We start from the raw sequence: 57,671 nt of genomic DNA, 5'->3' as shown, positions 1-57,671 counted from the left end.
GCGAAAGATCTCGGGTTGAAAAATACAAAGTTCCAAAACGCAACAGGCCTTCCTGTTAAAGATCATTACAGTTCGGCACATGATATGTCGATCATGGCAAAGGAATTATTGAAATACGATACGATTACAAGGTTCACGGGTACATATGAAGATTATCTCCGTGAAAATACCGAAAAGAAATTCTGGCTTGTAAACACGAACAGATTAGTGAAATTTTACCCTGGGGTCGATGGATTGAAAACAGGATTCACAAATGAAGCGAAGTATTGTTTGACAGCGACTGCTAAAAAAGGGAATATGCGTGTCATTGCCGTCGTTTTCGGAGCCGTTTCTCCAAAAGAACGAAACGCTCAGGTCACCAAGATGTTAGATTATGCATTTTCACAATACATCACATACCCGATTTATAAACGCGGCGAAGTGTTAGGTGAAGCCAAGGTAAGTAAAGGACACAAAAAATCCGTGGTGGGAGTCACAAGTGAACCGATTTCAGTTTTGACAGCCAAAAACGGAACGGCAAAGGACTTTACAAAAAAAATCACGCTTGATAAAGATTTGGATGCCCCGATTAAAAAAGGGGATGAAATTGGTACGCTTGAATTGAAGAAAAACGGTAAAGTGTATGTCGAATCTCCGATAGTTGCGAAGGAAACTGTTGAAAATGCCAGCTGGTGGCAATTGTATAAAAGGGCTTTCGGCATGTTTACCCAGGCGAAATAGAATAAATTGTCGCATTGCCTGTTAATCGTACTAATTTAGGCGAAACTCCACTAGTTTTGCTAATAAGGAGGAATCGGCAGGTGAAAAAGAGAATTTGACTCTTTATAAGACAGTGAAGGAGGCTGTATATAATGAGTCTTACGATTAATATGGAGGCGAAAAACAGCGTATTGTGCATTCGTCTCAAAGGTGATTTGGATCATCATACAGCAGAAAAATTGAAAAATCAGGCAGAGGCAGCCATTCAAAAGCATAACATTAAGCATATCATCCTTAACATGGAAGAATTGGATTTTATGGACAGTTCAGGGCTCGGAGTTATTTTAGGGCGCTATAAGCAGGTAAACAAAAAGCAAGGTGAAATGGTGGTCTGTGCAATATCTCCAGCAGTAAAGCGGTTATTTGAGATGTCAGGGTTGTTTAAAATTGTTAAAATGGAACTATCCGAAAAAAACGCTTTGCAAAGACTGGGGGTTGCCTAAGATGAAAAATAAAATGGAAACGAAATTTTCTGCACTTAGCCAAAATGAATCTTTTGCCAGGGTAACTGTTGCGGCTTTCATTGCCCAATTGGACCCGACGATGGATGAATTGACAGAAATCAAGACTGTCGTGTCAGAAGCCGTTACGAATTCGATTATCCATGGTTATGAAAGTGACCCGGAAGGTTGGGTCTACATTTCAGTGGTCATCGAAGACGATACTGTGGAATTGACCATCCGGGATGAAGGACTGGGCATTGAAGACGTCGAGGAGGCTAAACAGCCGTTATTTACGACAAAACCCGAACTTGAACGTTCCGGTATGGGATTCACCATCATGGAAAACTTCATGGATGAAATCAATATAATTTCCCACAAGGGCGAAGGCACGATCATTCGATTAAAAAAGCACTTAACTACAAGCAGAGCTTTGTGCAATTAAGGGAGACTTGCATATGGATGTGGAGGTTAAAAACGAGAAGAGCAAGAAAGGCCAGCCCCATTTAAAAGATGAGGAATTGCGGAATTTAATCCAACGCAGCCAGAGCGGTGACCAAGATGCGAGGAACCTGATTGTCAACAGCAATCTGAGGCTTGTATGGTCAGTGGTGCAAAGGTTCCTCAATCGAGGTTACGAACCGGATGACCTTTATCAAATAGGCTGTATTGGCCTGTTGAAGTCCGTGGATAAATTTGATTTATCGTTTGAAGTGAAATTCTCAACGTATGCTGTGCCTATGATCATTGGTGAAATCCAACGTTTTATCCGTGATGACGGAACGGTTAAAGTAAGCCGGTCATTAAAGGAAATGGCGAATAAAATTCGCAGGGCCAAAGAGGAACTTTCAAAGACGTATGGCCGTGTTCCGACTGTCAATGAATTGGCGGAACATCTAGAGCTGTCGCCAGAGGAAATCATCATGGCCCAAGAAGCTAGCAGGAGCCCTTCATCCATCCATGAAACGGTTTACGAAAATGATGGAGATCCGATTACTCTTCTTGACCAGATTGCCGACAATAATGAAACATCCTGGTTCGATCAAATCGCTTTGAAAGAAGCCATCCATGAATTGAATGAACGTGAAAGGCTGATTGTTTTCCTGAGGTATTATAAAGATCAGACGCAATCGGAAGTGGCGGCAAGGCTTGGCATTTCCCAAGTCCAGGTGTCAAGGCTGGAAAAGAAGATTCTTCAGCAAATGAAAAACCACATGAATCAATGATTCATGTGGTTTTTTTATTGAGCTGAAAATAAATCTTGATTTTAGGAAAAAGTAAAAGTGATTCCTTATCAGGTAAGGCGAAAATATGAATGGGGTCGAATTTTTAGTTGAATTTAGGAATAAAAACGAATATTATAGTAAAGGTCGCGTTTCTCATTCGTTTTTTATCTTTCTTTCAATGAATAACGATCAGGAAAAACGTCGATGCAGTACAATATTAGGACACCTTGTCTTTTCGTGCAAACGGTTGTCGGTGTTTCCTTTAGATCTGGAGGTCTAAAATATGTTTTTGGAAAAGTTTTTCTCCCTGAAAGAAAATGGGACGGATGTCCGCACAGAAGTCATGGCGGGTGTTACGACATTTTTAACTATGGTTTATATCCTTATTGTGAATCCGGCTTTATTGTCTTCAATCGGAATTCCATTTGAACAAGTTTTCATGGCAACGGTCATATCAGCGGTGATTGGTACCCTTATCATGGGGCTTGTTGCAAAATACCCGATTGCGATAGCACCAGGGATGGGTTTGAATGCTTATTTTGCCAGCGTAGTGGGGGCACAGGGCCTTTCATACCAGACCGTATTCGGTACGGTTTTCATTGCTGGTTTGCTATTTCTATTAATTAGCGTGACAAGCTTGCGTAAAATGATAATTGATGCGATTCCTAACTCATTAAAATATGGCATCACATCCGGAATTGGTTTATTCATTGCGTTTATCGGATTGAAAAATGCTGGAATCGTAGTGCCTAATGAATCAACGATGGTGACGCTTGGAGATTTGCACCAGCCTGGAACCGTTTTAGCGCTGGCAGGTTTATTCATTACCTTGATTTTTATGGCCCGTAATATTAAAGGGGCAATTTTCATTGGTATGATCATTACGGCAATCATTGGCTACTTTATCGGTTTGCTCAACTTTGACGGGGTCTTATCTGTACCTCCAACACCGGTATTTTTCGATATCGATATTGCTGGGGTCTTCACGAATTCATTATATTCAATTGTTTTCGCCTTTTTACTTGTGACGATCTTTGATACGACAGGAACCTTGATTGGTGTGACGGAACAGGCTGGTCTAACGAAGGATGGGAAAATCCCTCGTGCCAAGAAAGCCTTTTTAGGTGATGCGATTGCGACGACAGTCGGCTCGATGTTTGGTACAAGTCCTTCGACGGCCTATGTTGAATCGAGTACGGGAGTGGCCGCAGGCGGACGTACGGGATTAACCGCTACTGTCGTGGCAATCTTGTTTGCTGCATCGATTTTCTTTTCTCCATTGATATCGGCAATTTCTTCAGTTCAAGCAATTACAGCTCCCGTCTTGATTATCGTAGGATGTTTCATGATGGAAGGACTGGCTAAAGTCAATTGGAAAATTTTCGATGAAGCATTTCCGGCATTTGCGATCATTTTAACGATGCCGCTTACTTCAAGTATATCTACAGGGATTGCAATTGGGTTCATTACATATCCCCTTATGAAGGTATTCAGTGGAAAAGGAAAATCGGTACATCCGCTCATTTATATTTTTGGATTGATATTTTTGGTTCAGCTGATTTTCTTCCCCACTCATTAATGTATGAATGTAAATCAAAAAGACATGCTGTCATTGCAGCGTGTCTTTTTTTGTTTTCAATTTAGTAATATTTGGACATGATTCACTTTCTGCATTTTCAATCAGTTTCCAATCCATACTACTAGCATAAGGAAATAAAAGGTCGGGATGTGATGATAGTGGCAGTTGTATATATCAGGATGAGGAACCGTGTACAAGTAAAGGGAAATCAAACGGTGAGGATAAAAGATATTGCAAGGATAATCGGACCTGAAGAAGTGATTCCCATTATTGAAGAAATCATATTATTAACGGTCAAGAAGGAAGATAGGAATATTATTGTCATTGATTTGGCTCAAGTTATCATGGCCATCCGCAAGATGGATCAGACTATTGAAGTGGAGACATTCGGGCCCTCCCAAACGATCATCGAAATCATCCTCTCGAAAAAGAAAATGTCATACCTGACATTCGCATTGGTTTGGTTTTTGTTATTTGTCGGCGGCGGGATGACGATCATGAATTTTCATGTAGATGTCAGCATGGGGGAAGTGCATCAAAAAATCTTTACTATAATAACGGGAAAAGTGGAAGATAAGCCGTTATTGATCCAAATCCCATACAGCTTCGGTCTTGGTATAGGCATGATTCTATTTTTTAATCACTTCTTTAAAAAACGCTTCAATGAGGAACCTAGTCCGCTCGAGGTTGAAATGTTCAACTATCAGCAAGATTTGGACAGTTATGTAATCATGAATGAAAATAAGGAGAACGTGCGCCGCCTTGATGACCGGTAAAATCATCTTCGGAATCTTTGTCGGTTTAGCCGGGGGGTTTGCGACAGGTGCTGGTTTTGTAGCGTTTTTAACTGTACTTGGGGTGATTCCGAGACTGACTCAGCTGACAAAAACAATGAAAATGATACATTACTACGAAGGAGCTATCATTGCCGGCGTTGTCGCAGGAACATGGTTAGGATTACAGGAAACGGAATTTTCCCTTCCGCGTTTTTTATTAATTCCGATCGGTTTGGCTGACGGGATCTTTAATGGGATGCTTGCTGCTGCCTTAACTGAAGTCCTGAATGTATTTCCGGTTCTGTCAAAGCGAATCGGAATTCAAGAGAAAATCATTTATCTGTTAATGGCACTCGTATTGGGAAAAATAGCCGGATCATTATTCCAATGGATTTATTATGTCGATTTATAAGTTTATGAGGTAACTATTCCTGATGATGAAAGGTAGGCCCAAGATGGTGACCAAACGAAAAGTGATATTGATTACGGATGGAGATGAGTATGCGAAACGGGCTGTCGAGCATGTAGCCAAGGAAATTGGAGGAAGATGTATCTCCATGTCCCAAGGTAATCCATCACGATATACGGGCTTGGAGCTAGTTGAATTAATAAAAAAGGCGAAGTATGATCCTGTATTGGTCATGTTTGATGATAGCGGTTTTATCGGTGAAGGATCAGGCGAACAGGCAATGAAGGTGGTTGCCGGTCACCCTGATATTAATGTCCTTGGTGTGATAGCGGTCGCTTCGAAGACTAGAAGGGAAGAATGGACCAAGGTGGATATCTGTATTGACCGTGATGGTAACCTGACACCGAACGGGGTTGATAAATACGGCGCCGAAGAATTTGAACTCGGCAAGATAACTGGAGATACGGTGTATTGCATCGATCAATTACATGTTCCCATAGTAGTGGGGATAGGGGATATCGGAAAAATGTCCCATCAGGACGATTTTAAAAGAGGAGCACCAATAACGAAGCTAGCGGTTGAAATCATATTGGAAAGGAGTGGTCATGATGACTTCAGAAAAACCTGAAAACATGAAACCGATTCCGAGTAGGGTAGCGGAAGTTGACGCGTACATGAAAGAGAAAGTAGGTCTGGGCGTCAGCTTCGACTTAGGAGTAAGAAGGATAAAGGTTTTAAGAAAAGATGTGCATATTTACTATATAAACGGGCTGACGGATTCAGAGTACATCATTGATATCCTCGATTCTCTTATTCATAACAAAAATGCCGAAATCGTGTCTACTAAAGTTTTTGATGTAGTCAAAAACTTGCTCGTACACCAATCCGTTGAGGAAATAAAGACGATGGATGAGCTTGTTGATCAGGTATTATCCGGTTTAATCGTCGTTGTTGTCGATGGAAAACCAATAGGGTTGGTTGTGGATGTCAGGAGTTATCCCGGGAGACAGCCAGTAGAACCCGATACGGAAAAAGTCGTCCGTGGATCAAGGGATGGTTTTGTTGAGAATATCATCATTAACACAGCGATAACCAGACGAAGAATCCGGGATGAAAGATTACGTTTCGAAATGTTGCATGTAGGGGAACGATCGAAAACGGATATATCCATCGGCTACATTAAAGATATTGCCGATCCCGATTTGATAGAAATCGTTCGTAAGGAATTGAATAGTATTGAGGTTGATGGCATAACGATGTCTGATAAAACGATCGAAGAGTTCGTCGTCAAGCAAAGATATAACCCATACCCGCTTGTCAGGTACACGGAACGGGCAGATGTAGCTGCAACACATTTACTTGAGGGGCATGTCCTTATTTATGTGGATACGTCACCGAGTGTCATCATTACTCCGTCTACTCTTTTCCATCACATGCAACATGCTGAGGAGTATCGGCAGGCACCTACTGTTGGAACCTTGGTGCGCTGGGTACGTTTTTTGGGGATTTTCGTTTCGTTATTCTTACTGCCGATTTGGTTATTGTTTTGTTTAGAGCCTTCCCTCCTGCCGGAGAAGTTCGAGTATATCGGGCCGAATGAAAAAACGCATATACCCATTGTGATCCAAATCTTCATTTCCGATATTGGGATAGAATTTTTAAGGATGGCAGCCGTTCATACCCCGACCCCGCTTTCTACGGCAATGGGCTTGGTTGCGGCAGTTTTGATAGGACAGATAGCGATAGATGTTGGCCTATTTGTTCCTGAGGTGGTTCTCTACGCTTCAGTAGCGACAATCGGTACATTTGTCACTCCAAGTTTGGAATTAGGGGTTGCAAATAAAATTTCCCGTTTAGTCCTGATAGTGTTGGTTGCTTTATTTAAAGTGCCTGGTTTAATTATAGGCATCACACTCTACATTATTATGCTTACTAGTATAAAAACGTTAAATACGCCTTATTTATGGCCGCTTCTACCGTTTCAGCCAAAGGCCCTGTCACATATAATATTAAGAAGACCTTATCCTGGTACTATTGAACGTCCGAGTATTGTACATCCCCAAGATCTATATAGGCAGCCGAGAAAATCTAAAGGTTGATGTTGTCGAAAAGTTGTGGTAATTTAATTTTATTCGGATAAAGAGGTATTGTTAGGCTTCACAAAGAGATAGAGCTACTATGACTCTTTGGAGTTTAAACCAATCTGTCTTTCCTTTCGAACTACCAAGCAGTCATAGAGAACAATATTTACATGGATATCGATTCGGATGAGGCTTGTTCATATAGAGGACCTTTTACAGCAGGGTTTCTTTATTTGAGGCTGCCTCATTTCTTATTAATCTTTAGTTTTAAGTCAGGAAGGTGAGGCTATCATGCATTTGTACGGAACCGGTGGTGTAAATGAACGTGGACATCTGGAGATTGGCGGAGTGGACACGATCGAATTGATCGAGCAATTTGGAACACCATTATATGTTTATGATGTAGAGCTAATTCGCGAACGGGCAAGAGGGTTCAAGAAAACATTTGAGGAATTGGGGATTTCAGCTCAAGTTGCTTACGCAAGTAAGGCCTTTTCTTCGATTGCCATGATCCAGTTGGCAGAGCAAGAAGGACTTTCTCTCGATGTTGTCTCAGCAGGGGAATTGTATACGGCAATTAAGGCAAATTTCCCAACAGAACGGATTCATTTTCATGGAAATAACAAAAGTGATGAAGAGCTACATATGGCTTTGGATCATGACATTGGCTGTATAGTAGTCGATAATTTTTCAGAGTTGACACTGTTGGAAGAAATTTGTACAAACCGTGAACAAAAGGTGAAAATCCTTCTTCGTGTAACACCAGGTATCGAAGCCCATACGCATGATTATATATTGACAGGACAAGAAGATTCGAAATTTGGTTTTGATCTTATTAACGGCCAGGCCGAAGCTGCTCTTCGGCAAGCGCTGCAAAGTGAATTCCTCGAAGTGCTGGGGCTTCACTGTCATATCGGTTCCCAGATCTTTCAAACGACCGGTTTCCTTCTTGCAGCAAAAAAAATTATCGGCAAGCTGAATGATTGGCACGGCTCGGTAGGGTTTCAACCAAAGGTATTGAATCTCGGAGGAGGTTTCGGGATTCGGTATACACAAGAGGACGACCCGCTACCGGCGTCTCAATATGTTGAGGAAATCGTTAGGGAAGTGCAGAACTTGATTGCGGATTCTGATTTAGTGATGCCTGAAATCTGGATCGAACCTGGCCGTTCATTAGTCGGAGACGCCGGTGTGACACTGTACAAGGTCGGTTCTGAAAAGGAAGTTCCTAATGTCCGTAAATATATTGCCGTTGATGGGGGCATGAGTGATAATATACGTCCCGCTCTTTACGAAGCGAAATATGATGCAATTCTTGCAAATCGGCCGCTTGACCCTGTAGAAGAGACAGTGTCCATTGCCGGGAAATGCTGTGAAAGCGGAGATATGTTGATTTGGGATTTACCATTGCCAAAAGCCGGCCGCGGTGATGTCTTGGCGGTATTTTGTACAGGGGCATATGGATATTCCATGTCGAATAATTACAATCGTATTCCAAGACCGGCTGTCGTCTTTGCCGAAAATGGAGAAGCCCGGTTGGTTATCAAACGAGAGACGTACGAAGATCTTATCCATTTGGATTTGGCCCTTCATGAAGCGGCAGTCGTCACTAAAGAATAGAAAAAAGGATGGCAGTTGCCATCCTTTTTTTATTTGAATCAGCTGAAAAGTGACTTGATCGCGTCTATTAAACTACTGAAGACTTCTTTCAATTTATCCAGAAATGATTGACCCTCTTCGGATTCAAGAAAATTTGAAAGTTTATCTTTAGCTGCAGTAAGCTGATCACCGACAGCGTTCCAATCAATATCCAATTCTTTTAGCTTATTGAATAAATCAATTAAACTTTGAGTTTGAGCATCATTTAAGGTGATTCCAAGGTCTTTTGCTGAAGACTCGACAACCTCGCGGACCTCTTCAGTATTGGCTGGTGGATTTGCAGCCATTTCCTCTTTGATTTTCGTAACCAGTGAAGAGGCTTCTTCTGTACCGATTTCGTCACCCAATTTTGCTGTTTTCACCATTTCTTCATTCGCTGCCTGTTTCACATCTTCAGGAATCTTCTTGTCGGCAGAGATTTCATAGGCTTTAATGACTCCTGTCAAAGCGGCTGTACCGGAAACGGGTATAGGTGCTGTGACATAAACGGTAGCATCTTTTACTCCAGCAGTAGCTAGTGCATTGATATACATTTCATCGGTAACCCAGTTAATGTTTTTCGACTCCAGTTTAAGTCCGGTACCTTTTTCCTCCAAAGTAATGGCAGAAGATGAAATCGCTTTTGTACCGATCAGACGGCTAGCGATATAGTCTCCTAAGTACTCATGTTCTTCCGCATTTGTAACCGTTAGAACCTCAACATCGTTCGGTGCTTTCATTTCTGATAAGATCATATTTTTTTGTTCATTTGTCAAATTCTCACCAAGTGTGACGATCATTTCACCAACAGCTGCATCTGCAAAAGCTTTATATGGCAATAATAGACATAATAAAATGGTCACAATGACCCATTTATTCATTTTTTTCATGATAATCCTCCTTAACTTTTCCTTCTGAATTGGGAATCTTTCAATAAAAGGGCGGCACTTTAAATCAGATTCATAGTATTTGACGAAACAAAGGATAAAAAAGATACATATTTTCCTGAAAAAAATTTATATAGCCCAAGATAGCTACGTTTTTTTAACGAAAAAGTTTGGTGTATCTTTGTCTTTTATACCTAAGAGGGCACTCTATAAACCTAGATCACTTTACCAATGTAGTAAAATCGAAGCAAGATTGCAAGGATATTTGTCAGTTTGTGTTAAGTTATAGTAGAATGAATTCGTTATTTAAATATTTGGACCATTCATAAAGGGAGTATGGAATGAGGAAAAGTAATAAGGCTCTTTTACTTATGATGCTTATTATCGCTTTGATGTGGGGAATCGTATATTGGCTGTTTATCGCTTAGCACATAGCACAGCGATAAATCAAGTGCTGAAAGTGATGTTGAAACGAACGAGGTTTTTATGTATGATGTAAATGTTATATGTGAGGATTATTATTCAAAGCAAATTAATCGGAAACAGGAAGATAATAAAAACGTTATTTAGTAACGAGGGATATTATGTTGATTAAGTATAAGAAAAGTTATGAGAAGTTTGCCATGGGATTATTATCTTTCATGCCAAATGAAAAAGAGATAAAAACGCTTCGGAATACGATGAAGAATTATGAAACGGATGAAAATCTACAGCTGTTCTTATGGAAAGATGAAGAGATTACGGGCTTGATCGGGATAGAAGTCTCTCCAAACCACATTGAGATACAACATATATCCGTAAATCCATCCTTCCGGAAGCAAGGTATCGGTAAAACGATGGTCAGGGCCATCAAGGAGCAATATCCTGACAAAGAATTAAAAGCAAATGAGTTTACGGAAAGCTTTCTTGACAGGTGTGAAGATTTTTGAATAGGAAAGCTTGAATGGAGGACCACCTTTAAGGGCGGTCCTCCATTTTTGTTTTTCGAAGGGAAAGCTGCCGAGCCCTTTCGGAAATGACATCCGAACGGTCACGCATTAGATGCTTATCAACTATTGCTGAATTAGCCATGTCGCTATCTGTACCCCATATGTACCCTTCTTGCAAACAGATGGACTGGCATTTTTCAATCAAGCTTTGATCGGCTATCGGCAGATTAATGCTTTTATATGGCTTTTGTGATAACATTCGCTCATGGGTGTCCTCGAGCAATTTGAACAGTCGTTCTGGATCGAGTCCCAACTTCAGGAGCTCGGCCTTTTTAAGATGGAGATTTGCCAGGGCTTTAGACAGGGTCCTTGCAGCCCCTTTATTGTTTCCCCTGCGATCATGATACAGGGCAACCGCAATTTGAATGAGTCCGACCCAATGAGAGTCACGCTCTTTTGGTGCGGTTTCCTTCCAATATTCTTCAAGAATTTCATGACATTCGAAGTAATCCCTTGGCCCATGGAAATGGACAAGGAAAGAAAGGTAGTCTTCCGCGTAATTCAATAGGAGCACCCCTTTTGTTTGATGGAATCATCTAAAGTAAGGCAAAAAGCCATTTTCTTTTAGCTTAACACCCGCTATGTATACTCACTAAGTTTAGCATAGAATTTTTTCCAGGAAAATAAAGAAAGCCGATTGCAAGGCAATCAGCTTGATTCATCAGTCATGAATTAACACCATGAAGCACCGACGATAACTAATAATATGAACAATACTACAATAAACGCGAATCCGCCGCCGTGTCCAAAACCACCTGCACCCATAATGAGTACCTCCTTTGTTCTGCTATTCTTACATTTCTAGGTTATGTTGGATTTCGGAATGTGATTGGGCAACGACCCATTTGATGGTAATCCCAAATAAAAACTTTTCTAAGGTCAGTAAATTATTATTTGGATAAAGGGCGGCAATCCACTATACTTGATTAGTAAAAGAAATAGGTCTATATCGGCCAATTAGATTTAAATGAGGTAATTTAATGGGTTATAATATAAAAATTGACGCTTTCGAAGGACCGATGGATTTACTTCTGCATTTGATTAATCGCCTGGAAATAGACATCTACGATATTCCGATGGCTGGTATTACAGATCAATACCTAAGTTACATCCATACGATGCAGCATCTTGAATTGGATGTCGCCAGCGAATATCTAGTGATGGCTGCAACGCTGCTAGCCATCAAGAGTAAAACGTTGCTTCCAAAGCATGAAGATGAACTAATGATTGATGAAGATGGGGAAATATTTGAAGAAGATCCACGTGATGAGCTTGTGGAAAAACTATTAGAATATAAAAAGTATAAAAATGCAGCCGAAGAATTTAAAGGGATGGAAGAAGAAAGAAGCTTGATTTTCACCAAACCCCCAAGTGATTTATCGGTTTATGTAAAAGAAGCGGAAAGTGATAAGCAAGAGTTGAATATAAGTCTATACGATATGTTGGGGGCTCTTCAAAAACTGCTGCGAAGGCAAAAAATTCAAAAGCCGCTTTACACGAAGGTAACGAAACAAGAGATATCGATAGAGAAACGAATGGATGAAATCATGATTGAGTTACAATCGATTAAAGGAAAGAAAAGTTTTTTTGAACTGTTCTCGCTCCCGGTTAAAGAGCATATCGTCATCACTTTTATGGCGGTGCTGGAACTGATGAAATTAAATGAAATCATCGTTGAACAGGAAGATAATTTTTCGGATATCATGATTGCTGCTAAGGAAGGTGTAGAACCAGTTGGAAGTTATTAATTGGAAAGGGATTCTTGAGGCATTATTGTTTGCTGCCGGAGATGAAGGGCTATCCGTCAAACAAATTGCCTCTGTCCTGGAAATTACGGAATATCAAGCAACGGACATCGTTGAAAGTTTAAAGGAAGAATATATATCGGATGTACGCGGGATTCAGGTAATCGAAATAGCGGGTGTTTATCAAATGACGACAAAGAAAGAGCACTCGGATTACTTGAAAAGGCTGGTGGAAACATCAAGCACTCAAGGATTGTCCCAGGCGGCTTTGGAAACACTCGCAATCATTGCCTATAAACAGCCGATTACTAGAGCTGAAATTGATGAAATTCGCGGAGTGAAAACGGATCGCCCCATTCATACACTTGTCACTAAAGTCTTAATAAAAGAGGTCGGACGTGCTGAAGGCTCGGGCCGGGCTTATTTATATGGGACAACAAAAGAGTTTTTGGATTACTTCGGCCTGAATTCCATTGATGAATTACCGCCTCTCGCCGATAATTCGGATGATGGCTTTGAAAATGATGAAGCCGATCTGTTTTTTGAAAAATTTCAGCAAACAATCGAATAACATTTTTCAATAAATTGTGATAATATAGAAAAAAATGAATGCGGGGGGATTGCGGGTGCGAATTGTAGCATGCAATGGATTTGGGCTTGAAAAGGAAAAGTCAAATTCACCTGAGGACTTCTTTAATCGATCCGTTATACAATACATAAAGGATGGAGAAGATAAGACGCTGAATGTACTGTATCTTCGCTATTTTGATGAGATGGTCACTCGTTGGACCCCATATCCCGCCAACCCTATATTCAAAAGCCCTAACAGAGATATTTATATGGCTGATATCATTGCAATGGTCTGTCTACTCAAAGACCCGAGCCTGGTTAACCGAAAACGTATTTATATAAATGCAGAAAAAGAGATGGCTGGTTATTTCGAAAATATAGATTTTGAAAAATTGGAGAAAGTGTTTATATCTATTGACCAAGCTAAACCATATGATATAGAGTCACATGTTGACTATTATATTCAATCTTAATCATTTTGAGGAGGGTTCACGGTTGGGGAATACATTGGTAAAATCTCAGCTTGAAGATGTAAAAGGGTTTTTAGAAACGACAGTGGCTCAACTAGAAGAATTTATGAATGAGACAACCTATTCTAAGCTGCAAGAGGAAAAAAGCGGGGATGAAACCTATTATAAAGGAATCCTTTCTAGTTTAAGAAGAATGCTTGTAAGTTGTGAAGAGGGCTTGGAGGCTTGCCAAATCGTTCTGAAAAATGATGTTTTCAATAAAGCTGCAGCTGAAAAGACGCTTTATAGAGTTTATCATCAATGTATCGAAGAATACTTTTCCCCAAAATCAGATCGGTGGTTTGAGGACAGCAGATCTGCCTATACAGGAAAAAACTCGATTAAATTTCACCAAAGTGTACCTGACAGCATAATATCCATTCTGAAGGCCGTGGAAAGTGGATTCCAGACCATGCGTGAAGAATTGGAGTTTTATGAAACGGATTACCGGACGAAAATGTTACAGTCAAGATAATGAAACAGCTGGGCTTAAGAGGCCTAGCTGTTTTTTTGCTATAAATGGAATCTCCGCTTAATCGAAACATAAAATACTTTGATGATTCATGTGCATAAAGGTTAAGAGGAGGTTGCAAGATGTCTGATGAAAGAGATTATGCTAAAGAGGTAAGTGATTGGGTTGATGGAGTGATGGAATATCTTGAGAAGATCGATATCACCGATTCGCCATTGCTGTCGAATATTGAACGGCTTTCCCAGTTGACAAAAGATATGGATGAGGAAGAAATGGATTATGAGGATATGGTCCTGATTGAAGAAGAGATGGCTCGGGTCTACGAGGAAATTGAAGAACTCGCTAGAGAATTCAGTATACAGGATAGGCAATCAGTGCCAATTGGGAATCATACGCTACCGCCGTTACCTTATGCCTATGATGCGCTGGAACCGACGATTTCAAGGGAAATCATGTATCTGCACCATGATAAGCATCATCAAGCATATGTCGATGGTCTGAATAAAGCGGAATTGATGATGAAAAAAGCGAGGGAAACGAAAGATTTTTCCTTGTTGAAACATTGGGAAAAGGAAGCAGCCTTTCATGGGTCAGGCCATTATCTCCATACGCTGTTCTGGGAAGAGATGATTCCGGGAGGGGGCGGACAGCCAAGGGGGGATTTACTCAATCAGATTGAGACGGATTTTGGAAGCTTTGCAGCTTTTAAAAGTCATTTTAGTGAAGCTGCCAAACAAGTAGAAGGAGTTGGCTGGGCGATTTTAGTCTGGGTTCCGCGTGCGCGGCGGCTAGAAATACTTCAATCGGAATTGCATATGGTTTTGACCCAGTGGGATACGATCCCAATCCTTGTTCTTGATGTATGGGAACATGCTTATTACCTGCAATATAAAAATAATCGGGCAGCCTATGTGGACAAATGGTGGGACGTTGTAAACTGGCCGAAAACTGCCGTAAGGTTCACCGAAGCGAAAAAGCTTATCTGGAAAAAGCAATAACTGATAAAATATAGGAAAGTCTTTTGAGAACCAATTGCAAATATACGAGCCGTGAAGGTTCGTTTTTTTTTGCCTGAAATATTGTATCAAGAATTTTTAGGGAAAATATGGGAAGGATAAGAAGGGGAGCTGCAAATTTTATTTTGGAAGCGACTTATGATTCTCATTTGGATATTATAATTAGATTGAAAAGGAGATGATATCATATCACGAAATAATGAGCATGTGTCTTAGTCAAATCCTTGAAATAACATTGGAAATGTGTTAAGTAGGCTACTTTGAAGTACTATGGGTTTTTAAAAATAATTAATTTATATCAATATAAAAACTGTGACCAATTTGTGAACTTAAAAATTATTAAGGTATATTTATTGACTAATTTCTATTTAATAATTATTATAAACAGGAGCAGATAAAAAAATTAGCTATTGGAGGAATTTATTATGTCATTGATCAATAAACAAGTTGAAGATTTTAAAGTACAAGCTTACCATGCAGGAGAATTCAAAGAAGTTACACTTGAAGATGTTAAAGGAAAATGGGCAGTATTCTTTTTCTACCCAGCTGACTTCTCTTTCGTATGTCCAACTGAATTAGCTGATCTTCAAGATAACTATGAAACATTCAAGGAAATTGGTTGTGAAGTTTACTCAGTTTCAACAGATACTCATTTCAGCCACAAAGGATGGGCTGATGCTACTGATACAATCGGTAAAATCCAATATCCAATGTTAGCTGACCCAGCAAACGTTTTATCCCGTCAATTCGGTGTATTGATTGAAGAAGATGGATTGGCTCTACGTGGAACTTTCATCGTGAATCCAGAAGGACAAATTAAAGCATACGAAATTAATGACCTAGGAATTGGCCGTAATGCTGAAGAACTTGTAAGAAAAGTTCAAGCTGCACAATTCGTAGCAGAACATGGAGATAAAGTTTGCCCTGCAAAATGGACTCCAGGTGAAGCCACTCTTGAACCAAGCCTAGACCTTGTAGGTAAACTTTAATTTTTAATGGGATGGTCCATTTCTACAGGTAATGGACACACCGAGCATTGATTACGATTACTGGGACAACTCGTCCAGCAAGATCTTATGACAAAAGGCACTTACCTAAAATAAGTGCCTTTTGTTTTTCAAAATAATCAGTTTAGCACGTATTATCATTCAGCAAGGAGTACAAAAGATGAAAAAAATATATGATTTATTAATTATTGGTGGCGGACCTGCAGGCCTCTCAGCCGGCGTTTATGCAGGAAGAGCTAAGGTAAAAACAATAATTCTTGAAAAAGGAACTGGCGGCGGACAAGCTGCAACTACATCGGAAATAGCCAATTATCCTGGTATCCGTCATATATCGGGCCCTAGGTTAGTTGAAGAAATGAAGCTTCAAAACGAAGATTTTGGCGTTGAATTCGCCAAAGCTGATGTAACGGGCGTGGATTTCTCCGGTGAGGTGAAAGTCGTTAAAACCCTTGGCGGGGATTACCATGCCCGCTCCGTCATCATTGCAACGGGTGCTTCTCCAAGAACACTAGGATTTCCAGGTGAAGAGGAATTTACTGGCCGCGGTGTAGCATATTGTTCAACATGTGATGGTGAATTCTTTGAAGGGTTGGAAGTTTTCGTTATCGGGGCAGGATATGCAGCCGCTGAAGAAGCTATATTCCTGACACGCTTTGCTACAAAAGTTACAATCATCGCCCGGGAATCAAGCTTCTCGTGTGCCCCGTCCATTGTGGATAAAGTAATGGCAAATGATAAGATTGAAGTGAAATTCAATACGGAGATCCTTGGGGTATATGGAGACGGGATGATTCAAAGTGCCCGTTTCATCAATAATGCGACTAAAGAAGAATTTGAATATAAGGCGAAGGAAGAAGACAGTACGTTTGGAGTTTTCGTTTTCATAGGATATGAGCCGAAAACAGAAATTTTCAAGGGCCATATCGAAATGGATCATGCTGGTTACATTTTAACCGATGATGATATGAAGACTAATGTGAAAGGTGTCTATGCAGCGGGCGACCTAAGGCCAAAATCCTTACGCCAGATTATTACAGCTGTATCTGATGGGGCGATTGCAGCAACGGATGCCGGTAAATATATTGAAGAAGAAAAAGATCGCCTAGGAATCAAAGATGAACCTGAAGTTGAAAAACCGGCGAAAAAAGAACAGGCCGCTGTCCCGGCAGGTAAGAGCGCTTTATTAAGTGATGCGTTACGCGGCCAATTAAAGGGAATCTTCGGCAAGATGGAGAGCGAAGTAACGTTGGTGTCCATCGTCGATGAAAGTTTGCCAAAATCAGTCGAATTGCGAGACTTCTTGTTGGATGTTGCGGAATTAGGAGACAAGCTGCATCTTGAGTTATACAACAAGGGAGAAAGTCCGGAAATTGAAGAAAAAATCAATGCAGATAAGTTCCCTGTCGTTTCCCTCTTAAATTCGAATGGTGAATACAGTGGCGTCAAATACCACGGTGTACCAGGCGGCCATGAGTTGAATTCCTTCATTTTGGCTATCTATAACCTGGCCGGACCTGGTCAAGCATTGGATTCAGTCGTATTGAATTCAATTAAGGGAATCAGTAAAAAAGCGAACATTAAGGTTATGGTTTCATTGGCATGTCACTACTGTCCAGACGTTGTAGTGGGTGCACAGCGCATTGCGATTGAAAACCCTAACGTTGAAGCTGAAATGGTCGATATAAGCAATTTCCAGGAAATCAAGAAGAAATATAAAGTCATGAGCGTGCCCGCCATGATCATCAATGATGAAGAAGTGGTATTCGGAGCTAAGAAAATCGATGAAATAGCCGCATTATTAGTATGATAGAACACTAAATCGATAGGGGGCCCCTATCGATTTTTTTTATGTTGAAAATCAATAGATATCATGAAGGTTTACATTCTTTTATTCATAACCCTTGTCCATTTGCATAAACTTGTACAAAAACAAGTAAAGAGACGAGGGGGCACTCATGCGTTTTCCATATAAAGGGTTATCAAGTTTGTGTATTGTCATTCTCCTGTTGTCTTTTATTGCACCCGTACAAAGCGCCAATGCAAATGTATCCGTAAGTGCCCATAGTGCGATTTTAATGGATGAGGATAGCGGAAGGGTCATATATGAAGTGAATGCTCATGAAAAGAACCGCATAGCAAGCATTACGAAAATAATGACGGCTATCTTGGCTATTGAATCGGGACTAATGGATGAAACAGTGAAGGTGAGCAGCACTGCCTTCGGGACGGAGGGCTCGTCACTTTATTTAAAAGAAGGAGAAAGAATTAAGCTCGAAGATTTGGTTTATGGCTTGATGCTTCGTTCGGGTAATGATGCAGCAGTCGCAATCAGCGAAAAGGTTGGTGGAAGCCTAGATGGATTCGTGTGGATGATGAATCAAAAGGCGGAAGAAATCGGGATGAAAAATACCCATTTTTCAAATCCACATGGTTTGGATAATACGAAGAACCATTATTCAACCGCATATGATATGGCCATACTCACTCGTTATGCCATGCAAAATGAAACGTATGCAAAGATTGCCGGCACAAAGGAACACAGGGCATCTAATTCCACAGAACAATGGGATTATGTATGGAAGAACAAAAACCGCCTACTTACACAATTGTATGAGTATTGCACAGGGGGGAAAACAGGGTATACCAAACTAGCAAAACGTACCTTGGTCACGACCGCAACAAAAAACGGGCATGACCTGATTGCTGTGACATTGAATGGTCCGGATGATTGGAATGATCATATTCAAATGTACGAATCCGCATTTAAGGATTATAAGCCAACAGAAATTTTACCTGAAGGCATGGTAAAGAATATGGAAAATAAAATATATAAAGGGCATGTCTACATTAAAAATGATTTCTCGTACCCACTGACAAAAGAAGAGAGAAAGTTGGTCAATGTGAAAATGAAATTGTTGAAGCCACAGAGGGCTTGGAAGGATAAAAGGAAAATCCCAGCAGTGGTCGGCAGAGCATCCATCTATCTCGATGGAAAGAAAATAGGTAGTCGTTCGATTTTTTATGGGGAAGCAAAAGAAAGCTTCAAGCAACAATCATTCCAATCTTCATGGGCTGAGGTATTTGAAGCGGTATTGGGAATCGGACGCAATGGTTAATTACATTTGGGTCGGGATGTTTGTGATCGGTATTGTCTTTGGCATGATTAATGGGACGATGGATCAGGTGAATGAAGCTCTATTTGTCAGCGCAAAGGAAGCGGTCACCCTTTGCCTGGGACTGATGAGCATACTTGTCTTTTGGCTGGGTTTGATGAAAATAGCGGAGGAATCGGGGCTGTTAGATAAACTATCCAATTTGTTCAAGCCGTTCATGAGATGGCTATTCCCTGAAGTGCCTCCTAATCATCCCGCTATGGGGTATATACTTTCCAATATGATGGCAAACACATTTGGATTGGGGAATGCAGCTACGCCTCTTGGTATAAAAGCCATGGAACAGCTAAAGAAACTAAATGGGGGAAAAGCAACGGTCAGCCGCTCGATGGTCACTTTTTTAGCCATCAATACCTCAAGCGTAACGTTGATTCCAACTACTGTCATTGCTATCCGCATGAATTACGATGCCCACTCCCCGACGGACATCGTTTTTCCGACCATAATAGCAACGGCCATTTCTGCAGTTGGAGGAATCGCGATAGATCGATATTTTTATTACAAGAGAAAGAGGAGCGGGAGGGAATAGGATGTTGCACTGGATGACCACCATTTCAATTTGGATGATACCGATTTTGATCCTCTGTATATTACTGTACGGCACATTGAAAAGAGTTCCCACCTATGAGACCTTCGTTGAGGGGGGGAAAGAAGGAATCAGCATGTCTTTTTCCCTCATCCCTTTCCTGGTAGGGATGCTAGTGGCGATTTCAGTATTTAGGGCATCAGGGGCCTTGGATTTTATTGTACAATCACTGCACCCCTTGCTTTCCTTTCTTCATTTTCCATCTGAGGTTTTACCCCTTGCTATTATTAGACCAATATCCGGAACAGCCGCTTTAGGAATAACCAGCGACCTGATATCTGTTTATGGACCGGATTCCTTTACTGGGCGATTGGCTGCCACGATTCAGGGAAGTACAGATACCACCTTCTATGTATTGACCGTTTATTTTGGAGCTGTCGGGATCAAAAAAATGGGTGATGCCCTAAAGGTCGGTCTTTTGGCAGACTTGATCGGTATCATAGCTGCCGTTATCGTCGTCACATTGGTTTTTGGTATGAATTAAAGACTAGGGAAATGGGCGATTCCATTTCTTTTTTTTTGTCTTTTTTCTTAAACAATCGGCTATGTTAAGTTCTCCATTTTTAAACGAAATCGAACTTTCATCCAAAAGAAACATTTTTTTGTATGGAAAAATAAGCTATGTTACACTCATTATGGAAACCAACCCATTTAACCGTCCCATTATTGGTGTAATAATAAAAGAAAAGCTCTTATTCGCGAAAAACCTTTTGTTTTTGCCTCTCAATATGTAATAATTGTATGATTGTGTATGTATAGACAATAACAAACGAATGATTATACTATGGGGTGAAGATAGATGGAACGATTACAAAAGGTGATAGCACATGCTGGACTGGCTTCCCGCCGTAAAGCAGAAGAGTTGATTTTAGAAGGTAAGGTAAAAGTGAACGGCAAAGTAGTGAAGGAATTAGGTGTGAAAGTTGGGCCTAATGATAAGGTTGAGGTTAATGAAGTCCCGCTAGAAAAAGAAGCCCCAGTTTATTTCCTATTCTATAAACCGCGCGGCGTCATTTCGGCAGTTTCTGATGATAAGAATAGAAAAGTCGTAACTGACTTTTTCCCTTACATCAATGAACGGATTTATCCAGTTGGCCGCTTGGATTACGATACTTCAGGCTTATTGATTTTAACCAATGACGGGGAATTTGCAAACACGTTAATGCATCCGAAGCATGAAGTGGATAAAGTGTACGTGGCAAAAGTGAAAGGGATGCCTTTGCGTGAAAGCTTGAAAAAGTTGGATAAAGGTATCAAGTTGGAGGATGGCAAGACTGCACCAGCCAAGACAAGGGTATTGTCTACCGACAAGAAAAAGGAAACGGCGATAGTTGAAATCACAATACATGAAGGCAGGAACAGGCAAGTCCGCCGGATGTTCGAAGCAATTGGCCATCCCGTCATTAAATTGAAGAGGGAACAATATGGTTTCTTGACCTTGGACGGTTTAACTGCAGGAGATTCCCGGGAGCTGACTCCACATGAAGTTAAATTAATGCGGACTTTAGCAACGACCGAACCTAAACAGCGGAGAATGTAAGAAAGAATTTTCCTGTATTAATAGGTTGAAACCACTACCCCATTCTTCCCCTGGAAGAATGGGGTAGTGGAAAACAACCTGTAAATACCTTTTCCTTCATGAATCAGGAAAGAATGTCACAAAACCTTCAGAAATGTAAATAAAAAGGACATGGCGTTAAATGGTATAATGGTATGGTTAAATTTAGTGTGGCCTTAGGAGGATCTCTATGGATAAAAAGAAGCGACGCCTAATTAGCAGAACCATCATTCTCCTGCTTTTAGGTGCAGCTTTAGTGTTTGCCCTTTATACGAACTTCACTAAAGATAAGAATGAAAGTCTGAGAAAAGGATCAGATGCACCCAATTTCGTCTTGACTGATATGGAAGGCAAAGAGCATAAACTTTCCGATTACAAGGGAAAAGGCGTCTTCCTGAACTTTTGGGGTACATATTGCAAGCCGTGTGAATACGAAATGCCTTATATGGAAAATCAATATAAAAACTTTAAAGACCATGGCGTAGAGATATTGGCGGTTAATGTCGGGGAATCTGACTATGCTGTCAATAATTTCATTACAAAGCATGATCTGACCTTTCCTGTCATGATCGATAAAGGTAGGGAAGTGGAAAATGCTTATCGCGTGGATATATTGCCTGTCACCTTTTTGGTCGATAAAGAGGGGAAAGTGATAGATATCATCACCGGAGCTTTGACAGAAGAGAGCATCCAAAAGCATATGGAGAGAATTAAACCATAATATTGGGGAGTTTTTGACATGAAAGAAGTAAAATGCGATTGTGGTCATATAAATCCGTTTGGCACAAAGATTTGTGGTAAATGCGGGATGGTGCTTGGTAACGAAAAAGAAAACAAGCTTATTGATATGAGATATGAGGGAAGTGCCAGGCGTTCACAAACATATAAAAAAACGATCATCGATAAAATATGGAACTTCTTTTCTTCCGTTAAGGTAGGGGTGACGCTCATTGTCATTGCGTTGATCGCTTCAGCTATCGGGACGATTTTACCTCAGGAAATGTACATACCTTCAACAGCTACGCCTGCTGAGCATTATGAACTGGAATACGGCTGGTTCGGAAGAGTGTATTATGAACTCGGGTTTCATAACTTATATAGTTCATGGTGGTATTTGATTATCATAGGCATGCTGGGCATATCACTATTGATTGCCAGTATCGATCGGTTCTTTCCATTATATCGATCGTTAAAAAAACAAGGGGTCACACGTCATGACGGTTTCATGAAACGTCAGCGGATTTATGGGGTGACAAAGCTTGAAGACCAAGATATAAACCTTGAAGAAGTAAAGGATAGACTAAAAAGGCAGCGTTATCATATACGGGAGGAAAACGGTCATATACTTGCCGAAAAGGGTCGTTTTTCACGTTGGGGACCCTATGTTAATCATATTGGACTTATCATTTTCTTAATTGGAGCATTATTGCGTTCTGTCCCTGGGATGTATATCGACAAAGTACTTTGGCTGCGTGAAGGCGAGAGAAAAGAAATCCCGGGTACAAATGGTGAATATTACCTCCAGAATAATGAATTTACCTTAGAGGTGTATGACAAAGAGAATCAAGAAGATGCGCAGTACAGTGCTGCAATAGATAAAACCGGTACGATCGCAAAAACCTATCAATCCGATGTTACGTTGTATGAGCGCAAGGGAGAAACCTTACCAGGGGAAAAAGTGGACCTTGAAAAACTTAAAGATTATAAAATCAAAGTCAATGAACCTCTGAAACATGATCATTATGCCCTCTACCAAGTAGACTATAAACTGGATGAGCTCAGTACGATGTCTTTTAATTTGATAAATAAAAAAACCGAAGAGAAATATGGAAGCTTAAAGGTTGATTTGAACAATCCACAAAAGAAATACGAGTTGAAAGAAGGATATTCTGTTGACTTGATCAGTTACTTCCCCGATTTCGAGTTCGATGAAAAAGGTGAACCTAGAACGATATCGAAGATTCCGAATAATCCAGCATTTATCTTTAAAATGCATACTCCGGATAAGCCAGAAGGTGAGGTCAGTTTCGTAGCGATTAAAGAGACTGTGGAGCCTTTAGGGGAAAACACTTATAAAATGGCTTTTAATGGTGTGGAAACCCAAGATGTCACGGCTTTGACCGTCAGGAAGGATTTAACGCTTTGGATCTTATTCACGGGTGGAATCATTTTCATGATCGGCGTTGTCCAAGGGTCTTATTGGAATCACCGGCGTATATGGATTAAGAGGAAAGATGATGAGATATTAATGGCCGGCCATACAAACAAAAACTGGCACGGTATTAAAAGAGATATAAAACAAGCGATAGAATCAACATCACTTTCCGAACCAATGGATCAACTTGAAGATGAGAAATCTTCTAGTAAGGGGGAAGTTTTAAATGGCTGAATTAAGCAGTAACTTTTTATATGCAGCTTTCTTATTATATCTTGTCGCAACCTTTTTATTTGGGGGATCGATCAAGGATAAACGCGGAGCGGAGGAAAAGAAACAAAACATATGGGCTAAACTGGGCATTTTCATCACCATTCTCGGTTTCGCGGCGCAAATTGGGTATTTCATCACTAGATGGATAGCTGCCGGCCATGCTCCGGTAAGTAACCTGTTTGAATTTACGACCTTTTTCGGAATGATGCTGGTCGGTGCTTTCATATTAATTTATTTCCTTTATAAAACACCTGCCCTTGGGCTATTCGCTTTACCGATTGCGTTATTGATAATCGCATATGCAAGTATGTTCCCTACAGAAATTTCGCCACTCATTCCTGCTTTGCAGAGCGATTGGCTTCATATTCATGTAACGACTGCAGCGGCAGGACAGTCGATCCTTGCCATAAGTTTCGTTACTGCCATCATTTATTTAATCAAATTCGTCGATCAGACACAATCAAGCAAAAGAACGTTCTGGCTTGAAGGCATCATGTTCACATTAGTCTGCACCATTGGATTCGTCATCATCACTTCTTCTTTTGCTGCGATGGATTATAAGGCGAATTTTGATTGGGTCGATAAACACGGAGCCGAGGTCAAACAGGAATTCAACTTACCGGCTTTGGTTGGTCCCAATGAAGGGAAACTTATCGAGACGGATCGATTTGAACCACTGGTGGACATGCCTCCACTGATCAATGCCAAGAAACTGAATACTGTACTTTGGTCATTCGGTATGGGGCTCGTCTTGTATGGTTTAATAAGGTTGATTGCTCGCAAAAGAGTGGCAGCATTGATTAAACCGATCGTTAAAAATGTGAATTTGAATTTATTGGATGAGATTAGTTATCGTTCGGTCCTTATCGGTTTTCCGATTTTTACACTCGGTGCCCTCATTTTTGCAATGATCTGGGCTCAAGTGGCCTGGACACGATTCTGGGGCTGGGATCCGAAAGAGGTCTGGGCACTGGTTACTTGGTTGTTTTATGCAGCTTTCTTACATCTGCGCATGTCGAAGGGATGGCAAGGGGAAAAATCAGCTTGGCTTGCCGTCATCGGTTTTGCCATCATTATGTTTAACCTGATATTCGTCAATCTTGTTATTGCTGGTTTGCATTCATATGCTTGATTCTGTATTGTAATATTTAGATGAAGGGGGTCTTTTGAAAGAAACATCGAGGAGTTGGCTTATCGATTTTTCTGGAGAATGATCCTTTTTTTCGTCACTCACTTTAATAAGGATATTTCGGTGAAATAGCATTCATGAACTTTTAGTGAGCGGTCGAAGTCTTTTTTTGTGACAAAATGGTGAAAGGTTCATGGAAGCCATGCAAAATAGGCTCTTTATCGTACTTTGTGCGGAAAAAGTATTAGTCATGGAAGTTTTCATTTTGTAGAATATATGATAGGAGGCTGATTACATAATGTATAATGCTATAAAAATTCTCGTGGTGGATGATGAGGAAAGAATCCGCCGGCTGCTAAAGATGTATTTGGAAAGAGAAGATTACATAATCGATGAAGCTGAAAATGGAGATATGGCTTTAACAAAAGCCATTGAAAATGATTATGATTTAATTTTATTGGATATTATGATGCCTGGTAAAGATGGAATCGAAGTTTGCCGTGAATTAAGGGAAAAGAAAACGACACCGATTATCATGCTGACTGCTAAAGGGGAAGAAGTGAACCGCGTTCAAGGGTTCGAAGTGGGGACAGATGATTATATCGTAAAGCCGTTCAGTCCCCGGGAAGTCGTATTAAGGGTTAAAGCTTTATTACGTCGCTCTTCAAGCACTAGTTACATGCAGACGGAAACGACGGCAAAAGATGTGATCGTCTTCTCGCATTTAACCATTGATAATGATGCCCACCGAGTACTTGCTGATAACAAAGAGGTTTCATTAACACCAAAAGAATATGAATTATTATATTTCTTGGCGAAATCCCCAGATAAAGTTTTCGACCGGGAGCAATTGTTAAAAGAAGTGTGGCACTATGAATTCTTTGGGGATCTTCGAACTGTTGACACGCATGTTAAACGCTTACGTGAAAAATTAAACCGCATATCCGAAAACGCAGCCAAGATGATTGTCACTGTTTGGGGTGTAGGTTACAAGTTCGAAGTCATTAATGACTGATGCTATGGGGCAGTGTTGTAGGGAAGCTATGGGCAACGATCCTATTGCTCGTGTCGTTTGTATTAATTGTTTTAACCGTTCTGCTGGTCGAATTCTTTGAGAATTTCCAGATTGAAAATATTGAAAATGATTTAACCAAAACTGCTGAACAAATCATTAAGGTAACGAATGAACATCAGGGATCCAGCAATGAGGTTTTACAAATAGCTTCGGAATTAATAGGCAACGAAACGAAAATGATCATTCTTAATGATGACAAAATGATATTCTCATCAATCGGAGGAGATAATGAGTACGAAATCACGCCGGAACTCATTAAAAAAGATTCCGAATTGATCAAGGTTTTTACTGAAAGAAAGACTGTAAAAAAGGAAATGGCGCTATCCGATGATGCAGGCAATGAGGAATTGTCCTCAATCGTAGTAGGCATTCCACTTGAATTGAATGGGGAACAGGATGAAGTTTTCCTATTTCAATCGTTGGAGTCGATGGAAGAAACCACAAAATCGACTACACAGTTCATATTATTGGCAGCAGGCATCGCCATTATTTTGACAACGATTTTTGCTTTCTTTTTATCTACAAGAATCAATGCCCCATTGGTGAAGATGAGGGAAGCCGCACTAGCGATTGCCCGGGGGAAATTTGATACAAAGGTCCCGATCTTGACACAAGATGAGATCGGCGAGCTTGCCATAGCGTTTAACCAGATGAGAAAACAGCTGAAATTCAATATGAATGCACTTAGTCAGGAAAAGGAACATCTCTCAAGCATTCTTAGCAGTATGGCAGATGGGGTCATTACCTTCAATAAAGATGGCACAATTCTTGAAACGAATCCGCCAGCAGAAAGATTTCTGCAATCCTGGTACTTTGAAAAGGGCTATAACCGGGAAGATAATGTCAATGTCCCATTGGTTTTGATGAATCTTTTTGATGAATCAGAGTCCTTCCATAAGGAGCAAGTCGGTGAAATTACTTTGCAGGGCCGTGATTGGGGATTCATTGTTAGTCCGCTATATACAAATGCCGACAATATTCGGGGAGCGGTGGCCATTATACGGGATATGAGTGATGAAAGACGTATGGACAAACTTAGGACTGATTTCATAGCGAATGTCTCCCATGAGTTAAGAACACCGATTTCAATGTTGCAAGGATATAGTGAAGCGATTGTAGATGACATTGCGAGCAGTGAAGAGGAAAAGGTGGAAATGGCCCGCATCATCTATGATGAGTCTTTGAGAATGGGCCGTTTAGTCAATGATCTCCTCGATCTAGCTAAATTGGAATCGGGTAAAATGAACCTTAGCTATGAATACGTACCTATTTCTCCTTATTTAAAGAGGATTACAAGTAAGTTTTCCGGGCTGGCTAAAGAAAAGGGGATCACAATATCAGCCAGCATGCAAGACGATCAAATTCAATGGCATTTCGACCCGGACCGCATTGAACAGGTTTTGACCAATTTAATTGATAATGCGATTCGTCATACTCCTCCGGGCGGTAACATTGATGTCATTCAGAGGACAAGTGATCGAAGGGGTCTGATCATTGATGTGAGGGACTCTGGATCTGGAATTCCCGAAGAAGATTTGCCTTTTGTATTCGAGAGGTTTTATAAAGCGGATAAAGCAAGGACCCGCGGCCGTTCGGGCACCGGTTTGGGTTTGGCAATCGTAAAAAATATAATCAATGCCCATGATGGCTTCATTTCGGTAAACAGTTTACCTAATAAAGGGACGACTTTCAGTTTTATTCTGCCTCGAATTATGGAAAATGCTGAATGACGGGTGGCTTGCCAAAAAATCTTGTTTCATGAGGAACTGAGAAGACAAAGGCAATTGGATTTCTTTCCAACTTGTCTTTGTTTTTTTTCGGAAACAAAATAAGAAGTCCCTGATATGTGGAAATTAACGGAATTTTATAATAAGATTAAAGCCGAAGTATGTAACTTTTGTTTAGGATTGACGACTATATTTATGAACGGATGTGGGGAAATGATGGATTCCGTTTTCCACGATCTATATGAAAAATATCATCAGGAAATATATCAATTCATTTTTTATATGACTAAAAATCGAGAAACGGCTGAGGACCTTGTTCAGGAAGTCTATATCCGGGTGATGAAGGCTTATGAACGCTTTGAAGGAAAAAGCAGTGAAAAAACGTGGATGTACTCGATTGCAAGAAATGTGACGATTGATTACTTTCGGAAACAAAAAGGGTGGAAAGATAAAATCTTTCCTAACTTTGATTGGGATAGGCAATTGATAAAAGATAAAGAGCCCATTCCGGAAGAAGTGGCTATCATGAACGATGAAATCCAAGATATTTATCAATGCTTAAACCGGTGTACCACGAATCAAAGATCGGTCATCATTTTACGATATATTCAGGGATTGTCCATTACGGAAACTGCTGAAGTATTGAATTGGAGTGAAAGTAAGGTAAAAACGACCCAGCACCGTGCTTTGAAGGCTATTAAAAAGTTGATGGAAGATTTATCAGGAAAGGAGGGCCACCGCATTGAGAAGATCCCGTTGGAAAGAAAGCGAAATTGAAGACCTGCTGCGCGAGCTTCCGAAATTAAAAGATGACCGAACCAAGGCAGAGGTGTTTTCGAGAATACATGATAAGAAGAAAAAGAAACACTGGATACCTCTATTTGTGGGTGTTGCCTCCTTATTCTTAATGGTAGTTTTGGCATCATCTTTAATTATTGAAAAAAAAGGAACGACAAGTCAAGAGGACAGCGGCAGTAGTGGGAAATTATCTCTATCTGAAAATAAGGAAATGGCAGATCTTGAACGGCAGGATGGAAGTAACAAAGAAAATCATTCAGCAGATAAACAGGATAATCAAAAGTTTTCGAGTAAGCAAGCGGAAATCGAATCTAAAGACAAGGTTTCAGAAATGGAACCCCGAAAAGGGGAAAAGGAAAAAACATTTGCACGAGCGATCTATCAAGATGACCTTAAAAATGCATCGATCATTACGATGGGTGTCCCAGATGATCAAATGAATTTCATCGTTCCCATTTCAATTAAACTCAAACATTATGACGAAGGTGATAAACTGAATCAGTTAGTTAATCAAATGTCCGATATGGATGAAGAGCAATATGGGCTATCTGACTATTTTCCACTTGATATAAAGATCAGCAAAGGAAATGATAGGACCACTGCTCATATTGATTTTCAAGAAAAAAGCCGACTATTGGATGAAGATACACTTTTTCTCCATTCGATGGAGGAAACGCTTTCATATAACAATATAGAGAAAATGACATTTTCTACAGATGGTAAGCAAGGTGCCATGTTTGCGCACGCGGGATATTTAAAGGAGGTGGACATACCTCATCAAAAAAATCGCACATACTTTCTTTACCAAAGGGATCAGTCCTCCCCAAGGTTCCTTGTTCCAAGCAATATGGGTTATCAGGACTTTGAGGAGGCGCTGCAAGCTGGAAAAGGGGAGGCGGACATCGAGGGAATTTCACCTGCAATCCCGCATGACCTGACATGGGAAAGGGTAAGCTCTAATGGAGATCTTGTGATCATTCAATTATCAGATCAAGCTGCCATTGAAAATAGTAAGGAATCCCTTCAAGCTTTAGAAGCCATACTCTTCATTGCCAAGGATTTTGGTTTTGAAAAAGTGAAGTTTGAAAATGCTCCTATTGAAGAGGTAGGCCAGCTGAATTTAACTGAAGACATAGTGGTGCCCAAAGCACCGAACCAAGTGAATTGATGGTGCGTTAAAAACACCCTGTCTATGGTTGGCAAAAGCCCCTTGCATTCACAGAAAAAGTGCCCGCGCTGGACGGGCACTTTTTTCTTCTTATAATGAGATACGGGCCATGAATGTAATTTCTTCTGTTTCCATTAAAAATTGTTTCATGTTGTCTTCTAATGGTAAATCAAAGCTCAAAACCATGATGGCTTCCCCGCCAGCTTCTTTTCGGCCAACCTGCATGGTGGCGATATTCACTCCGTGATCACCTAGGACCTTACCTACGTTACCGATTACACCAGGTTTATCGGTATGCTGGATATAAAGTAAATTCGGTTCTGGTTGAAAGTCGATTTTGAAACCATTCAAACTTACAATTCGAGAACCGTAATTTTCGATATAGGTTCCACTGATTGTTAATTCACGGTTGTCACCTTTTACTTTAAGGCTGATCAAATTCGAGTAACCTAAAGAGTCCGTAGAGATTTTTTCACCAACGGTTATGCCACACTCTTTTGCGATCAACAGGGCATTCACTTCATTGACTGATGCATCAACTCTTGATCTGAAAAAGCCAGAGATTAGACTTTTTGTAAGAATCGCTGTATCGAAATCCAATGATTCTCCTGCATACGTAACGGAGATTTCCTGAATTCCTTCATTCATGCACTGAGAAGCAATGGATCCCATTTGCTGAACAAGTTGATAGAAAGGCTGTACTTTTTCAAACACTTCTTTAGATATGGCTGGAAGGTTGATTGAACTTGAGACTGGGTTTCCTTCAAAATAGGTCAATACTTCTTGGGCAACCTGTACGGCAACATTTAATTGGGCTTCTTTCGTGGAAGCACCAAGATGCGGTGTAGCAATGACGCTATCCAGTTCAAGCAGTTTATGGCCAAGTGGAGGTTCTTCGACGAAAACGTCCAGTGCCGCCCCTGCAACATGTCCTTCGACTAACATTTCATATAAATCATCTTCGTCTAGAATTCCACCACGGGCGCAGTTTAGTACATATACCCCCTTTTTACAGGTAAGCAGTTTTTCTTTATTGATTAATCCTCTAGTATCATTCGTTAGTGGTGTATGAACAGTAATGATGTCTGCTTTAGGAAGCAATTCATCTAACGGCAGGGCCGTTACGGACATTTTCTTTGCACGATCGACAGTCAGGAACGGATCATAGACAATGACATCCATGCCAAACACTTTAGCACGTTTTGCAATTTCCCCTCCGATACGTCCAAAGCCAACTATACCTAATGTTTTACCACGAAGTTCAGTTCCCGTATATGAAGAACGTTTCCACTCCCCATTCTTCAGTGAAGCGTAAGCTTGCGGAATGTGGCGCATTAATGAAGCCATCATCGCAAATGTATGTTCAGCTGTTGAAATGGTATTGCCGTCAGGTGCATTAACCACGACAATCCCGCGTTTTGTCGCCGCGGGGATGTCTATGTTATCAACACCGACACCAGCGCGTGCTATAATTTTTAACTGCGGCATACGGTTCATTAAATCTTCCGAAACCTTCGTTGCACTTCTCACAAGAATTGCATCGATCCGATCAAGTTCGTTTGCAGCTTCCTCTACGGTTTTCTGAATGAGATGAATATTGGATGCCTCTGATAACGGTCCGAGTCCTTCTGGTTTAATGGCGTCTGCTACTAAAATCCGATACACGTCTAAACACCTTCCTAGGGAAAATAATTATCTTAAATTTCAGTTAATTTTACAATTGAAATGCTGCTTATGTCAATTTGGCTTAACTCGATGTAAGCGCTTAATAACATGATTATCATCTGATCATTTATTTAATATCGTGATATAAATGGCTTCGTCTTCGTTTGCATAGTATAAAAAAATTTTCGTTATTTGTTTTAAACCATTCACTGCGACGATCGATATTCATCCTAAACGCATCTACTGAGAAAAAATGCTATCAAAAAAAATGAATTTCAGATATAATGGGAAGTATAAAAATTTTATAGGTCTATCTTCGGGGCGGGGCGCAATTCCCCACCGGCGGTGATGAAGGAATTTCTTCTTCTAAGCCCGCGAGCCTTACAAGGCAGGATTTGGTGTGATTCCAAAGCCGACAGTATAGTCTGGATGGGAGAAGATGGAGGTTCCTGAGTGCGTTTCAACAGTTATTTGCTGAACGTTTGTTTGATGTAACCTTTAATTTATCCCTTTAATTCTATTGGAATTAAAGGTTTTTTATTGAGCATCAACATATTTTGGAACCCAAACCTCTTTTTCAGGTAGATCGGAAAAGAAGGAGAGAGAACTATGAATAAGAACAAAGTGAAAAAAACGGTTACACTTGCAATGATGGGAAGCATTTCTTATTTATTGATGCTTTTAAATTTCCCGTTTCCAGGATTCCCGCCTTTTCTAAATGTCGATTTTAGCGACATACCAGCACTGATGGCGGCATTGATTTTCGGTCCGATGGCTGGAATTCTAGTCGAGTTCATTAAAAACCTATTGGATTTAGTCATGACAGGGACCTTGACTGCTGTACCTGTGGGGCATATCGCTAACTTTATAGCCGGAATACTGTTTGTCTTGCCAACTTATTATGTATTTAAGAAAATCAATTCAAAAAAAGGGATGACGTTCGCTTTACTTGCGGGGACAGTTTCCATGGCAGTATTCATGAGTGTTTTAAACTATTTTGTTTTTTTACCGGCATATACCTTCTTTATGGGATGGGATGCAATGTCGGCGCCCGAGTCAAGAAAGTTCGTTACGACGGCAATCTTGCCTTTCAACGTGATTAAAGGCGTGCTCATCACATCTGTATTCATGTTGCTGTTCATTAAATTACAGACATGGATCAATAAGCAAATATTATATAAAAATGCTTAACGGCATTGACGATAGAAATGAAAAAACAACCGGATATCCATATTCGGTTGTTTTTTATGTTTGTTTTTTTGTATGAGGAGATGTAATCCAACATTGGCCAAAAGAAAAAGCCATTCTCGATTGAAAATGGCTTGTACCGTTATTCGAATTTTAGTGCATCTCCGTCAAATGCCTCGTCAGCAACTTTAATGGAATCCGTTGGGCATCCTTCAAATGCATCCATCATGTCGTCTATAAGTACATCTGGAATTTCAACGATTCCCTCGTTATCGTCAAGGGTAACAAATGCAATCCCTTCGTCATCATAATCATATATATCTGGTGCCGCTGCTCCGCATGCTCCACAAGCTATGCATGTTTCTTTATCCACAATTGTAAATTTAGCCATGAATATAACCCCTCCTAAGTTGATTAACAACTGATAATCTTTTTATTTCAGATTATTATCTCTTTCTTATTGTAAGACCGAATGCCAAACTTTTCAATAGAAATTGTATTGATAATAACTATCATGTAGCTGAATGTCAACGAAAAACATCGAAATAATTAACTTGGTTCTCTCCATGGTTCGTCATTTAGTCACATAATTTCCCTTGTAATCATCAATAATAACGGCGATTTTTGCAGTTTTTTGTTACAATGGGGTTATTGGTTAAATGAAACAAGGATGTGAGTCCCATGAATAATTATCTACAGGCCATCATTCTATATGCGATAAAAAAATTTCAAGGCGAACGTTCCATTTATGCTATATACCATATGCTGCAGGGTAAGAAATCGTCACAAACAATCCAGGATGCCCATTTATTCGGGTTAACTGATATTTTTGGGACAATACCCCGATTTACCCGTCAGCAATTAAATCAAAACATTGAACATTTACTTAAGCATGACATGATTAATTTAACGGATAAACCAGATGCGTATGAAATTAGTATGCAAGGTGAGAAAATGTTAGGCGATTACTTTAAAAGTAAACCTTTTCCGACGTATATAAATGGTTGGAAGTATCACAATATCACCCCGGTTTTCTGGGGAAGGTTAAACTTACTCATTCAAACTATATCCCATATTGTCCACAATGAAAGACGTTTTTATCCGATACAAAGAAATCCCAAAATCCAATTCTTCGTAAAGGAATTTTTACATGTCAATCGTGAGGATCGAGCGGTGATTGCCCAACATCTATATGATGAATTGATATCCCTTTTAGAAAGTCAAAGTGATATGAAACGAGATATTTTCATTTTGAGGTTAACCGGAATAAACAGGATTGGACTTACGTTTGAACAGATTGCAAAAAGGAAAGATGTAGAAGAAGAGTATGTTCGCTTTACATTCCTTGACTCATTACATCAAATGCTTGCAGAAATGGAAACGGGAAAGGATTACCCTCTCTTGTCCTCATTAACCAATGATTGGAAAAGAAGTGGGAATCCTCAATTGACACAATCTACAAATACAACTTTACGATACATCCAGGAAGGGAAAAATCTGGGTGAAATAGCTGAAATCCGCAGATTGAAAGTCAACACCATCGAAGATCACCTTGTAGAAATTGTCTTATCGGAAAAAGATTTTCCGATTTCCGATTATGTAACTATCGAGGATGAGAGGGAAATTGCTGAAGCTATTAAGGAACTTGGTACGAAAAAGCTTAAAGCAATCAAGCAGATGGTCGATAATAAACAAATAAGCTTTTTCCAAATAAGACTTGTACTTGCGAAAATAGGTGAGTGATGATGAACATAGAACGAGTCCTCAAAGAAAAATTCGGATTTGATGAATTCCGCCCTGGACAAAAGGAAGTGGTTGAATCATTGATGTCCGGCCGTAATACCTTAGCGATGCTCCCAACCGGATCAGGTAAATCATTATGTTACCAGCTGCCTGCTTATCTTTTAAATAAGACTGTCCTAATTGTCTCCCCGTTATTATCTTTAATGCAGGATCAAGCAGATCAGCTAAAGATGAGTGGCGAAAAAAGTGTATTGACCCTCAACTCTTTTTTGACGCTAAATCAAAAAAGGAAAGCTTTCGACCGGTTACATAGTTATCGTTTTATTTTTTTATCTCCTGAAATGCTAAGCCTGGATGGCGTGATAAAATCCTTGAAATCCATAGACATAGGTTTGTTCGTCATAGACGAAGCACACTGCATCTCACAATGGGGGTATGATTTCCGTCCGGATTATTTAAATTTAGGAGAAGTGAGGCGTGAATTGAACAATCCGTTGACTCTTGCCCTGACGGCAACTGCAACCGATGAGGTCCGGAGGGACATCGTTGGTAAACTCAACATTGGGCAGGCTAAGGAAATGGTATCATCTGTTGATCGGGAAAATATTGCAATTATTGTCGAGCGAATGTTCAGTTACGATGAGAAGCTAGCCCGTGTACTGGAACTTGTCAGGAAATTTACCGGAAGCGGAATTATTTATTTTTCCTCTAAAAAAGTGGCGGAATCAGTCACTGGGTTTTTACAGGATAACGGGATCGATAGTGTCAATTATTATCACGGTGGAATGGAACAGGAGCAAAGGATGCTCATTCAGCAGCAATTCATTTCCGGCCAGTTGAAAATTATATGTGCAACAAGTGCTTTTGGAATGGGTGTGAATAAATCGGATGTCAGATATGTTATTCATTTTCATATCCCGTCCACGATGGAAGCATATCTTCAGGAGATAGGCAGGGCTGGACGAGATCGGAAACAAAGTGTGGCTGTCTTATTATATAGCGAAGGGGATGAAGGGCTTCCCCTGCATTTGATGGAGCAACAGTTGCCTACGGATTCGCAAATCGATGGTGTATGTTCTTTCCTTAATGCATCACACAAAAATATGGCGAATTTGACCCTCTCGGAAAAAGAACAGCTGTCTCAATCCTTTTCGTTGAACGAAATCCAGCTCCGTTTTTTTACGCAGCTTATCACGGGCAATAACCTAGATCAAATGGCAGAGATGAAAGAGTATTGTCAAAAGAGAAAATCAAGGAATCAGGAAAAGCTGCATAAATTCCTTCACTGGATTTATACACAGGAATGTCGCCGTTTAGGGATACTGGACTACTTTGGAGAAAAGCATCGGGAAGTGAACCACATCTGCTGTGATATCTGTGGGATGGATGTCGAAAAAATGGCTGATGTATGGCCGGAAGTCAAGGTGGACCCGGTCAATTCCTTTTCCACTTGGAAAAAAGAATTGGCTTATATCTTATTAAAGAAGGAAAATGGCAATGAAAAATAAGCAAGCTGAAATTATTAAACAACTTACAGATAAACAGTTGCTATATAATTTGTTTCTTACGCAAATTATTCTCTTAACGTTAGCCTTCTTTTTAGGTATTATTTTATTTAAAGACCGTTCAGCTTTTTTCGACTTATTTATCTTTGATGACCTGAACATTTTGCTTATTGGAATTCCCGCTGGAGTCATTGTCGTGTTATTTGACATATTGTTTATGAAAGTGACACCATCTTCCTATCAGGATGATGGTGGTATTAACGAACGCATTTTCAGTAATTTGTCATACCCGATGATTTTTGCCGTAACTTTAGTGGTTGCGATAAGTGAAGAAGTATTATTCCGTGGAGTGCTGCAAACACATTTTGGTTTGCTTCTTACGAGCCTCATTTTTGCAGCCGTTCATTATCGTTACCTTTTTAATTGGTTTTTATTTTTAAATGTTTTGGTTTTGAGCTTCTTTATCGGTTTTCTATTTGAAATGACCAATAATCTCATCGTGACGATAACAGCTCACTTTTTGATTGACTTTATCCTTGGTATTTTAATCAGGAACAAAAAGCAAAGAGGGTTTAGCAAGAAAGGGGGTGACTTGAATGAGCCGAGTGCAAAAGAATGAAAAGGAAAACGATCAGGCTGGTGAACTTCGTTCGCGAATTGAACGTCAGAAGGCTAAGTCCTCATTGCCCAAGCGGAGCAAAGTCCACCAGAATAAAAAGAAAAAAAGTAAAGTGAAGAAGTTCCCAATGATTCAATTATTAGCATTATTTTTTATTTTACTTCCAATTGGATTTTACGCCCTTTATACATATCTGCAGGATAGGCCTGTACCTGTTGTGAAAAGTGACCAAGTCGTCTTTAGTGAGGAAGCTACTGAATCGATTCCAACTACAGCTACTGCAGATGATTTAAAGGAAAAAGAATCGGCAAAGGCTGAAGCGGAGAAAGAAAAAGAAGAAGCTGAGGAAAAAGCCAAAGCGCAGCAAGAAGCTGAAGAAAAAGCCAAAGTGCAGCAAGAAGCTGAAGAAAAGGCCAAAGCACAGCGAGAAGCTGAGGAAAAGGCCAAAGCACAGCGAGAAGCTGAAGAAAAGGCCAAAGCACAGCGAGAAGCTGAGGAAAAAGCCAAAGCAAAGCAAATAGCTGATGAAAAAGCAAAGAAGGCAGAAACAGAAAAGAAAAAGGCTGCCGAAAATGTTCAAGCTGCGAAACCGGATAAAGAGGGATACAAAGTTGTCTTACATACTGTTCAAGGTGAAGAAACATTATTTCGAATTTCCATGAATTACTACAAATCACAGGAAGGGATTGCTCTGATCAGGGAGTGGAATGGGCTGGATGGCAATGAAATTTCCAAAGGTCAGGTATTGAAAATTCCTATCAAGAAATAACGATGGCACTCTGTCTTTATAGGCAGGGTGTTTTTAAGATTGGTTGACTTAGTTCAGTGTGAAGGTAAACGTGACAGGTACTTTATCATTTTTTCCTCTACTCTTTCATATCATGATTTGAAAGAGTAGAGGAGGAAATGCGATGGAATCGACAATCATTTTATTGGATGAGAAGACGGATCAAGCAACAAAGCAAATGCTGCAGAATGTCGTGGATCGAAAGAAAAAATTCGAGGCACTTAAAAAGAAGCACCTTCAAAGCTTATGGGCAACCATGATTGTTGCTGCCCTTTTTATGATTTATCTATATTTTTATATCGTTGTACCTTATTCCTATTCCTTTTTCAGTATGTTTAGTGTTTTCGTCGACCATTTCAGTCATTTCCTTTTTTTGGCATCAGCGATTGGTCTATATGGATATATGGTATTAATTAAAAAAAAGCTTGATAAAGCTGAAAAGGAGTTTCAACTGCTACGCTGTGAAATCATTAATAAAAGTAAGCAATTGTGGGAAAAAGAGGAAGAATGGAAAAGCCGCCATAAGGTATTTGAAATGATGAAGAAGAATTATGATATTAACTTATATCATGAAAATAAATGATGATCGCGTTAAATCATATTTAATTGCGGGTAATATGGTTTTATGGTTATATGAAAGTACGTTTGGGATAAGGATGGAAAGAAGGTTTAACTAAGATGTTATGGTTATCTGGATTATTTTTAGTCATCATTCTGCTGTCATTTGCCACGATCTTTTACATGTGGCGTACGGCTATGCTAGATAGGGTGATTTCTCAAGACTTATATTTCAAAGACTTTCCTGAAGGCTTTGGAGATGTTCGGATCTTTTTTATATCCGATCTTCATCGGCGGATCGTTGCGGATAAATTAATTGAGGACGCTCGTGACAAGGCAGATTTGGTGATAATCGGCGGTGACATTAGGGAAAGCGGGGTTCCCTTAGAACGCGTGGAAAAAAATATATTGAAACTAAAAGAACTTGGTCCCCTTTATTTTGTTTGGGGTAATAATGATTATGAAGGAGACTTCCATGAACTGGATGCGACTCTTTTGAAACATGGTGTGAAAATCCTTGATAATACAGCTGTTTCTTTTGAGTCTCAAAATGGAAGCAAAATCGCTCTTCTGGGCATTGATGATATATCAGAAGAACGTGATAGGCTTGACCTTGCCCTGTCGGATTGCGGGAATGAAGATTTTCGGATTTTGGTGAGCCATAATCCATTGGTCAAGAAACAGTTGACTCCGGAACACCATATTAGTCTTGTCCTGTCAGGTCACACCCATGGCGGGCAGATTCGTATATTCGGATTCGGGCCCTATCAGATCGGCAGCATTGAAAAAGAGGGGGACTGTTTATATATGACCAGTAATGGCTATGGGACAAGCGCAGTGCCTTTAAGGCTTGAGGCTAAGCCGGAAACGCACCTCTTCACCCTGAAAAGGGGGACAGACACTGAAATAGGCGAAGCTGTGGAAAAGACCTATTAGGCTGTTATTAATCGAGCATATCGGAATTTTACAGACCATGAAAAATCCACTATAATTTCAACAAATGATCGTACAGTTATTGGAGGCCTTGTAAAACCATGCAAGAAGGTAAATATAATATAAAGGCAGTTTCAAAACTGCTGGACATTCAGTCGGGAACCCTTAGAGCATGGGAAAGGCGCTATAAATTTATCGAGCCTGTCAGGAATGAATCGGGGCACCGGCTGTATACTGAAAAACATCTGCAAATCCTTAAGTGGCTAATCAATAAAACAAAGCAAGGTTTTACAATAAGCCAAGCCGTTTCACTTCTTGAAAGTACTGGCACTCTAGCTCCTGGAGTTCCTGAAACGAACCGTAAGGATGAACAAGCGATTAAGTTTTCGGATGAATTAATCGAAGCTCTATTGAATTTCAATGAAAATAAAGCTCATATGCTGATAAGCCAAGCATTCAGTATGTATACAATCGAACAAACCATAGTTGATGTACTTGGCTCAATATTGGTTCAGATTGGGGATAAGTGGGAAAGGGGAGAAATTACTTCCGCTCATGAACACTTTGCGTCCAACATCCTGAAATCCAGGATCAGTTCAGTTATGCATACCATTCCGACTAATGGTTTTCTTCCGAAAGCCCTTACCGTTTGTGCTCCCGGTGAAAAACATGAATTTGGACTGTTGGTCTTTACCGTTTTTTTGAAGAGGAAAGGGTATGAAACCATTTATTTAGGTGAATCCATTGCTGATAATGACCTTTTCACCGTTTTAAACATCATAAAACCCTCTTACCTATTCATGTCATGTTCACTGGAAGAGAATCTTGATGGAACATTTAGGCTGGTTGAAGCATTAATAAAGGATTTCCCGGATTTGAAGGTGGGCCTTGGCGGTGCGGCGCTGAGCCTTATTTCCGAGGAAAACCGTACGGACTTCAGCGGAGTTTTAATGGGGGACACGCAATCGAAATGGGAGGAATGGCTGAAAGGTTAGCGGCGGCCGGCTTAAGAGAAATAATGGATATGCACCCTGCGACCAAGGCTTCATATGATGTATGAAGATGGTAACCAGGGGGCATTTTTTTATGAAGCTGGAGCGATTAACTAATAATAAAATCAAGATTTTTTTGACCCTTGATGATTTAATTGATAGAGGCATAACAAAAGAAGATATTTTAGGGAATTCCTTAAAGGTCCACAAGCTATTTCAGGATATGGTCGAAGAAGCGTGCGAAGAACTCAGCTTTAAAATGAGTGGCTCCATTGCAATCGAAATTTTCTCTTTGCCTGCACAAGGGTTGATAATCATCGTGACAAAGGACGAAGAGGAATTATTGACTGACGAAGAGGAATTCTTGGATTTACAAGTGAAAATAGATGACTTCCCCCATATTCTGTATGTATTCAATGACTTTGAAGATATCGTTCAATTATGTCGTAGATTATCTTTTCAAGGTTTGCTTAATAGTACTCTTTATCATTTTGAGGGAAGATACTATTTACTTATCGAAAATGTTAAAGACACGACGTATGACACGGTCATATCTTTAGCGGCTGAGTATGGCCATGTATCTACATTGACACTCAGCCGCATCAATGAATATGGAACATGTATAATCGAAAATGAAGCGATACATGTTTTGCTCACACACTTTAGCTGATGTAAAACAAATGAGACGAGGCAGCCACATTATGGTAAAAACAATGCGGTTTGCCTTTTTTGTCTCAACTTTCTGCCGAAGAAGATATACGCAAAAGGAGTAAGAAAACAGTTGATATGATAACGTTTTCATTTTTAGAATATTTCCAACTTTTAAATTCCCATTTTTACTCTTGCATTAATGTAACGAAGGTGTATACTAGCACATGAAGAGGACTATTTGTACATTATAATTTTATATATGGAGATTTTCTAGGAGGTACTTTTAATGGAATCGGCAAAAGGCAATAGCCATGTAAATGAAGAAGAAAAACACGACGTACTGAGGTCTACCCAAACTGTAATACATAAAGCCTTGGATAAACTGGGTTACCCGGAAGAAGTTTTTGAGCTGTTGAAGGAACCATTGCGTTTATTAACGGTGAAGATACCGGTCCGCATGGATGATGGCTCGGTTAAAATTTTCACAGGTTACCGTGCCCAGCATAACGATGCTGTTGGGCCTACAAAAGGTGGTATCCGTTTTCACCCTAATGTAACGGAACGTGAAGTGAAGGCATTATCCATTTGGATGAGCTTGAAATGCGGTATCGTTGATTTGCCATACGGCGGGGGTAAAGGCGGTATCGTTTGTGATCCTCGTAATATGTCATTCCGTGAACTTGAAAGGCTGAGCCGGGGCTATGTTCGCGCAATTAGCCAAATCGTGGGGCCGACTAAAGATATCCCGGCACCTGATGTATTTACAAATTCCCAAATCATGGCTTGGATGATGGATGAATACAGCCGTATGGATGAATTCAACTCGCCAGGATTCATTACTGGTAAACCGCTAGTGCTTGGTGGTTCTCATGGCCGTGAATCAGCCACTGCTAAGGGTGTGACGATTTGTATCAATGAAGCTGCCAAGAAACGTGGCATCGATATTAAAGGTGCACGGGTAGTCATTCAAGGTTTTGGTAACGCAGGTAGTTTCTTAGCTAAATTCATGCATGACGCAGGTGCTAAAGTTATTGGGATTTCGGATGCATATGGTGCTCTTCATGATCCTGAAGGATTGGATATCGATTATCTTCTCGATCGGAGAGATAGTTTCGGAACCGTAACGAAATTGTTTAAAAGCACAATTTCAAATAAAGAACTGCTTGAATTGGAATGTGATATTTTAGTTCCGGCTGCAATTGAAAACCAAATCACTGAAGAAAATGCTGCTGATATCAAAGCATCAATCGTTGTCGAGGCAGCTAACGGACCTACAACGATTGAAGCGACACAAATCCTAACGGATCGCGGAATCCTTCTTGTTCCTGATGTCCTTGCTTCTGCTGGCGGTGTAACGGTTTCTTACTTCGAATGGGTACAAAATAATCAAGGGTATTACTGGTCAGAAGAAGAAGTTGACGAAAAGCTGGAAAAAATCCTTGTGAAATCTTTTAATAACATTTATGAACTTGCACAATCAAGACGTGTTGATATGCGCCTAGCGGCTTATATGATTGGTGTAAGAAAAATGGCTGAAGCATCTCGCTTCCGTGGTTGGATCTAAAAGATTCGAATCATGTATTGATTTATAGTTAAAATCATGTTCATTGCATTATCATTGAAATGATTTGTAAAAACTCCTATCATGTATTGATAGGAGTTTTTATTTTTTATACGAACGAATTACATAGTGCATGGAAAGGCAGTGGAATAAAGATGAATGTTGAAGAAGTCATTATCATAGGTGGGGGCCCTTGTGGATTGGCTGCTGCGATCGCTCTTAAGGAAGTGGGAATACAGTCCTTGATCATTGAAAAAGGCAATGTGGTTGATTCCATTTACCGTTATCCGACACATCAAACATTTTTCAGTTCGAGTGAAAAACTCGAGATTGGTGATATTGCTTTTATAATCGAAAACCGTAAACCGGTCCGCAATCAGGCGCTTGCCTATTATAGGGAGGTAGTCAGAAGGAAAGAATTGCGGGTCAACACATTCGAAAAAGTGGAAAATGTGGAAAAACGAGAAGATGGGAAGTTTTTAGTCAAGACATCGAAAGGTGAGTATACAGCTTTGCATGTGATCATATCGACCGGTTACTATGATCATCCTAACTATATGTGCATACCGGGTGAACAGCTCCCTAAAGTGTATCATTACTTCAAGGAGGGCCATCCCTACTTCAATTGTGATGTTGCAGTCATCGGTGGCAAAAACTCAAGTGTGGATGCCGCTCTGGAATTGGTCAAATCAGGAGCAAGGGTTTCAGTCCTTTATAGAGGATCGGATTACTCTCCAAGTATCAAACCTTGGATTCTTCCTGAATTTGAAGCATTAGTCCGCAATGGAACCATCAAGATGGAATTTAATGCAAATGTTGACAGGATAACGGAAGACAGCGTCATCTACCATGTGGGGGATGAGGAAAAAGTCATTAAAAATGATTTTGTATTTGCAATGACTGGTTACCATCCTGACCATTCCTTTTTAGCTTCAATGGGCATTACTATTGATAAGGAGACTGGAAGGCCCGCATATAACGAGGAAACGATGGAGACGAACGTTAAAGGTCTTTATATTGCAGGAGTTCTGGCAGCCGGAAATAATGCGAACGAAATCTTCATCGAGAACGGCAGGTTTCATGGTGGATTGATTGCCTATCATTTGGCTGTTAAAGAAAAGTGAATTATTTAAATGAGGAGCAGTGACAGTATGGAAAAAATATCGTTAATAACGACTGGTGGGACTATTGCCAGTAAAGAAACTGTGAATGGTATGCTGGCCTCTGGTGCATTGACTGGCCATGAGTTGGCATCACTTTGCGAATTGCCCAACGATATCGAGGTAAAAGTGGTTGATCTTTTCCAGATCTCAAGCATGTCCATGTCCTTTGAGAAAATGCAACAGCTTAATTCAGCCATTCAAAAGGAATTGGAGGATCCCGAAGTTACGGGAATCGTCGTGACCCACGGTACGGATACACTTGAGGAAACTGCTTATTTCCTTGATGTCACGAGTATGGATCAACGACCTATCGTATTAACCGGCTCCCAACGTTCTCCTCAAGAGGTGGGCACCGATGTATATTCCAATCTTAGGAATTCGATATTATGCGCTGCGAGTGATCTTATTAGGGATGTTGGAGTAGTGGTCGTTTTTAATGAGCGGATCTATTCTGCAAAATATGTCAAAAAAGTTCATGCTTCCAATTTGCAGGGGTTCGAATCTTTTGGCTATGGATATTTGGGGATAATTGATAATGATGTCGTCAGCATCTATCAAAAACCTTTACATAGGGAGTGTTATGATATTCAGAATAGCATCCCAAGGGTGGATATCATCAAGTGCCATACAGGCGCTGATGGCCTCTTTATTGATGCTGCGGTTGCAAACGGTGCGAAAGGAATTGTGCTCGAGGGTGTAGGAAGGGGACAAGTTACCCCTGTAATGGTTACTTCCATACAAGCTGCAATCGATAAAGGAATTACGATCATCATGACTACAAGTGCAGAAGAAGGAAAAGTTTACCCAGCTTATGATTATGAAGGCAGCGCATTTGATTTAAAACAACGCGGTGTGATATTAGGAGCTGATTATGACAGCAAGAAGGCTCGAATCAAGTTAGCTGTCATGCTGGCAAGTGAAAACCATATAGATGAGACCTTCTTTAAGTACTGAAGGATTAAATAAAATTTGGAAGACTTGATTCTTGGATTCAGTTTTTCTTCATTCCATGGTACGATTAAGGAAAAGAAGATGAAAAGAGGGTCAGCTAATGCTGGTCATGTTGTCAGCGGCTATTGCGCCAGGATTGGCGCTACTGAGCTATTTCTATTTGAAAGATCAATATGAAACCGAACCGATATCGGTTGTGGTCAAAACATTTTTATTCGGTGTATTTCTTGTATTGCCGATTATGTTCATACAGTATGTGCTCGAAACCGAACATATCCTGAATACTGATTTAGCAAATGCTTTTTTATGGGCTGCACTGCTTGAGGAATTCTTCAAGTGGTTCATACTCATTTATGTTATTTATCAGCATGTGGCATTCGATGAGCCATATGATGGGATTGTTTACGGAGCTGCAGTCTCCCTTGGATTCGCCACAATGGAGAATATTTTATACCTGCTGGCCAACGGGGTGGAACACGCTTTTCTCAGGGCGGTACTCCCTGTATCCAGTCATGCTTTGTTCGGTGTGATCATGGGATATTATTTGGGCAAGGCGAAATTTTCGGCTTCGAATAATAGGGTCTATTTATTATTGGCATTGATCATACCGATTTCGTTACATGGGGTTTACGATTATATTTTAGTTTCCCAAAGATTTTGGGTGTACTTTATTATGCCATTCATGATTTATCTATGGTGGTTAGGCATGAAAAAAGTAAAGAAGGCACGTTTGTTGTCTGACTTTCACGCGAAAAAACTTTCACAAAATCATTACCTTAGCAAATGACGAATACTATCAAAACGGAGTGCTGGCATATTTTGCCCGCTCCGTTTTTTTTATGCTTGGAATAAAAAAACCCGAAAAGAAGAAAATAGAATTACATTAATTCAAGAAAAAGAGGAGTGTTTTTGATGAAAGGAATTTCGTCAAAATGGAAATGGCTTTTGCTGTTTTCGTGTATAACTATATGTTTCGTAATTTACCCGGAAACAAGAACAAATGCCTTTTCGGGCCAAGTCATTCAAAAGGGTGCGGTTGGAGATGATGTAATTGAGCTGCAGGCACGCCTGCAAAACATCGGTTACTATAAAGGAAAGATTGATGGAGCCTATGGATGGGGCACTTATTGGGCACTTCGAAACTTTCAACAAGATTTCGGGCTTCCAATCGATGGTTTGGCAGGGACAACAACAAAACAGAAGTTGACGAATGCGTCTAATTTCAATAAACAATTTGTTCACGAACAGATCAATAAAGGGAACGAGTTCACCTATTATGGGGGAGTCCCCATTGAAAAACAGGTAAAAGCGAAAGGAAATAAATCTACTTCCGGAGGGGCCGCTTCCGGAAAGGCCCCTTCCAAAACAACGACATCAGCCAATCTTCCAGGAGGATATTCTCAAAACGATATTCAGCTGATGGCCAATGCCGTTTATGGAGAGGCACGAGGGGAGCCATATACTGGTCAGGTTGCTGTTGCAGCAGTAATTCTGAATAGAGTGGAAAGTGCTGCCTTTCCTAATACCATTTCGGGAGTGATTTTTGAACCTGGGGCCTTTACGGCTGTTGCGGATGGGCAGATTTGGCTGACACCGAACGAAAGGGCGAAAGAAGCCGTGGTAGATGCTATCAACGGGTGGGATCCAAGCGGTAATGCAGAATATTACTTTAATCCTAATACAGCAACAAGCAAATGGATCTGGTCAAGGGAACAAATTAAAAGAATCGGAAAACATATCTTTTGTAAGTAAAGAGGTGAAGGAAAATGATCAGGAATATAGTGATTGCCCTGCTTGTTGTAGTTGTTGCGGGAACTGCATTCTGGGGCTATCAAGAACATAAGGAAAAAAATGCTATATTAATCAACGCGGAAAATACGTATCAGCGAGCCTTTCATGATTTAAGCTATCAAGTGGATTTATTGCACGATAAGGTCGGCAGTACTTTGGCCATGAATTCACGTTATTCATTAAGTCCGGCTTTAACAGATGTTTGGCGTATCACTTCCGAAGCCCAAAGTGATGTCGGGCAGTTGCCATTGACCTTGCTTCCTTTTAATAAGACAGAGGAACTTTTATCTAAAATTGCGGACTTCAGTTATAAAACAGCGGTGCGTGACCTTGAAAAAGAACCATTGAATGATAAGGAATATGCGACTCTCCAATCCTTGTACACACAGGCCGGGGACATCCAGGGCGAGTTAAGAAAAGTGCAGTATCTAGTCCTTAAAAACAATTTAAGATGGATGGATGTCGAAATGGCTCTTGCATCAGGGAAAGAAAATTCGGATAACACGATCATCGACGGATTAAAGACTGTAGAGAAAAAAGTATCTGGGTACGGGGAAACGAATGAGATGAATCCGACTTTTACTTCTGCACAACAGAGGGATGAAAATTTCAAAAATTTGCAAGGTGAAACCATTACTAAAGAAGAAGCAATTGAGACGGCAAAAAACTATGCACATTCAAAAAGCAAGAATTTGAAGGTGAATGTGGAAGAGAACGGAAAAGGTTCCGATTTTGGATTTTATAGTGTGAGCATCCTCGATAAAGATTCCGACACCGAATTGAATATGGATTTGACAAAAAAAGGCGGTTACCCTATTTGGTATATCAATAATAGGGACGTGAACAAAACAAATATTGATTTGAATCAAGCCTATACAAAAGCCGAAGATTTTTTAAAGGAACATGATTTCAGTTCACTTGAATTATTTGAAAGTGCTCAATACGATAATATCGCATTATTGAATTTCGTAACATCAGAAAATGGCGTCAAGATTTATCCAGATTCAGTCAAGGTCAAAATCGCATTGGATGATGGATCCGTTATAGGGTTTTCAGCCGACGAGTATTTAAAATCACATAAAACCAGGGAAATAGGGAATCCGAATATATCCGAAAAAGAAGCTAAGGACAAAATCAACAATAATGTAAAAATAATGGAAGAAGGAAAGGCGTTAATCATCAATGATATCGGTGAAGAAGTTCTTTGTTATGAATTTCTCGGTACGATTAAAGATGATACCTACCGTATTTTCATTAATGCAGATACCGGTCAAGAAGAAAAGGTGGAAAAATTAAAGAACTCCGAACCGATATACGAGAATATAATTTAATTTTAAAAAATGAATCATTAGTTGTAGGGAAATGTGCTTGGTCACTTTCCCTTTTTCTTATTTCATGACATAATAATTTAAAAGATAATTGGATTATATCGGAAAAATAGTAGGTAATATTATGCGGTTTTATTCCGATCAAAAAGGACGTGGACGACGATGGTTAAAATTGGTGATATATTAATGCTCGAACCGAAATACTCACAACAGAAGGAAAAGTTCAATTGTATGGTTGTCGAAATGGGACCGGGTTGTGTATATACCGACTTTCCCATCAATGTAGGGACTGAAAAAATAGCATTTCTCATGGATGGGACGAAGTTCAAAGTCACATTTTCCAATGAAGGGCAGGCTGTTTATGTATTCGATTCAGAAGTGCTTGGAAAAGTGAAAGGTAGAATACCCATGATGCAATTATTGCTGCCCGAAGCAGAAACGTTTGTGAAAATCCAAAGGAGGCAATACGTGCGCCTGGATGTAACCTTGGATACAGCCATTCATCCAGAACATACCGAGTTTACCCCTTTTCGCGCATTAACGGAGGATATCAGTGCAGGCGGAGATTCAATAAGGCTTTTAAAAGGAACTAATATTCAATCGGTTTCGCAATTATACCTGTGGATGGCGCTTACGTTAAAATAAGGTGAGATTCATTATCTAAGGCTAAAAAGTAAAGTCATTCGCATTGATCCTGCTAAAAATGATGTACAGACAGTAATGAGATTTATATTTGAAAAACAGGTGGATTTAAAGAAAAAAGGCTTGTATGTTTAACATGATTGAATGAAAAACAGCGATTCCATCCATACTGCTAATATAAACGGATGGAGGGTGCGGCTTATGAAAACATTTGAAAGACTATTAATTAAAGTGATCGTCATCCAATTGGCCTGCTTATTTTTTTTCCAGTTCCTTTTGAGCAGGGAGGATCAAATCTTTGATTTGACCAAGCTCTCGAGGTATGAAGGTGTCACCAGCAATAATTATACGAAAATCATTGAAACATTCAATGGGACCCAAAAGTAAAGCGGTGATCCGCTTTTTTTGTATGAAGATTTTCAGGTAAAGGATAACTTTTGATGGCTGTAGCGATCAAGAAAAGAACAAAGGTTATTTTGAAAGTACACATCCCTTTTATTAATGATTTTCCCGCTAGTTGTGATAAAATGAAAGGGTACTAAATAATCAGCATGATTGTAGGATTCTTGGGAGGATTTATGGAAAAAAAATTATCAGTCGCAATCGATGGACCAGCTGCTGCTGGAAAAAGCACGGTTGCTAAAATTGTTGCAGAAAAGTTCAATTACATATATGTGGATACAGGTGCAATGTATAGGGCCCTTACCTATAAGGCCCTTAATCAAAAGATTCGCCTGGATGATGAACAAGCATTATCAGAAGTTCTCATCAATACGGAAATCGAATTAAGACCAAGTGAAAACGGACAGTTGGTGTTCTTGGATAATGAGGACGTGACAGCCCAGATCAGGAACAATGAAGTGACTGGTTCCGTTTCGGAAGTTGCAAAGCACCGGAGCATCCGGGAAGAATTGGTTCGCAGGCAGCAAATCTTTGGTGAAAATGGCGGTGTCGTCATGGATGGCAGGGACATCGGTACGCATGTTTTGCCAAACGCCGAAGTAAAGGTATTTCTAATCGCTTCTGTGGATGAAAGGGCACAGCGGAGGCATCAGGAAAATATATCGAAAGGTTTTCCATCAGATATCGAAAAATTAAGGAAAGAAATCGCAACACGGGACAAGCTGGACTCCGAGCGCGAGGTATCGCCACTGAAAAAGGCAGCGGATGCTATCGAAATCGATACGACTTCATTATCGATTCAGGAAGTTGCAGAAAGTATCATGTCTTTAATAGAAGAGAGGAAAAGATGACATTGGATTTTTACACATTTGCCAAGAACGTCGTAAAAGGCATTTTAATGCCTTCGTTTAGGGTTAAAGCGCTCGGAAAGGAACATATCCCTAAAGAGGGCGGAGTATTGATCTGTGCCAATCACATTGATAATTTGGATCCGCCCATAGTTGGCATGACATCTCCAAGGGATATCCATTTCATGGCGAAAGAAGAGTTGTTTCAAGCACCTATTTTAAAGGGTATATTACCCAGAGTAAATGCATTTCCCGTGAAGCGGGGCAATAGCGATCGGGAATCCCTTAGAAAAGGTTTGAAGCTTTTGAAGGAAGGCAAGGCGATTGGTCTGTTTCCCGAGGGAACCAGAAGTAAAACTGGTGAATTGGGAGAAGGTTTGGCGGGGGCTGGATTTTTCGCGTTGCGGTCTGATGCCGTTATCATACCGTGTGCAATCATCGGCCCGTATAAATTTTTGCGTCCGTTGAAAGTCGTTTACGGTCCTCCAATAAATTTTACCGAATATCGCGAACAGAAAATATCAGCCGATGAAGCTACAAAAATCATCATGGACCATATTCGGAAATTGATTTCCGAGCATAAATAGTCCTTCATACTTGACAATTTTCTGTTTTTGTTAGAATTTATAAAATAAGGGTATTGTTCCTTATTGCAGATGAAAAGGAATATAACTTTATTACTCTAAAAAAACTGTTTTTATCTTTATTAGGAAAGTGTTTTTATTGAACCACTTAAATAAAATATGTGGCCGATGAAGAGGAAATTTGCTGATCAGTCATGGGTTAAGGAGGAGTTAGTAATGACAGAAGATATGAACCAGGTAGAAGTGAACAATTACAAAGTAGGGGATCAAGTTAAAGCAACCGTTTCAAAGGTAGAAGAAAAACAGGTCATTGTCGATGTGGAAAACAGCAAGACGGATGGAATCATACCCATCAGTGAGCTTTCAAGCCTGCATGTCGAAAAGGCGTCAGATGCCGTTGCGGAAGGTGATGCATTGGAGCTGGAAGTCATTAAAGTCGAAGAAGAAGCTCTTATTCTATCAAAACGTAAAATTGACGCTTTAAAAGCATGGGATGACCTGGAATTGAAATTTGAAAATGGAGACGTATTTGAGGCAGAAGTTAAAGATGTCGTCAAAGGCGGGCTTGTTGTAGATCTAGGCGTACGTGGTTTTGTTCCAGCTTCTCTAGTAGAAGACTATTTCGTTGAAGACTTTTCTGATTACAAAAACAAAACTTTAACATTCAAGATCGTTGAGCTTGAGAAAGACAAGAATCGCTTAATCCTCTCACATCGGGCAGTGGTCCAAGACCAAAAGGAAAAGCAAAAAGCAAACGTTTTGGATAAGATTGATAGCGGGCAAGTGCTTGAGGGAGTGGTCCAAAGGATTACCGATTTTGGTGCATTCGTGGATATTGGAGGCGTAGACGGCCTTGTCCACATTTCCCAGCTTTCCCATCAGCATGTCGACAAGGCATCCGATGTCGTTTCCGAAGGGGATAAGGTGCAGGTGAAAGTACTATCCATCGATCGTGATAATGAAAGGATTTCACTTTCCATTAAGGATACCCTTCCGGGACCTTGGGCAGGCATTGCAGAAAAAGCGGCCAAAGGCTCTACACTGGAAGGTATCGTCAAGCGCCTTGTTTCTTTCGGTGCATTCGTGGAGATTTTTCCAGGGGTTGAAGGGCTTGTCCATATTTCACAGATTTCGCACAAGCATATTGCCACACCGCAAGAAGTACTTAAAGAAGGCCAGTCTGTCAAAGTGAAAGTGCTGGAAGTCAATGAAACGGATCAACGTCTATCATTGAGCATTAAGGAACTTGAAGAACCTCAATCCAATTACAACACATCAGATTATGAGCTCCCAGAAGAATCGAAGGGCTTTCAGCTAGGTGAAATGATCGGTGATCAATTGAAAAAACTAAAATAAGATAATAATGGTGATGGCCTTGGAGAGAAAACAACGAAAATTAGATCATATAGAATTTGCACTAAAGACAGGACAGCAGCATAAAACCGGGCTAGAAGATATTTCGTTTATTCACCAAAGCTTACCAGGTATTTCCTTGAATAATGTGAAACTCACAGCAGAAGTTGGCGAACTTGAATTAAGTTCGCCAATTTTTATAAATGCCATGACCGGAGGCGGAGGCCCTGAAACCGAGAAATTGAATGGTGACCTAGCCATTGCAGCACGGGAAACGGGAATCGCCATGGCGGTAGGATCGCAAATGGCAGCCATCAAGGATTCTGGCCAGCAAGCTTCTTTTAAAGTTGTAAGGAAGGAAAATCCTGATGGTGTGTTGATTGGTAATCTCGGTGGTGAAGCAACAGTCGAACAGGCTAAGCGGGCAAGCGAAATGATCGGGGCCAATGCCCTTCAGATTCATATTAACGTCATCCAGGAATTGACGATGCCTGAAGGGGACAGGGATTTTGCGGGCACCCTTTCGAGAATAGAAAAAATCAACAGAACGATCGGAATTCCTGTCATCGTAAAAGAGGTTGGATTTGGGATGAGTATGGAAACGGTGCGGCAATTACATTCCGTGGGTGTTTCGATCATTGATGTAGGCGGGTTTGGCGGAACGAATTTTGCTAAAATCGAGAACGAAAGACGAGCAAAAATACTCGGATATTTTAATGAATGGGGCATACCGACAGCCGCTTCGATTGTCGAAGCAGTTAATGTTTCACCACAGCTTTCAGTCATTGGGTCGGGTGGCATTCAAAGCCCTTTGGAAATTACAAAAAGCTTGGCATTAGGAGCGAAAGGAGTCGGATTGGCCGGACATTTCCTCAAGATCTATAAAGAGTTGGGCTTGGAACAATTGATTAAAGAAATACATTACATACATGAAGATTTGAAGGTCATCATGACTGCACTCGGGTGCGGTAATATCCCAGAATTAAGGAAATCGAAATTAGTCATCAAAGGAAATACCTATCATTGGTTATCTCAAAGAGGCATTGATTGTTCGGCGTATGCTAAATGAATGACCACAAAAGGAAGCATCTCAATTGAAACGAATTGAGATGCTTCTTTTTATTCAGGGACAGACTTAACTATTCCTTTTTCGTGCCTCTTCAGGGCCTTCCATTCTTGTTGCTCCTTTATGATCCAGTGATTGGTCCCTGTCGGACTCCACCCGTTTACTTTCTTTCAATTTCTTCTCTTGCCGATCTTTTCCCATGTTCACACCTCCTTTTAATTGATAGGGGGAAGGTTTTCCTCATTAAATGCCGTGCTTTATGTTTATACTTTGAATAAACAAGCCATAATGTTCCTAAAAGGGGGGACGTTGCATGGATGGAATTATATTTTATTGGATTTCATGGATAGTTTGGGTCATTGTCATGTTTTTTATTCCGAAAACGGTTCCCTTTCGTTTTGATTTTCTTTTTCATCTATTAGCCGTTATGATATTAGCGGGCTATAAACTGGAGGTTCCATTGGTTTCCGTTCATTTGAGCGGTCCGTACCTTTTCTTTATACTGTGTGTATATATTAGGAAGAAATCAATCATCAAGATGATGGAACTGATCAGCGGAAGTCTTATTATCACTCTCGCTTATGCCAGTTTTCAACTATTTTCTTTGCTTGATCCGATATGGCTCATCATGAAGCCCTCTTATCTTTTGTGTATTTTCCTGAATTATCTTATCCTATTACTTTTTAAAAATTGGAAATATCGATTGTTCGTCCTTTTAATTGGGATGATGATGGGAGATATCATATATTCTGGATTACTTGCTTACCACTCTTTACCTTATGTGGCCCTTGCTTACCCATGGCATGATGATGCAGTTCTGGTATTGGGCGCAAACATACTGTGGAGAATGTTGGAAATGGTTGGCCAATACATTTATTTAATATCCCAATCGAGATTTTTATCAAAACAAGGAAAAGAGAATTTTAATCAATGAAGTGTATGGTGAAAAATGGTATGGGGTATTAGCCGCTTTATCAAAAGGTAGAAGTATAAATGGAACCAATTGGAATTGGAAGGCTTTTATTCATACAATCATTGTTGATTGGCGAGAAATTTGTTACTATAGGATAGTTAGAGGTCTGTAGATAAATCGTAAAATGCTCTAAACAATTAAAAAGGAAGCCGTATGTCGAAGCTTTCTTCATTTTTTTGGGCTGTTTATAATCAAGTTTGAGCATGCAGGGGTTCGGCTTCACGTCACTTTAGGAACCGGGGCGTCAAGTGGACAAACTGCCCGTGAATTCTTGATGAGTTTTACTGAACATCAGTTAGGATTTTCTTACTGATAAAAGATTCCTTTAAATGATGATGGATACAGCCTTTTCCTTTAAAAGGAAATGATGAAAATCAATAATGCAAAGCAACCGTAATAAATGCATTCATGAATTTCGTGACTTTGACAGAGATATAGTAGCAGAAAGGGTGAATAGCAATGCCAAAACCGGTAATTGCGATAGTCGGTCGTCCGAACGTGGGAAAATCGACAATCTTTAATAGAATAGTTGGAGAACGGGTTTCGATTGTCGAAGACGTTCCTGGAGTAACTCGGGACAGGATTTATAGTTCTGGTGAATGGTTGACACATGATTTTAACATAATTGATACTGGTGGAATTGATATCGGTGACGAGCCGTTCCTGGAACAAATTCGCCAGCAGGCTGAAATTGCCATCGACGAAGCTGATGTGATAATTTTTATGACGAATGGTCGTGAAGGGGTAACGGCTGCTGATGAAGAAGTAGCTAAGATACTCTATAAATCGAGAAAGCCAGTTGTTCTTGCAGTAAATAAAGTCGATAACCCGGAAATGAAAGATCAAATTTATGATTTCTATGCGTTAGGTTTTGGGGATCCATTCCCGATCTCCGGGTCTCATGGACTTGGTCTTGGTGACCTTCTGGATGAAGCGGCCAAACATTTCCCTAATTTCAGCGGCCAGGATTATGCTGATGATGTCATTAAATTCAGTTTGATTGGAAGACCGAACGTAGGTAAGTCATCTCTGGTCAATGCATTGTTAGGTGAAGAACGTGTCATTGTAAGTGATATTGAAGGTACGACTCGCGACGCGATTGACTCTCCTTATAAATATAATGGCAAAGAATATGTCATTATTGATACAGCAGGGATGCGGAAAAAAGGTAAAGTGTATGAAAGCACGGAAAAATATAGCGTACTTCGTGCATTAAGGGCAATTGAGCGTTCAGACGTTGTTCTTGTGGTCCTGAACGCTGAAGAAGGTATTCGTGAGCAGGATAAAAAAATTGCCGGATATGCCCATGAAGCGGGTAGGGCGGTCATCATCGTCGTCAATAAGTGGGATGCCATCGAGAAAGATGAAAAAACGATGAAGGATTTTGAAGAAAATATCCGTGCCCATTTCCTATTCTTAGATTATGCGCCAATCATTTATCTTTCTGCTTTAACGAAAAAACGGACACATACATTAATACCGGTCATTGATCAGGCTAGTGAGAATCATGCTATCCGGGTTCAAACAAATGTCTTGAATGAAGTGGTCATGGATGCCGTTGCGATGAATCCGACACCGACTCACAATGGCAACCGTTTGAAAATTTATTATACGACTCAGGTAGCGATCAAGCCGCCAACTTTCGTTGTATTCGTTAACGATCCGGAGTTACTGCATTTTTCATATGAGAGATTTTTAGAAAATCGAATTAGGGATGCCTTTGGTTTTGAAGGAACACCAATACGAATTTTTGGACGCCAGAGAAAATAGTAAAGGTGGTTATATCATGGTGAAAGATAAAGAAAGTATCGCAGTGATTGGAGCTGGGAGCTGGGGAACTGCTTTAGCGCTCGTAATCGCCGATAATCAGCATGAAGTGAGATTGTGGGGACATAATCAGAAACAAATCAATGAAATAAATCAAAATCATACGAATGAAAAATACTTGCCTGGGATTGAATTGCCTTTGGGGATTAAAGGTTATTCTTCCCTTAAGGAAGCGTTGGCCGGGATTGAAATAATTATTTTGGCTGTGCCGACCAAAGCCTACAGGGAAGTGCTTGGTCAGATAAAAGAGGCTCATGATAAACCATTGACAATCGTTCATGTGAGTAAGGGAATTGAACCTGATTCACTGCTTCGTATATCAGAAATGATTGAAGAAGTGTCTTCGGCTGAATGGCTTAAGGATATAGTGGTTCTTTCAGGACCGAGCCATGCAGAGGAAGTAAGTCTGCGTCACCCGACAACAGTTGCCGTTTCTTCAAAGAATATGAAGGCTGCCGAAAGGGTTCAGGACATCTTTATCAATAATAATTTCCGTGTATATACAAATCCGGACATGGTTGGTGTTGAAATCGGAGGGGCATTGAAGAACATCATTGCTTTGGCCGCCGGCATTACGGATGGTTTAGGCTATGGGGATAATGCCAAGGCTGCATTAATGACACGAGGATTGGCTGAAATATCCCGTCTAGGGGTGGCCATGGGGGCTAACCCACTAACGTTTTCAGGTTTAGCTGGGATTGGCGACTTGATCGTCACTTGTACAAGCGTTCATTCCCGTAATTGGAGAGCTGGGAATATGCTTGGTAAAGGGCAAAAGCTTGAAGAAGTTTTGGAAAACATGGGTATGGTCGTTGAAGGTGTCAGAACCACTAAAGCTGCCTATCAACTAGCCAAAAAGTACGAAGTGAACATGCCGATCACAGAAGCTTTGTACGATGTTTTATTCAATGGGGAAGAAGTGAAAAAGGCTGTTGACCTTTTGATGAATCGTTCAAAAACGAATGAGATGGAAGAACTTTACAACATATTGGATAGCAGGCAGCAGGATTAACCTCCAATTTGTTGATTTTCGTAAAAGAATTTCATTAAATTAGGCATTTGATGATGCGCCTTGCCGTGTATCAGCATACAATGCAACGAAAGTAAACTAGTAATTTGACCACGGCACGGGGGATTTAGTCAAATGAGCAGAAGATATTCAGATATCTTCTGCTTTTTTTTATGGTCAAAAAATCATCTGTTCTCTGTGGATTTATGCAATAGTGAATGGTTTATTCAGTATTGCATAAATCATTCTACATATTTCCTTGTTTTTAGTTAAAAATCGACTATTTTTTTTGGTATGAAAATTGCGAAGTGTAATATGACCAAAGAATTATAAGGGAGGCCAGAAAAGTTGGTTTACTTTTCTCGCTAAAAAAGGAAGGGGAATGATACATGCAAACAGGAAAACTGAAAAGGTCCTTAAACTTATGGCATATCGTATTGCTTGGTGTTGGATATATGACGCCGATGGTTGTTTTTGATACATTCGGGATAGTTTCCGAAAAAACAGGGGGGCATGTGCCAACCGCATATGTCATTGCTCTTTCAGCGATGTTGTTTACTGCATCCAGTTATGGAAAAATGGTGAAAATCTATCCACAGGCAGGTTCATCCTATACTTACACACAAAAAACGATTAATCCACATTTAGGCTTCCTTGTCGGGTGGTCTTCGTTACTTGATTATTTATTTTTACCGATGGTGAACGGCATTTTAACAAAAATATACTTAACTGCTCTTTTTCCGGAAGTATACCCGTGGATATGGGTGGTGGCATTTGTCCTTTTAATGACAGTCATTAACTTATTCAATGTTAATTTTGCAGCCAACTTTAATAGCTTCCTTGTTTTTTTTCAAATGTTGGTCATCGTTATTTTTGTGGCACTTGTCGTTAAAGGAGTCATGAGTGGAGAAGGCAATGGAGAGGTCTTGTCGGTTCAGCCATTCTTCGGGCCACATTTGGAAATGTCGACACTCATATCTGGTGCTACAATCCTTTGTTTTTCATTCTTGGGGTTTGACGCAGTCACTACTTTATCGGAAGAAACATCGAATCCATCCAAAACGGTTCCCCGGGCCATCTTTTTGACTGCCCTTATCGGAGGGGGGTTATTTGTGACTGCATCATTCTTTACACAGTTATTTTTCCCGGATGTTTCCCGTTTTAGCGATCCTGAAGCAGCTTCTCCGGAAATTGCCCTTTTCGTTGGCGGGAAGTTATTTCAGGCTTTCTTTCTTGCAGGAACCTTATGCGGTACCCTTGCCTCCGGTCTTGCATCTCATGCTAGTGTTTCTAGGTTGCTATATGTCATGGGGCGTGACCAAATGATCCCGAAAAAACTATTTGGGTTTATCCACCCCAAATACAACACGCCATTTTTTAATGTCATATTTGTCGGGTCCATATCAATGGTTGCCTTATTCCTTGATTTGGTTACGGCCGCTTCCCTCATAAACTTTGGGGCTTTAATCGCTTTTACCTTCGTGAATATTTGCGTAATCGTCCACGCAATAAGAAACAAAAGCTTCAGAACGATTAAAGGATTTCTTTCAACTATTCTTTCCCCGGTATTAGGCGCGGCTTCGGTCTTCATCCTTTGGCTTAATCTCGAGATGAGTTCATTAATTTTAGGAATTGTCTGGGCGGTAATTGGGATTGGCTATCTTCTGTATCGGACAAAATGGTTGACGGAATCCCCTCCGCTATTCCATTTTGAAAAAGCACAGTGAATCTATTGTATTCATGAAACAAGGGTGGTTGTTATATGGCTGATGAAAAAATGAAGAGGA

Annotated in this window: 60 protein-coding genes and 1 riboswitch (1 of these 61 running past the window's edge); of the genes, 54 read left to right on the top strand and 6 right to left on the bottom strand. The window is 40.2% G+C overall.

What is annotated here, in order from left to right; genetic code table 11:
* From FNK51_RS13155 to lysA, 10 genes are all read left to right on the top strand, one after another.
* Nucleotides 1–720: the 3' portion of a D-alanyl-D-alanine carboxypeptidase family protein gene (locus tag FNK51_RS13155; protein WP_098370830.1), read on the top strand. 447 nt of this gene lie to the left of the window's left edge; the window shows 720 of its 1,167 coding nt (coding positions 448–1,167); its start codon lies beyond the left edge, outside the window; it ends in the stop codon at nt 718–720.
* 131 nt (nt 721–851) lie between these two features.
* On the top strand, nt 852–1,202 hold the full coding sequence (gene spoIIAA, locus FNK51_RS13150; protein ID WP_076365535.1) for an anti-sigma F factor antagonist: 351 nt from the start codon (nt 852–854) through the stop codon (nt 1,200–1,202).
* Nucleotide 1,203: 1 nt separating this feature from the next.
* A complete protein-coding gene (spoIIAB, locus tag FNK51_RS13145; protein ID WP_098370829.1) occupies nt 1,204–1,644 on the top strand; it encodes an anti-sigma F factor in 441 nt (146 codons plus the stop codon).
* A gap of 13 nt (nt 1,645–1,657) precedes the next feature.
* Nucleotides 1,658–2,425 carry an RNA polymerase sporulation sigma factor SigF gene (gene sigF / locus FNK51_RS13140; protein WP_098370828.1) on the top strand — a complete coding sequence of 256 codons (768 nt, stop codon included), beginning with the start codon at nt 1,658–1,660 and terminating at the stop codon, nt 2,423–2,425.
* A gap of 283 nt (nt 2,426–2,708) precedes the next feature.
* A complete protein-coding gene (locus FNK51_RS13135; RefSeq protein ID WP_141993599.1) occupies nt 2,709–4,004 on the top strand; it encodes an NCS2 family permease in 1,296 nt (431 codons plus the stop codon).
* 155 nt (nt 4,005–4,159) lie between these two features.
* Entirely contained in the window at nt 4,160–4,780 is a 621-nt protein-coding gene (locus tag FNK51_RS13130) for a stage V sporulation protein AA (RefSeq protein WP_098370851.1), read from the top strand.
* On the top strand, nt 4,770–5,192 hold the full coding sequence (locus FNK51_RS13125; protein ID WP_098370850.1) for a stage V sporulation protein AB: 423 nt from the start codon (nt 4,770–4,772) through the stop codon (nt 5,190–5,192). Before FNK51_RS13130 ends, FNK51_RS13125 begins: the two co-directional genes overlap by 11 nt.
* Before the next feature lie 43 nt (nt 5,193–5,235).
* Entirely contained in the window at nt 5,236–5,817 is a 582-nt protein-coding gene (gene spoVAEA, locus FNK51_RS13120; protein ID WP_098370826.1) for a stage V sporulation protein SpoVABEA, read from the top strand.
* Nucleotides 5,798–7,288 carry a spore germination protein gene (locus tag FNK51_RS13115; RefSeq protein ID WP_141993598.1) on the top strand — a complete coding sequence of 497 codons (1,491 nt, stop codon included), beginning with the start codon at nt 5,798–5,800 and terminating at the stop codon, nt 7,286–7,288. Before spoVAEA ends, FNK51_RS13115 begins: the two co-directional genes overlap by 20 nt.
* Nucleotides 7,289–7,561: 273 nt before the next feature.
* A complete protein-coding gene (lysA, locus tag FNK51_RS13110; protein ID WP_141993597.1) occupies nt 7,562–8,890 on the top strand; it encodes a diaminopimelate decarboxylase in 1,329 nt (442 codons plus the stop codon).
* 38 nt (nt 8,891–8,928) lie between these two features.
* Here lysA and FNK51_RS13105 read toward each other — a convergent pair whose 3' ends face one another.
* Nucleotides 8,929–9,798, bottom strand: a complete 870-nt coding sequence (locus tag FNK51_RS13105; RefSeq protein ID WP_098370823.1) for a DUF1002 domain-containing protein — start codon at nt 9,796–9,798, stop codon at nt 8,929–8,931.
* Nucleotides 9,799–10,379: 581 nt separating this feature from the next.
* On the opposite strand from FNK51_RS13105, the gene FNK51_RS13100 reads away from it, so the two are divergent.
* Nucleotides 10,380–10,724 carry a GNAT family N-acetyltransferase gene (locus tag FNK51_RS13100; protein WP_076365552.1) on the top strand — a complete coding sequence of 115 codons (345 nt, stop codon included), beginning with the start codon at nt 10,380–10,382 and terminating at the stop codon, nt 10,722–10,724.
* Nucleotides 10,725–10,752: 28 nt separating this feature from the next.
* Here the strand turns inward: FNK51_RS13100 and FNK51_RS13095 are convergent, their stop codons facing one another.
* Complete coding sequence (locus tag FNK51_RS13095) at nt 10,753–11,289, bottom strand: DUF309 domain-containing protein (protein WP_141993596.1); 537 nt, start codon at nt 11,287–11,289, stop codon at nt 10,753–10,755.
* 167 nt (nt 11,290–11,456) lie between these two features.
* Entirely contained in the window at nt 11,457–11,549 is a 93-nt protein-coding gene (locus FNK51_RS13090) for a YjcZ family sporulation protein (protein WP_081108854.1), read from the bottom strand.
* A 215-nt stretch (nt 11,550–11,764) separates the two neighbouring features.
* Between FNK51_RS13090 and FNK51_RS13085 the strand changes: the two genes are divergently transcribed.
* The 18 genes from FNK51_RS13085 to FNK51_RS13000 all read left to right on the top strand — a co-directional run bounded on the left by FNK51_RS13085 (nt 11,765) and on the right by FNK51_RS13000 (nt 29,745).
* Entirely contained in the window at nt 11,765–12,532 is a 768-nt protein-coding gene (locus tag FNK51_RS13085) for a segregation/condensation protein A (RefSeq protein WP_141993595.1), read from the top strand.
* A complete protein-coding gene (gene scpB, locus FNK51_RS13080) occupies nt 12,519–13,100 on the top strand; it encodes an SMC-Scp complex subunit ScpB (protein ID WP_098370820.1) in 582 nt (193 codons plus the stop codon). Before FNK51_RS13085 ends, scpB begins: the two co-directional genes overlap by 14 nt.
* A 55-nt stretch (nt 13,101–13,155) precedes the next feature.
* Nucleotides 13,156–13,572, top strand: a complete 417-nt coding sequence (locus tag FNK51_RS13075) for a hypothetical protein (RefSeq protein WP_260399630.1) — start codon at nt 13,156–13,158, stop codon at nt 13,570–13,572.
* Nucleotides 13,573–13,594: 22 nt separating this feature from the next.
* On the top strand, nt 13,595–14,083 hold the full coding sequence (locus FNK51_RS13070) for a YpuI family protein (RefSeq protein WP_141993594.1): 489 nt from the start codon (nt 13,595–13,597) through the stop codon (nt 14,081–14,083).
* 119 nt (nt 14,084–14,202) lie between these two features.
* A complete protein-coding gene (locus FNK51_RS13065) occupies nt 14,203–15,078 on the top strand; it encodes a superoxide dismutase (RefSeq protein ID WP_098370817.1) in 876 nt (291 codons plus the stop codon).
* A 443-nt stretch (nt 15,079–15,521) separates the two neighbouring features.
* The gene (gene ahpC, locus FNK51_RS13060; protein WP_063233159.1) at nt 15,522–16,085 is read left to right on the top strand and encodes an alkyl hydroperoxide reductase subunit C; all 564 of its coding nucleotides are present in this window, start codon (nt 15,522–15,524) and stop codon (nt 16,083–16,085) included.
* A 178-nt stretch (nt 16,086–16,263) separates the two neighbouring features.
* A complete protein-coding gene (locus tag FNK51_RS13055) occupies nt 16,264–17,910 on the top strand; it encodes an FAD-dependent oxidoreductase (RefSeq protein ID WP_141993593.1) in 1,647 nt (548 codons plus the stop codon).
* A gap of 148 nt (nt 17,911–18,058) precedes the next feature.
* On the top strand, nt 18,059–19,219 hold the full coding sequence (locus FNK51_RS13050) for a D-alanyl-D-alanine carboxypeptidase family protein (RefSeq protein ID WP_141993592.1): 1,161 nt from the start codon (nt 18,059–18,061) through the stop codon (nt 19,217–19,219).
* Nucleotides 19,212–19,805: a nucleoside recognition domain-containing protein gene (locus FNK51_RS13045; protein WP_076365572.1), complete on the top strand. Its 594-nt coding sequence runs from the start codon at nt 19,212–19,214 to the stop codon at nt 19,803–19,805. The genes FNK51_RS13050 and FNK51_RS13045 overlap by 8 nt, the downstream gene beginning before the upstream one ends.
* 1 nt (nt 19,806) lies before the next feature.
* Nucleotides 19,807–20,346: a spore maturation protein gene (locus FNK51_RS13040; RefSeq protein WP_141993591.1), complete on the top strand. Its 540-nt coding sequence runs from the start codon at nt 19,807–19,809 to the stop codon at nt 20,344–20,346.
* Between the two features lie 315 nt (nt 20,347–20,661).
* Nucleotides 20,662–21,402: a 23S rRNA pseudouridine(2605) synthase RluB gene (gene rluB, locus FNK51_RS13035; RefSeq protein ID WP_034308106.1), complete on the top strand. Its 741-nt coding sequence runs from the start codon at nt 20,662–20,664 to the stop codon at nt 21,400–21,402.
* A gap of 208 nt (nt 21,403–21,610) precedes the next feature.
* Nucleotides 21,611–22,141, top strand: a complete 531-nt coding sequence (gene resA, locus FNK51_RS13030) for a thiol-disulfide oxidoreductase ResA (protein ID WP_098370814.1) — start codon at nt 21,611–21,613, stop codon at nt 22,139–22,141.
* Between the two features lie 18 nt (nt 22,142–22,159).
* On the top strand, nt 22,160–23,809 hold the full coding sequence (gene resB, locus FNK51_RS13025) for a cytochrome c biogenesis protein ResB (protein ID WP_141993590.1): 1,650 nt from the start codon (nt 22,160–22,162) through the stop codon (nt 23,807–23,809).
* A complete protein-coding gene (gene ccsB / locus FNK51_RS13020) occupies nt 23,802–24,980 on the top strand; it encodes a c-type cytochrome biogenesis protein CcsB (RefSeq protein ID WP_098370812.1) in 1,179 nt (392 codons plus the stop codon). The genes resB and ccsB overlap by 8 nt, the downstream gene beginning before the upstream one ends.
* 295 nt (nt 24,981–25,275) lie before the next feature.
* Nucleotides 25,276–25,992, top strand: coding sequence for a response regulator (locus FNK51_RS13015; RefSeq protein WP_141993589.1), 717 nt, complete (start codon nt 25,276–25,278; stop codon nt 25,990–25,992).
* Nucleotides 25,989–27,782: an ATP-binding protein gene (locus tag FNK51_RS13010; RefSeq protein ID WP_141993588.1), complete on the top strand. Its 1,794-nt coding sequence runs from the start codon at nt 25,989–25,991 to the stop codon at nt 27,780–27,782. The genes FNK51_RS13015 and FNK51_RS13010 overlap by 4 nt, the downstream gene beginning before the upstream one ends.
* 213 nt (nt 27,783–27,995) lie before the next feature.
* A complete protein-coding gene (gene sigX, locus FNK51_RS13005) occupies nt 27,996–28,556 on the top strand; it encodes an RNA polymerase sigma factor SigX (protein ID WP_098370848.1) in 561 nt (186 codons plus the stop codon).
* Nucleotides 28,522–29,745, top strand: a complete 1,224-nt coding sequence (locus FNK51_RS13000; protein WP_141993587.1) for a GerMN domain-containing protein — start codon at nt 28,522–28,524, stop codon at nt 29,743–29,745. The genes sigX and FNK51_RS13000 overlap by 35 nt, the downstream gene beginning before the upstream one ends.
* A 90-nt stretch (nt 29,746–29,835) precedes the next feature.
* On the opposite strand, the gene serA is transcribed toward FNK51_RS13000, so the two are convergent.
* A complete protein-coding gene (serA, locus tag FNK51_RS12995; protein WP_098370808.1) occupies nt 29,836–31,410 on the bottom strand; it encodes a phosphoglycerate dehydrogenase in 1,575 nt (524 codons plus the stop codon).
* 308 nt (nt 31,411–31,718) lie between these two features.
* Nucleotides 31,719–31,855, top strand: a riboswitch (FMN riboswitch).
* 164 nt (nt 31,856–32,019) lie between these two features.
* Between serA and FNK51_RS12990 the strand changes: the two genes are divergently transcribed.
* Nucleotides 32,020–32,601, top strand: a complete 582-nt coding sequence (locus FNK51_RS12990; RefSeq protein ID WP_141993586.1) for an ECF transporter S component — start codon at nt 32,020–32,022, stop codon at nt 32,599–32,601.
* 139 nt (nt 32,602–32,740) lie between these two features.
* Here the strand turns inward: FNK51_RS12990 and FNK51_RS12985 are convergent, their stop codons facing one another.
* Nucleotides 32,741–32,989 (bottom strand): ferredoxin, encoded by a 249-nt coding sequence (locus FNK51_RS12985; protein WP_034308087.1) that lies wholly within the window; start codon nt 32,987–32,989, stop codon nt 32,741–32,743.
* 290 nt (nt 32,990–33,279) lie between these two features.
* Between FNK51_RS12985 and FNK51_RS12980 the strand changes: the two genes are divergently transcribed.
* From FNK51_RS12980 to fni, 20 genes are all read left to right on the top strand, one after another.
* Complete coding sequence (locus FNK51_RS12980; RefSeq protein ID WP_141993585.1) at nt 33,280–34,341, top strand: YpbB family protein; 1,062 nt, start codon at nt 33,280–33,282, stop codon at nt 34,339–34,341.
* A 2-nt stretch (nt 34,342–34,343) separates the two neighbouring features.
* Complete coding sequence (locus FNK51_RS12975; RefSeq protein WP_286178692.1) at nt 34,344–35,849, top strand: RecQ family ATP-dependent DNA helicase; 1,506 nt, start codon at nt 34,344–34,346, stop codon at nt 35,847–35,849.
* Complete coding sequence (locus FNK51_RS12970; protein ID WP_141993583.1) at nt 35,839–36,465, top strand: CPBP family intramembrane glutamic endopeptidase; 627 nt, start codon at nt 35,839–35,841, stop codon at nt 36,463–36,465. Before FNK51_RS12975 ends, FNK51_RS12970 begins: the two co-directional genes overlap by 11 nt.
* Complete coding sequence (locus FNK51_RS12965) at nt 36,443–37,234, top strand: LysM peptidoglycan-binding domain-containing protein (RefSeq protein WP_141993582.1); 792 nt, start codon at nt 36,443–36,445, stop codon at nt 37,232–37,234. The genes FNK51_RS12970 and FNK51_RS12965 overlap by 23 nt, the downstream gene beginning before the upstream one ends.
* 142 nt (nt 37,235–37,376) lie before the next feature.
* Complete coding sequence (locus FNK51_RS12960; protein WP_141993581.1) at nt 37,377–37,835, top strand: YpbF family protein; 459 nt, start codon at nt 37,377–37,379, stop codon at nt 37,833–37,835.
* Nucleotides 37,836–37,930: 95 nt separating this feature from the next.
* On the top strand, nt 37,931–38,746 hold the full coding sequence (locus tag FNK51_RS12955) for a metallophosphoesterase (RefSeq protein WP_141993580.1): 816 nt from the start codon (nt 37,931–37,933) through the stop codon (nt 38,744–38,746).
* Nucleotides 38,747–38,844: 98 nt separating this feature from the next.
* The gene (locus tag FNK51_RS12950; protein WP_141993579.1) at nt 38,845–39,738 is read left to right on the top strand and encodes a MerR family transcriptional regulator; all 894 of its coding nucleotides are present in this window, start codon (nt 38,845–38,847) and stop codon (nt 39,736–39,738) included.
* 91 nt (nt 39,739–39,829) lie between these two features.
* Nucleotides 39,830–40,405, top strand: coding sequence for a genetic competence negative regulator (locus tag FNK51_RS12945; RefSeq protein WP_141993578.1), 576 nt, complete (start codon nt 39,830–39,832; stop codon nt 40,403–40,405).
* A 267-nt stretch (nt 40,406–40,672) separates the two neighbouring features.
* Nucleotides 40,673–41,950: a Glu/Leu/Phe/Val family dehydrogenase gene (locus FNK51_RS12940; RefSeq protein ID WP_048681753.1), complete on the top strand. Its 1,278-nt coding sequence runs from the start codon at nt 40,673–40,675 to the stop codon at nt 41,948–41,950.
* Between the two features lie 152 nt (nt 41,951–42,102).
* Nucleotides 42,103–43,071 (top strand): YpdA family putative bacillithiol disulfide reductase, encoded by a 969-nt coding sequence (locus tag FNK51_RS12935; RefSeq protein ID WP_141993577.1) that lies wholly within the window; start codon nt 42,103–42,105, stop codon nt 43,069–43,071.
* 27 nt (nt 43,072–43,098) lie between these two features.
* Complete coding sequence (locus tag FNK51_RS12930; protein WP_141993576.1) at nt 43,099–44,064, top strand: asparaginase; 966 nt, start codon at nt 43,099–43,101, stop codon at nt 44,062–44,064.
* Between the two features lie 97 nt (nt 44,065–44,161).
* Nucleotides 44,162–44,848: a glutamic-type intramembrane protease PrsW gene (gene prsW / locus FNK51_RS12925; RefSeq protein ID WP_098370796.1), complete on the top strand. Its 687-nt coding sequence runs from the start codon at nt 44,162–44,164 to the stop codon at nt 44,846–44,848.
* A gap of 125 nt (nt 44,849–44,973) precedes the next feature.
* The gene (gene sleB, locus FNK51_RS12920; protein ID WP_098370795.1) at nt 44,974–45,813 is read left to right on the top strand and encodes a spore cortex-lytic enzyme; all 840 of its coding nucleotides are present in this window, start codon (nt 44,974–44,976) and stop codon (nt 45,811–45,813) included.
* 14 nt (nt 45,814–45,827) lie between these two features.
* Nucleotides 45,828–47,183, top strand: a complete 1,356-nt coding sequence (gene ypeB / locus FNK51_RS12915) for a germination protein YpeB (protein WP_141993575.1) — start codon at nt 45,828–45,830, stop codon at nt 47,181–47,183.
* A 159-nt stretch (nt 47,184–47,342) separates the two neighbouring features.
* Entirely contained in the window at nt 47,343–47,825 is a 483-nt protein-coding gene (locus tag FNK51_RS12910) for a flagellar brake protein (RefSeq protein ID WP_141993574.1), read from the top strand.
* A gap of 198 nt (nt 47,826–48,023) precedes the next feature.
* The gene (locus tag FNK51_RS12905) at nt 48,024–48,209 is read left to right on the top strand and encodes a YpfB family protein (protein ID WP_098370792.1); all 186 of its coding nucleotides are present in this window, start codon (nt 48,024–48,026) and stop codon (nt 48,207–48,209) included.
* A 191-nt stretch (nt 48,210–48,400) separates the two neighbouring features.
* Nucleotides 48,401–49,075: a (d)CMP kinase gene (gene cmk, locus FNK51_RS12900; RefSeq protein WP_141993573.1), complete on the top strand. Its 675-nt coding sequence runs from the start codon at nt 48,401–48,403 to the stop codon at nt 49,073–49,075.
* Nucleotides 49,076–49,077: 2 nt separating this feature from the next.
* A complete protein-coding gene (locus FNK51_RS12895; protein ID WP_098370847.1) occupies nt 49,078–49,659 on the top strand; it encodes a lysophospholipid acyltransferase family protein in 582 nt (193 codons plus the stop codon).
* Between the two features lie 213 nt (nt 49,660–49,872).
* Nucleotides 49,873–51,012, top strand: coding sequence for a 30S ribosomal protein S1 (gene rpsA, locus FNK51_RS12890; RefSeq protein WP_098370790.1), 1,140 nt, complete (start codon nt 49,873–49,875; stop codon nt 51,010–51,012).
* Between the two features lie 19 nt (nt 51,013–51,031).
* On the top strand, nt 51,032–52,078 hold the full coding sequence (gene fni, locus FNK51_RS12885) for a type 2 isopentenyl-diphosphate Delta-isomerase (protein ID WP_098370846.1): 1,047 nt from the start codon (nt 51,032–51,034) through the stop codon (nt 52,076–52,078).
* A gap of 66 nt (nt 52,079–52,144) precedes the next feature.
* Here the strand turns inward: fni and FNK51_RS12880 are convergent, their stop codons facing one another.
* On the bottom strand, nt 52,145–52,276 hold the full coding sequence (locus FNK51_RS12880; RefSeq protein WP_076365623.1) for a YpzI family protein: 132 nt from the start codon (nt 52,274–52,276) through the stop codon (nt 52,145–52,147).
* Between the two features lie 112 nt (nt 52,277–52,388).
* On the opposite strand from FNK51_RS12880, the gene FNK51_RS12875 reads away from it, so the two are divergent.
* The 4 genes from FNK51_RS12875 (at nt 52,389) to FNK51_RS12860 (ending at nt 57,611) form a co-directional block, all read left to right on the top strand.
* The gene (locus tag FNK51_RS12875) at nt 52,389–53,009 is read left to right on the top strand and encodes a YphA family membrane protein (protein WP_098370789.1); all 621 of its coding nucleotides are present in this window, start codon (nt 52,389–52,391) and stop codon (nt 53,007–53,009) included.
* Nucleotides 53,010–53,507: 498 nt separating this feature from the next.
* Nucleotides 53,508–54,818 (top strand): ribosome biogenesis GTPase Der, encoded by a 1,311-nt coding sequence (gene der, locus FNK51_RS12870; protein ID WP_098370788.1) that lies wholly within the window; start codon nt 53,508–53,510, stop codon nt 54,816–54,818.
* A gap of 16 nt (nt 54,819–54,834) precedes the next feature.
* Nucleotides 54,835–55,887, top strand: a complete 1,053-nt coding sequence (locus FNK51_RS12865; protein WP_141993572.1) for an NAD(P)H-dependent glycerol-3-phosphate dehydrogenase — start codon at nt 54,835–54,837, stop codon at nt 55,885–55,887.
* A 386-nt stretch (nt 55,888–56,273) separates the two neighbouring features.
* Nucleotides 56,274–57,611, top strand: coding sequence for an APC family permease (locus tag FNK51_RS12860; RefSeq protein WP_141993571.1), 1,338 nt, complete (start codon nt 56,274–56,276; stop codon nt 57,609–57,611).
* Nucleotides 57,612–57,671 lie beyond the last annotated feature (60 nt).

Origin of the sequence: Bacillus sp. B4EP4a, assembly GCF_006680105.1 — a bacterium.
GTDB classification, from domain to species: domain Bacteria; phylum Bacillota; class Bacilli; order Bacillales; family DSM-1321; genus Peribacillus; species Peribacillus simplex_E.
Note: the sequence above shows the minus strand (reverse complement) of the source record. Positions and strands in the feature narration are given on the sequence as shown.

What these genes read in the sequence shown, in the direction of transcription:
- spoIIAA (WP_076365535.1), top strand. Translation starts at nt 852, where the DNA reads ATGAGTCTTACGATTAATATGGAGGCGAAAAACAGCGTATTGTGCATT.
- spoIIAB (WP_098370829.1), top strand. Translation starts at nt 1,204, where the DNA reads ATGAAAAATAAAATGGAAACGAAATTTTCTGCACTTAGCCAAAATGAA.
- sigF (WP_098370828.1), top strand. Translation starts at nt 1,658, where the DNA reads ATGGATGTGGAGGTTAAAAACGAGAAGAGCAAGAAAGGCCAGCCCCAT.
- FNK51_RS13135 (WP_141993599.1), top strand. Translation starts at nt 2,709, where the DNA reads ATGTTTTTGGAAAAGTTTTTCTCCCTGAAAGAAAATGGGACGGATGTC.
- FNK51_RS13125 (WP_098370850.1), top strand. Translation starts at nt 4,770, where the DNA reads ATGACCGGTAAAATCATCTTCGGAATCTTTGTCGGTTTAGCCGGGGGG.
- spoVAEA (WP_098370826.1), top strand. Translation starts at nt 5,236, where the DNA reads ATGGTGACCAAACGAAAAGTGATATTGATTACGGATGGAGATGAGTAT.
- FNK51_RS13115 (WP_141993598.1), top strand. Translation starts at nt 5,798, where the DNA reads ATGACTTCAGAAAAACCTGAAAACATGAAACCGATTCCGAGTAGGGTA.
- lysA (WP_141993597.1), top strand. Translation starts at nt 7,562, where the DNA reads ATGCATTTGTACGGAACCGGTGGTGTAAATGAACGTGGACATCTGGAG.
- FNK51_RS13105 (WP_098370823.1), bottom strand. Translation starts at nt 9,798, where the DNA reads ATGAAAAAAATGAATAAATGGGTCATTGTGACCATTTTATTATGTCTA.
- FNK51_RS13100 (WP_076365552.1), top strand. Translation starts at nt 10,380, where the DNA reads ATGTTGATTAAGTATAAGAAAAGTTATGAGAAGTTTGCCATGGGATTA.
- FNK51_RS13090 (WP_081108854.1), bottom strand. Translation starts at nt 11,549, where the DNA reads ATGGGTGCAGGTGGTTTTGGACACGGCGGCGGATTCGCGTTTATTGTA.
- FNK51_RS13085 (WP_141993595.1), top strand. Translation starts at nt 11,765, where the DNA reads ATGGGTTATAATATAAAAATTGACGCTTTCGAAGGACCGATGGATTTA.
- FNK51_RS13065 (WP_098370817.1), top strand. Translation starts at nt 14,203, where the DNA reads ATGTCTGATGAAAGAGATTATGCTAAAGAGGTAAGTGATTGGGTTGAT.
- ahpC (WP_063233159.1), top strand. Translation starts at nt 15,522, where the DNA reads ATGTCATTGATCAATAAACAAGTTGAAGATTTTAAAGTACAAGCTTAC.
- FNK51_RS13055 (WP_141993593.1), top strand. Translation starts at nt 16,264, where the DNA reads ATGAAAAAAATATATGATTTATTAATTATTGGTGGCGGACCTGCAGGC.
- FNK51_RS13050 (WP_141993592.1), top strand. Translation starts at nt 18,059, where the DNA reads ATGCGTTTTCCATATAAAGGGTTATCAAGTTTGTGTATTGTCATTCTC.
- FNK51_RS13045 (WP_076365572.1), top strand. Translation starts at nt 19,212, where the DNA reads ATGGTTAATTACATTTGGGTCGGGATGTTTGTGATCGGTATTGTCTTT.
- FNK51_RS13040 (WP_141993591.1), top strand. Translation starts at nt 19,807, where the DNA reads ATGTTGCACTGGATGACCACCATTTCAATTTGGATGATACCGATTTTG.
- rluB (WP_034308106.1), top strand. Translation starts at nt 20,662, where the DNA reads ATGGAACGATTACAAAAGGTGATAGCACATGCTGGACTGGCTTCCCGC.
- resA (WP_098370814.1), top strand. Translation starts at nt 21,611, where the DNA reads ATGGATAAAAAGAAGCGACGCCTAATTAGCAGAACCATCATTCTCCTG.
- resB (WP_141993590.1), top strand. Translation starts at nt 22,160, where the DNA reads ATGAAAGAAGTAAAATGCGATTGTGGTCATATAAATCCGTTTGGCACA.
- ccsB (WP_098370812.1), top strand. Translation starts at nt 23,802, where the DNA reads ATGGCTGAATTAAGCAGTAACTTTTTATATGCAGCTTTCTTATTATAT.
- FNK51_RS13015 (WP_141993589.1), top strand. Translation starts at nt 25,276, where the DNA reads ATGTATAATGCTATAAAAATTCTCGTGGTGGATGATGAGGAAAGAATC.
- sigX (WP_098370848.1), top strand. Translation starts at nt 27,996, where the DNA reads ATGGATTCCGTTTTCCACGATCTATATGAAAAATATCATCAGGAAATA.
- FNK51_RS12990 (WP_141993586.1), top strand. Translation starts at nt 32,020, where the DNA reads ATGAATAAGAACAAAGTGAAAAAAACGGTTACACTTGCAATGATGGGA.
- FNK51_RS12985 (WP_034308087.1), bottom strand. Translation starts at nt 32,989, where the DNA reads ATGGCTAAATTTACAATTGTGGATAAAGAAACATGCATAGCTTGTGGA.
- FNK51_RS12980 (WP_141993585.1), top strand. Translation starts at nt 33,280, where the DNA reads ATGAATAATTATCTACAGGCCATCATTCTATATGCGATAAAAAAATTT.
- FNK51_RS12975 (WP_286178692.1), top strand. Translation starts at nt 34,344, where the DNA reads ATGAACATAGAACGAGTCCTCAAAGAAAAATTCGGATTTGATGAATTC.
- FNK51_RS12970 (WP_141993583.1), top strand. Translation starts at nt 35,839, where the DNA reads ATGAAAAATAAGCAAGCTGAAATTATTAAACAACTTACAGATAAACAG.
- FNK51_RS12965 (WP_141993582.1), top strand. Translation starts at nt 36,443, where the DNA reads ATGAGCCGAGTGCAAAAGAATGAAAAGGAAAACGATCAGGCTGGTGAA.
- FNK51_RS12960 (WP_141993581.1), top strand. Translation starts at nt 37,377, where the DNA reads ATGGAATCGACAATCATTTTATTGGATGAGAAGACGGATCAAGCAACA.
- FNK51_RS12955 (WP_141993580.1), top strand. Translation starts at nt 37,931, where the DNA reads ATGTTATGGTTATCTGGATTATTTTTAGTCATCATTCTGCTGTCATTT.
- FNK51_RS12950 (WP_141993579.1), top strand. Translation starts at nt 38,845, where the DNA reads ATGCAAGAAGGTAAATATAATATAAAGGCAGTTTCAAAACTGCTGGAC.
- FNK51_RS12945 (WP_141993578.1), top strand. Translation starts at nt 39,830, where the DNA reads ATGAAGCTGGAGCGATTAACTAATAATAAAATCAAGATTTTTTTGACC.
- FNK51_RS12940 (WP_048681753.1), top strand. Translation starts at nt 40,673, where the DNA reads ATGGAATCGGCAAAAGGCAATAGCCATGTAAATGAAGAAGAAAAACAC.
- FNK51_RS12935 (WP_141993577.1), top strand. Translation starts at nt 42,103, where the DNA reads ATGAATGTTGAAGAAGTCATTATCATAGGTGGGGGCCCTTGTGGATTG.
- FNK51_RS12930 (WP_141993576.1), top strand. Translation starts at nt 43,099, where the DNA reads ATGGAAAAAATATCGTTAATAACGACTGGTGGGACTATTGCCAGTAAA.
- prsW (WP_098370796.1), top strand. Translation starts at nt 44,162, where the DNA reads ATGCTGGTCATGTTGTCAGCGGCTATTGCGCCAGGATTGGCGCTACTG.
- sleB (WP_098370795.1), top strand. Translation starts at nt 44,974, where the DNA reads ATGAAAGGAATTTCGTCAAAATGGAAATGGCTTTTGCTGTTTTCGTGT.
- ypeB (WP_141993575.1), top strand. Translation starts at nt 45,828, where the DNA reads ATGATCAGGAATATAGTGATTGCCCTGCTTGTTGTAGTTGTTGCGGGA.
- FNK51_RS12910 (WP_141993574.1), top strand. Translation starts at nt 47,343, where the DNA reads ATGGTTAAAATTGGTGATATATTAATGCTCGAACCGAAATACTCACAA.
- FNK51_RS12905 (WP_098370792.1), top strand. Translation starts at nt 48,024, where the DNA reads ATGAAAACATTTGAAAGACTATTAATTAAAGTGATCGTCATCCAATTG.
- cmk (WP_141993573.1), top strand. Translation starts at nt 48,401, where the DNA reads ATGGAAAAAAAATTATCAGTCGCAATCGATGGACCAGCTGCTGCTGGA.
- rpsA (WP_098370790.1), top strand. Translation starts at nt 49,873, where the DNA reads ATGACAGAAGATATGAACCAGGTAGAAGTGAACAATTACAAAGTAGGG.
- FNK51_RS12880 (WP_076365623.1), bottom strand. Translation starts at nt 52,276, where the DNA reads ATGGGAAAAGATCGGCAAGAGAAGAAATTGAAAGAAAGTAAACGGGTG.
- FNK51_RS12875 (WP_098370789.1), top strand. Translation starts at nt 52,389, where the DNA reads ATGGATGGAATTATATTTTATTGGATTTCATGGATAGTTTGGGTCATT.
- der (WP_098370788.1), top strand. Translation starts at nt 53,508, where the DNA reads ATGCCAAAACCGGTAATTGCGATAGTCGGTCGTCCGAACGTGGGAAAA.
- FNK51_RS12865 (WP_141993572.1), top strand. Translation starts at nt 54,835, where the DNA reads ATGGTGAAAGATAAAGAAAGTATCGCAGTGATTGGAGCTGGGAGCTGG.
- FNK51_RS12860 (WP_141993571.1), top strand. Translation starts at nt 56,274, where the DNA reads ATGCAAACAGGAAAACTGAAAAGGTCCTTAAACTTATGGCATATCGTA.